The 57,671-nt window shown below is 33.2% G+C and carries 43 protein-coding genes and 16 pseudogenes (1 of these 59 running past the window's edge); 27 read left to right on the top strand and 32 right to left on the bottom strand.

What is annotated here, in order from left to right; translation table 11 throughout:
- Together ACZZ95_RS09475 and ACZZ95_RS09470 are read left to right on the top strand one after the other, a co-directional pair.
- Nucleotides 1-300: the 3' portion of an RNA methyltransferase gene (locus tag ACZZ95_RS09475; protein WP_463468845.1), read on the top strand. 237 nt of this gene lie to the left of the window's left edge; only the last 300 of its 537 coding nucleotides appear in the window; the start codon falls outside the window, past its left edge; its stop codon occupies nucleotides 298-300.
- Between the two features lie 42 nt (nucleotides 301-342).
- Nucleotides 343-2,532, top strand: coding sequence for an Ig-like domain-containing protein (locus ACZZ95_RS09470; protein ID WP_463468844.1), 2,190 nt, complete (start codon nucleotides 343-345; stop codon nucleotides 2,530-2,532).
- A gap of 103 nt (nucleotides 2,533-2,635) precedes the next feature.
- On the opposite strand, the pseudogene folK reads toward ACZZ95_RS09470, so the two are convergent.
- Nucleotides 2,636-3,771, bottom strand: a pseudogene (gene folK / locus ACZZ95_RS09465) (2-amino-4-hydroxy-6-hydroxymethyldihydropteridine diphosphokinase).
- A 138-nt stretch (nucleotides 3,772-3,909) separates the two neighbouring features.
- On the opposite strand from folK, the pseudogene sppA reads away from it, so the two are divergent.
- From sppA to ACZZ95_RS09445, 4 genes and pseudogenes are all read left to right on the top strand, one after another.
- Nucleotides 3,910-5,669 (top strand): annotated as a pseudogene (gene sppA / locus ACZZ95_RS09460) (signal peptide peptidase SppA).
- 10 nt (nucleotides 5,670-5,679) lie between these two features.
- Complete coding sequence (locus ACZZ95_RS09455; RefSeq protein WP_463468843.1) at nucleotides 5,680-6,489, top strand: alpha/beta hydrolase; 810 nt, start codon at nucleotides 5,680-5,682, stop codon at nucleotides 6,487-6,489.
- 1 nt (nucleotide 6,490) lies between these two features.
- The gene (locus ACZZ95_RS09450; protein ID WP_463468842.1) at nucleotides 6,491-6,631 is read left to right on the top strand and encodes a hypothetical protein; all 141 of its coding nucleotides are present in this window, start codon (nucleotides 6,491-6,493) and stop codon (nucleotides 6,629-6,631) included.
- A gap of 170 nt (nucleotides 6,632-6,801) precedes the next feature.
- A pseudogene (locus tag ACZZ95_RS09445) lies at nucleotides 6,802-9,406 on the top strand (AsmA family protein).
- 80 nt (nucleotides 9,407-9,486) lie between these two features.
- Here the strand turns inward: ACZZ95_RS09445 and ACZZ95_RS09440 are convergent.
- Together ACZZ95_RS09440 and ACZZ95_RS09435 are read right to left on the bottom strand one after the other, a co-directional pair.
- The gene (locus ACZZ95_RS09440; RefSeq protein WP_463468841.1) at nucleotides 9,487-10,491 is read right to left on the bottom strand and encodes a glycosyltransferase family 9 protein; all 1,005 of its coding nucleotides are present in this window, start codon (nucleotides 10,489-10,491) and stop codon (nucleotides 9,487-9,489) included.
- 296 nt (nucleotides 10,492-10,787) lie between these two features.
- A pseudogene (locus tag ACZZ95_RS09435) lies at nucleotides 10,788-11,583 on the bottom strand (DUF2797 domain-containing protein).
- A 242-nt stretch (nucleotides 11,584-11,825) separates the two neighbouring features.
- Between ACZZ95_RS09435 and ACZZ95_RS09430 the strand changes: the two are divergent.
- Both ACZZ95_RS09430 and ACZZ95_RS09425 read left to right on the top strand, forming a co-directional pair.
- Complete coding sequence (locus ACZZ95_RS09430) at nucleotides 11,826-13,349, top strand: GH3 auxin-responsive promoter family protein (RefSeq protein ID WP_463468840.1); 1,524 nt, start codon at nucleotides 11,826-11,828, stop codon at nucleotides 13,347-13,349.
- A 16-nt stretch (nucleotides 13,350-13,365) separates the two neighbouring features.
- Nucleotides 13,366-13,605: a redox-active disulfide protein 2 gene (locus ACZZ95_RS09425; protein WP_095953407.1), complete on the top strand. Its 240-nt coding sequence runs from the start codon at nucleotides 13,366-13,368 to the stop codon at nucleotides 13,603-13,605.
- A 489-nt stretch (nucleotides 13,606-14,094) separates the two neighbouring features.
- Here the strand turns inward: ACZZ95_RS09425 and serB are convergent.
- The 7 genes and pseudogenes from serB to ACZZ95_RS09390 all read right to left on the bottom strand — a co-directional run bounded on the left by serB (nucleotide 14,095) and on the right by ACZZ95_RS09390 (nucleotide 18,183).
- Nucleotides 14,095-15,323 (bottom strand): annotated as a pseudogene (gene serB / locus ACZZ95_RS09420) (phosphoserine phosphatase SerB).
- 152 nt (nucleotides 15,324-15,475) lie between these two features.
- Nucleotides 15,476-15,916: a VOC family protein gene (locus tag ACZZ95_RS09415; protein WP_463468839.1), complete on the bottom strand. Its 441-nt coding sequence runs from the start codon at nucleotides 15,914-15,916 to the stop codon at nucleotides 15,476-15,478.
- A 42-nt stretch (nucleotides 15,917-15,958) separates the two neighbouring features.
- Nucleotides 15,959-16,396, bottom strand: a complete 438-nt coding sequence (locus tag ACZZ95_RS09410; RefSeq protein ID WP_463468838.1) for an SRPBCC family protein — start codon at nucleotides 16,394-16,396, stop codon at nucleotides 15,959-15,961.
- 2 nt (nucleotides 16,397-16,398) lie between these two features.
- Nucleotides 16,399-16,806: a VOC family protein gene (locus ACZZ95_RS09405; protein WP_463468837.1), complete on the bottom strand. Its 408-nt coding sequence runs from the start codon at nucleotides 16,804-16,806 to the stop codon at nucleotides 16,399-16,401.
- Nucleotides 16,807-16,926: 120 nt separating this feature from the next.
- Nucleotides 16,927-17,331: an SRPBCC family protein gene (locus tag ACZZ95_RS09400; RefSeq protein WP_463468836.1), complete on the bottom strand. Its 405-nt coding sequence runs from the start codon at nucleotides 17,329-17,331 to the stop codon at nucleotides 16,927-16,929.
- A 30-nt stretch (nucleotides 17,332-17,361) separates the two neighbouring features.
- Nucleotides 17,362-17,772 (bottom strand): SRPBCC domain-containing protein, encoded by a 411-nt coding sequence (locus tag ACZZ95_RS09395; protein WP_463468835.1) that lies wholly within the window; start codon nucleotides 17,770-17,772, stop codon nucleotides 17,362-17,364.
- Between the two features lie 3 nt (nucleotides 17,773-17,775).
- A complete protein-coding gene (locus ACZZ95_RS09390; RefSeq protein ID WP_463468834.1) occupies nucleotides 17,776-18,183 on the bottom strand; it encodes a VOC family protein in 408 nt (135 codons plus the stop codon).
- Between the two features lie 141 nt (nucleotides 18,184-18,324).
- Between ACZZ95_RS09390 and ACZZ95_RS09385 the strand changes: the two genes are divergently transcribed.
- Nucleotides 18,325-19,290, top strand: a complete 966-nt coding sequence (locus tag ACZZ95_RS09385; RefSeq protein ID WP_463468833.1) for a GlxA family transcriptional regulator — start codon at nucleotides 18,325-18,327, stop codon at nucleotides 19,288-19,290.
- Nucleotides 19,291-19,443: 153 nt separating this feature from the next.
- Here ACZZ95_RS09385 and ACZZ95_RS09380 read toward each other — a convergent pair whose 3' ends face one another.
- The 7 genes and pseudogenes from ACZZ95_RS09380 to ACZZ95_RS09350 form a co-directional block, all read right to left on the bottom strand.
- Nucleotides 19,444-20,091 carry a murein L,D-transpeptidase catalytic domain-containing protein gene (locus ACZZ95_RS09380; RefSeq protein WP_463468832.1) on the bottom strand — a complete coding sequence of 216 codons (648 nt, stop codon included), beginning with the start codon at nucleotides 20,089-20,091 and terminating at the stop codon, nucleotides 19,444-19,446.
- 133 nt (nucleotides 20,092-20,224) lie between these two features.
- Nucleotides 20,225-21,458 (bottom strand): annotated as a pseudogene (clpX, locus tag ACZZ95_RS09375) (ATP-dependent Clp protease ATP-binding subunit ClpX).
- Nucleotides 21,459-21,623: 165 nt separating this feature from the next.
- Nucleotides 21,624-22,299 (bottom strand): annotated as a pseudogene (gene clpP, locus ACZZ95_RS09370) (ATP-dependent Clp endopeptidase proteolytic subunit ClpP).
- 327 nt (nucleotides 22,300-22,626) lie between these two features.
- A complete protein-coding gene (locus ACZZ95_RS09365) occupies nucleotides 22,627-23,958 on the bottom strand; it encodes a trigger factor (protein WP_463468831.1) in 1,332 nt (443 codons plus the stop codon).
- 113 nt (nucleotides 23,959-24,071) lie between these two features.
- On the bottom strand, nucleotides 24,072-24,356 hold the full coding sequence (locus tag ACZZ95_RS09360; protein ID WP_463468830.1) for a phage holin family protein: 285 nt from the start codon (nucleotides 24,354-24,356) through the stop codon (nucleotides 24,072-24,074).
- A 116-nt stretch (nucleotides 24,357-24,472) separates the two neighbouring features.
- Complete coding sequence (locus tag ACZZ95_RS09355) at nucleotides 24,473-25,237, bottom strand: alpha/beta fold hydrolase (RefSeq protein WP_463468829.1); 765 nt, start codon at nucleotides 25,235-25,237, stop codon at nucleotides 24,473-24,475.
- 22 nt (nucleotides 25,238-25,259) lie between these two features.
- Nucleotides 25,260-25,972, bottom strand: a pseudogene (locus tag ACZZ95_RS09350) (pyridoxine 5'-phosphate synthase).
- A gap of 115 nt (nucleotides 25,973-26,087) precedes the next feature.
- Here ACZZ95_RS09350 and ACZZ95_RS09345 point away from each other — a divergent pair.
- The 9 genes and pseudogenes from ACZZ95_RS09345 (at nucleotide 26,088) to murI (ending at nucleotide 34,517) form a co-directional block, all read left to right on the top strand.
- The gene (locus ACZZ95_RS09345) at nucleotides 26,088-26,747 is read left to right on the top strand and encodes a CBS domain-containing protein (RefSeq protein ID WP_095953386.1); all 660 of its coding nucleotides are present in this window, start codon (nucleotides 26,088-26,090) and stop codon (nucleotides 26,745-26,747) included.
- 88 nt (nucleotides 26,748-26,835) lie between these two features.
- Nucleotides 26,836-27,719 (top strand): annotated as a pseudogene (locus tag ACZZ95_RS09340) (NAD kinase).
- Between the two features lie 199 nt (nucleotides 27,720-27,918).
- Nucleotides 27,919-28,413, top strand: coding sequence for a type IX secretion system protein PorG (gene porG, locus ACZZ95_RS09335; protein WP_463468828.1), 495 nt, complete (start codon nucleotides 27,919-27,921; stop codon nucleotides 28,411-28,413).
- A 7-nt stretch (nucleotides 28,414-28,420) separates the two neighbouring features.
- Nucleotides 28,421-28,582 carry a DUF6089 family protein gene (locus tag ACZZ95_RS09330; protein ID WP_463468827.1) on the top strand — a complete coding sequence of 54 codons (162 nt, stop codon included), beginning with the start codon at nucleotides 28,421-28,423 and terminating at the stop codon, nucleotides 28,580-28,582.
- 1 nt (nucleotide 28,583) lies between these two features.
- Nucleotides 28,584-29,324: an isoprenyl transferase gene (locus ACZZ95_RS09325; RefSeq protein ID WP_463468826.1), complete on the top strand. Its 741-nt coding sequence runs from the start codon at nucleotides 28,584-28,586 to the stop codon at nucleotides 29,322-29,324.
- Entirely contained in the window at nucleotides 29,257-32,004 is a 2,748-nt protein-coding gene (locus tag ACZZ95_RS09320) for a BamA/OMP85 family outer membrane protein (protein WP_463468825.1), read from the top strand. The genes ACZZ95_RS09325 and ACZZ95_RS09320 overlap by 68 nt, the downstream gene beginning before the upstream one ends.
- 42 nt (nucleotides 32,005-32,046) lie before the next feature.
- Nucleotides 32,047-33,075, top strand: coding sequence for an OmpH/Skp family outer membrane protein (locus ACZZ95_RS09315; RefSeq protein ID WP_463468824.1), 1,029 nt, complete (start codon nucleotides 32,047-32,049; stop codon nucleotides 33,073-33,075).
- Between the two features lie 15 nt (nucleotides 33,076-33,090).
- Complete coding sequence (locus ACZZ95_RS09310) at nucleotides 33,091-33,594, top strand: OmpH/Skp family outer membrane protein (RefSeq protein WP_463468823.1); 504 nt, start codon at nucleotides 33,091-33,093, stop codon at nucleotides 33,592-33,594.
- Between the two features lie 147 nt (nucleotides 33,595-33,741).
- Nucleotides 33,742-34,517, top strand: a pseudogene (murI, locus tag ACZZ95_RS09305) (glutamate racemase).
- 4 nt (nucleotides 34,518-34,521) lie between these two features.
- Here the strand turns inward: murI and ACZZ95_RS09300 are convergent.
- Both ACZZ95_RS09300 and ACZZ95_RS09295 read right to left on the bottom strand, forming a co-directional pair.
- Nucleotides 34,522-35,757 carry an aromatic hydrocarbon degradation protein gene (locus ACZZ95_RS09300; RefSeq protein WP_463468822.1) on the bottom strand — a complete coding sequence of 412 codons (1,236 nt, stop codon included), beginning with the start codon at nucleotides 35,755-35,757 and terminating at the stop codon, nucleotides 34,522-34,524.
- Nucleotides 35,754-37,085: a DUF4270 family protein gene (locus ACZZ95_RS09295; RefSeq protein ID WP_463468821.1), complete on the bottom strand. Its 1,332-nt coding sequence runs from the start codon at nucleotides 37,083-37,085 to the stop codon at nucleotides 35,754-35,756. Before ACZZ95_RS09295 ends, ACZZ95_RS09300 begins: the two co-directional genes overlap by 4 nt.
- A 283-nt stretch (nucleotides 37,086-37,368) precedes the next feature.
- Between ACZZ95_RS09295 and ACZZ95_RS09290 the strand changes: the two genes are divergently transcribed.
- The 6 genes from ACZZ95_RS09290 (at nucleotide 37,369) to ACZZ95_RS09265 (ending at nucleotide 42,160) form a co-directional block, all read left to right on the top strand.
- A complete protein-coding gene (locus ACZZ95_RS09290; RefSeq protein WP_463468820.1) occupies nucleotides 37,369-38,055 on the top strand; it encodes a DUF6268 family outer membrane beta-barrel protein in 687 nt (228 codons plus the stop codon).
- Between the two features lie 215 nt (nucleotides 38,056-38,270).
- Nucleotides 38,271-39,185, top strand: coding sequence for a Kelch repeat-containing protein (locus ACZZ95_RS09285; RefSeq protein ID WP_463468819.1), 915 nt, complete (start codon nucleotides 38,271-38,273; stop codon nucleotides 39,183-39,185).
- Nucleotides 39,175-39,504 (top strand): DUF4907 domain-containing protein, encoded by a 330-nt coding sequence (locus tag ACZZ95_RS09280; protein ID WP_463468818.1) that lies wholly within the window; start codon nucleotides 39,175-39,177, stop codon nucleotides 39,502-39,504. The genes ACZZ95_RS09285 and ACZZ95_RS09280 overlap by 11 nt, the downstream gene beginning before the upstream one ends.
- Nucleotides 39,505-40,617, top strand: coding sequence for a sensor histidine kinase (locus ACZZ95_RS09275; protein WP_463468817.1), 1,113 nt, complete (start codon nucleotides 39,505-39,507; stop codon nucleotides 40,615-40,617).
- Nucleotides 40,618-40,629: 12 nt separating this feature from the next.
- Nucleotides 40,630-41,340: a dioxygenase family protein gene (locus ACZZ95_RS09270; protein WP_463468816.1), complete on the top strand. Its 711-nt coding sequence runs from the start codon at nucleotides 40,630-40,632 to the stop codon at nucleotides 41,338-41,340.
- A gap of 103 nt (nucleotides 41,341-41,443) precedes the next feature.
- Complete coding sequence (locus tag ACZZ95_RS09265; protein ID WP_463468815.1) at nucleotides 41,444-42,160, top strand: LytR/AlgR family response regulator transcription factor; 717 nt, start codon at nucleotides 41,444-41,446, stop codon at nucleotides 42,158-42,160.
- Nucleotides 42,161-42,251: 91 nt separating this feature from the next.
- Here ACZZ95_RS09265 and ACZZ95_RS09260 read toward each other — a convergent pair.
- Nucleotides 42,252-42,771 (bottom strand): annotated as a pseudogene (locus tag ACZZ95_RS09260) (gamma carbonic anhydrase family protein).
- A 12-nt stretch (nucleotides 42,772-42,783) separates the two neighbouring features.
- Nucleotides 42,784-43,773, bottom strand: coding sequence for a PorP/SprF family type IX secretion system membrane protein (locus ACZZ95_RS09255; RefSeq protein WP_463468814.1), 990 nt, complete (start codon nucleotides 43,771-43,773; stop codon nucleotides 42,784-42,786).
- Nucleotides 43,774-43,916: 143 nt separating this feature from the next.
- Here ACZZ95_RS09255 and ACZZ95_RS09250 point away from each other — a divergent pair, with 143 nt between their 5' ends.
- Together ACZZ95_RS09250 and ACZZ95_RS09245 are read left to right on the top strand one after the other, a co-directional pair.
- A complete protein-coding gene (locus ACZZ95_RS09250) occupies nucleotides 43,917-44,816 on the top strand; it encodes a NifU family protein (protein ID WP_463468813.1) in 900 nt (299 codons plus the stop codon).
- Nucleotides 44,817-44,907: 91 nt separating this feature from the next.
- A complete protein-coding gene (locus ACZZ95_RS09245) occupies nucleotides 44,908-45,723 on the top strand; it encodes a mechanosensitive ion channel family protein (RefSeq protein ID WP_463468812.1) in 816 nt (271 codons plus the stop codon).
- Between the two features lie 3 nt (nucleotides 45,724-45,726).
- On the opposite strand, the gene tsaB is transcribed toward ACZZ95_RS09245, so the two are convergent.
- From tsaB to ACZZ95_RS09210, 7 genes and pseudogenes are all read right to left on the bottom strand, one after another.
- Nucleotides 45,727-46,401, bottom strand: a complete 675-nt coding sequence (tsaB, locus tag ACZZ95_RS09240; RefSeq protein WP_463468811.1) for a tRNA (adenosine(37)-N6)-threonylcarbamoyltransferase complex dimerization subunit type 1 TsaB — start codon at nucleotides 46,399-46,401, stop codon at nucleotides 45,727-45,729.
- 290 nt (nucleotides 46,402-46,691) lie between these two features.
- Entirely contained in the window at nucleotides 46,692-47,984 is a 1,293-nt protein-coding gene (locus ACZZ95_RS09235; protein WP_463468810.1) for an efflux RND transporter periplasmic adaptor subunit, read from the bottom strand.
- 6 nt (nucleotides 47,985-47,990) lie between these two features.
- Nucleotides 47,991-49,373, bottom strand: a complete 1,383-nt coding sequence (locus ACZZ95_RS09230) for a TolC family protein (protein ID WP_463468809.1) — start codon at nucleotides 49,371-49,373, stop codon at nucleotides 47,991-47,993.
- Nucleotides 49,374-49,458: 85 nt separating this feature from the next.
- Nucleotides 49,459-50,575: pseudogene (locus tag ACZZ95_RS09225) on the bottom strand (efflux RND transporter periplasmic adaptor subunit).
- Between the two features lie 37 nt (nucleotides 50,576-50,612).
- Nucleotides 50,613-51,880, bottom strand: a pseudogene (locus tag ACZZ95_RS09220) (ABC transporter permease).
- A gap of 2 nt (nucleotides 51,881-51,882) precedes the next feature.
- Complete coding sequence (locus tag ACZZ95_RS09215; protein WP_463468808.1) at nucleotides 51,883-53,127, bottom strand: ABC transporter permease; 1,245 nt, start codon at nucleotides 53,125-53,127, stop codon at nucleotides 51,883-51,885.
- Nucleotides 53,120-53,822 (bottom strand): annotated as a pseudogene (locus ACZZ95_RS09210) (ABC transporter ATP-binding protein). The gene ACZZ95_RS09215 and the pseudogene ACZZ95_RS09210 overlap by 8 nt, the downstream one beginning before the upstream one ends.
- Before the next feature lie 176 nt (nucleotides 53,823-53,998).
- Here ACZZ95_RS09210 and ACZZ95_RS09205 point away from each other — a divergent pair.
- A pseudogene (locus ACZZ95_RS09205) lies at nucleotides 53,999-55,406 on the top strand (DUF4403 family protein).
- A gap of 17 nt (nucleotides 55,407-55,423) precedes the next feature.
- On the opposite strand, the gene ACZZ95_RS09200 reads toward ACZZ95_RS09205, so the two are convergent.
- The 4 genes and pseudogenes from ACZZ95_RS09200 to ACZZ95_RS09185 form a co-directional block, all read right to left on the bottom strand.
- Entirely contained in the window at nucleotides 55,424-55,681 is a 258-nt protein-coding gene (locus ACZZ95_RS09200) for a hypothetical protein (protein WP_463468807.1), read from the bottom strand.
- Nucleotides 55,671-56,255, bottom strand: a complete 585-nt coding sequence (locus ACZZ95_RS09195; RefSeq protein WP_463468806.1) for a DUF420 domain-containing protein — start codon at nucleotides 56,253-56,255, stop codon at nucleotides 55,671-55,673. Before ACZZ95_RS09195 ends, ACZZ95_RS09200 begins: the two co-directional genes overlap by 11 nt.
- Before the next feature lie 2 nt (nucleotides 56,256-56,257).
- Nucleotides 56,258-56,943: pseudogene (locus ACZZ95_RS09190) on the bottom strand (SCO family protein).
- A 31-nt stretch (nucleotides 56,944-56,974) separates the two neighbouring features.
- Nucleotides 56,975-57,598 carry a hypothetical protein gene (locus tag ACZZ95_RS09185; protein ID WP_463468805.1) on the bottom strand — a complete coding sequence of 208 codons (624 nt, stop codon included), beginning with the start codon at nucleotides 57,596-57,598 and terminating at the stop codon, nucleotides 56,975-56,977.
- Nucleotides 57,599-57,671: the final 73 nt, after the last annotated feature.

The raw sequence follows: 57,671 nt of genomic DNA, 5'->3' as shown, positions 1-57,671 counted from the left end.
TGGGAACATCATGAAAATGTCCTTGAAGTTATTGAAAATCTCAAAAAAGAAAATGTTCTAACAATGGCAATAGAGCAGGTCGAAAGTGCGATTTTTCTTCAAGATTTTAAAACTGAAAAAAATCAAAAATATGCATTGGTTTTTGGTAATGAAGTATATGGTGTAGCCCAAGAAGCCGTTGCAATATGCGACGGATGTATTGAAATTCCTCAGCTTGGAACCAAACACTCTCTTAATATTGCAGTAAGTGCTGGAATTGTGGTTTGGGATTTATTTCAAAAAATAAACTGGTCAAAATAGAAATTTATTTTTTTATAATTTATTAGTTGATATTTTTAACGAATGAAAAATATCAAATTACCAGTTATTCTTCTTTTGTTTTACGCTTTAAGTTTTAATTTTTCAATTGCAAATGAAAATAGAGAAACTTTTAACAAAAACAATGCACTAACTTCAAAACATCCCATAAAACCAAAAATAAAAAAGTCAAAAAAAAATAATTTTGTAATTGATCCGCCTAAACTTATTGCGCAAGGAGATCAAATTTACTGCCCGCAGACTTCTATCAATATTGTTACTGATTTTACCATTAATCACGATCCTGCAGAAAATGGAACACAAGTACTTTATATTCAAATCTCATCAGGATATTCCAGTGGTTTTGATCAATTAGAATTAACAAATGCGTCGTTACATCCAAATATTGTAACGAGTTGGGACGCAACTTCTGGAAAATTAAGATTGTCTGGATTAAACGCGGCTACTGAAACACCTTATGCTGATTTTGTTGCGGCTGTAAAAGATGTTGTATTTAACAATTCGGTCGCGACGGCTTCTGGAACAAGAACATTTTCTATCACAATAGGACAAGCCAATTATCTTCCTTCTACGGGACATTATTATTTATTTATTCCGAATGTGGGAGTCACTTGGACAAATGCAAGAGATTTAGCTTCGGCAAGTACTTATTATGGACTTCAAGGATATTTAGCCACTATTTCATCAACAGATGAAGCCAAACTAATAGGTGAACAAGCTTCTGGAACAGGATGGATTGGAGGAAGCGATGCTGAAACAGAAGGTATTTGGAAATGGGTAACCGGCCCTGAAGCTGGAACTATTTTCTGGAATGGAAACGCAAATGGCTCAACTCCAAATTTTGCATTTTGGAATTCGGGCGAGCCCAACCAACAAGGAGATGAGGACTATGCCCATATTACACAGCCAGGTGTTGGAATAAGAGGCTCTTGGAATGATTTATCAAACACTGGAGACTCGAATGGTAACTATCAGCCAAAAGGATATGTTGTAGAATATGGCGGCATGCCGGGCGAAGTTCCTTTAGAAATTGCCGCAAGTACCAAAATTACTATTCCAGTCGCAACTCCAGCTACTAATCTGAACGCTGTTTGCGATTCAGGAACTTTTACGTTTAATGCAACAGCAACGATCGGAGCAACAATTCGTTGGTTTGATACTGCAATTGGGGGTAATTTATTAGGAACGGGAACTTCTTACACAACTCCATCAATAAGTACAACTACAACTTATTATGTAGATGCAGGTTGCGAATCAAACCGAAAATCTGTAACTGCTGTTGTAAATACTACTCCGACAACACCTGTTGCAGAACAAAGTTCTTATTCTAACTGCGGACCTGGAACTGTCACTATGAAAGCGACTTCAAATATTGGAATAATTAATTGGTTTACAACTGCTACAGGAGGTAATAGTGTGTTCACAGGAAGTAGTTTTACAACTCCCACAATTTCAACCAATACAACTTATTATGCCGAAGCTTCAAACAATGGCTGTATTAATTCTACTCGAACTCCTATAGATATCCTAATTTATACACCGCCTGTTATTACGAACGAAACCTTTCCTTTATGCCAGCTTCAAACCATAACACTGGACGCTGGAATTTCTGGAATGAATTATCTTTGGTCAAATGGAGCAACAACACAAACTATTACTGTTAATGCAGGCGGAACTTATACCGTAGATGTTAGTAGCCCTGCTCCTGAAAATTGCACCAGCAGAAAAACTATTATTGTCGAAGAACACAAAATACCACAGATAGATCGTATCGATGTTGAAGGAACAAGAGCTATAATTTATCCTGTTAAAGCTGAAGATTATTTTGAGTATTCTGTAGATGGAATTAATTTTCAAGATTCTAACATTTTTTTTGATGTTCCCGGCGGACTTCAAACGGCATATGCACGTGAAAAAAGTGGTCGCGGACAAGCCACAAAACAATTTGTAGTTCTTGTTTTTCCTCCATTCTTTACTCCTAACAACGATACTTTTAACGATATTTGGGAAGTTACCGGCATGGAAAATTATCCACAGGCAGAAGTCACAATTTTTGATCGATACGGAAAATTAGTTGTCCAATTAAGCAGATCAAAAATGAGCTGGGACGGTAATTTAAACCAAGTCCCGCTTCCCGCTTCTGATTATTGGTACGCCTTAAAAATAGACGATACAATGCCTATTTTACGAGGTCATTTTACTTTAAAGAGATAGTTTTAATTAGAAAATGTGTCAATTTAGAATTAGAAAATGTGTCAATTTGAAAATTAGATAAATAAATATACATAAAGAATTATCTAATTTACTAATTACCACATTAGTTCAACTTCTTCTTGATTTCATCTAAAATAAAAACATAATCTTCGTGTTTTTTTACAAAATCACGGTCAGATACATCAATGATTAAAACATTCAAATCGGTTTGTGATTTTATATATTCTAAATAGCCGTTGTTAATTTTTTCTAAATAAGAAGCTTCGATATTCTGTTCGTAAGTGCGTCCTCGTTTCTTGATGTTTTGCGCTGACCGTTCTGTATTTTGATATAAATAAACATACAGATCTGGTTTTGGCATTTCTTTGTAAATAATATCAAATAAATTTCTGTACAAACGATATTCGTCTTCCTGCAAAGTAATCTTAGCAAAAATCAAAGATTTAAAAATATGATAATCGGCTACTATAAAATCTTTAAACAAATCGAACTGCGCCAAATCATCTGATAACTGCTGATAACGATCGGCTAAAAAGGACATTTCTAGAGGAAAGGCATATCTGTTTTGATCTTTATAAAATTTTGGCAGAAACGGATTATCGGCAAATCTTTCTAAAACCGTTTTGGCATTAAAATCTTCGGCGATTTTATGCACTAAAGTTGTTTTACCGGCACCAATATTGCCTTCAAAAGAAATATAATTAAATTGACTCAACGGGATTTCGTTAAGTGGATTTTTCAAATCCTGAACCACTGTACAAACACTTTCATCTGGAGAAACAGCAATTAATTCCGCGATAGTTTTCTGCAGAATGGGATGTCTCCAATTCAACTTTAAGTCTTTCATCGGCAGTAAAACAAAATTTCTGTTTTGCATTAGCGGATGCGGAATCTGAAGTTTCTCCGAATCAATAATTTCATTATCAAAAACAATCAAATCAACATCGATAATTCTGGACTGATAACCTTCTTGATTCAAGCGGATTCTTCCTAATTCTTTTTCAACTTTTAAAACTTGATTTAGTATTTTTTGTGCAGACGAATTGGTATGCAAAAGAAGTGCACAATTATAAAATGCATCGCTCTCAAAACCCCACGCAGGAGTTTCGTAAAGTTTGGAAACCTGAATGACAGTGCCGACCTTTTGATGGATTAAATCAATACAATTTTGGATGTTTTCTAATCTCGTCAGCCTTGGTTGCTGCCTATCGATAAAACGACTTGATGCTGTAATTTCATAATTAATGCAAATTAACTAAAACTATTTTAGAATTAACCAATATATTTGTGAAACGACACCTTAGATTTTATCTAAATCTTAGATGTCTAATTTGTAACAATTTGCCCTTTTTCGCTACTTATTAAAAAAATATACATATGAAGTTTTTAGGAAATGTACTTGCCACCGTAATTGGTATTTTTGTATTTATTATGCTTTTCTTTTTTGGAGCCGTTTTTATCGTCGCCCTTTTTGGCGGAGACGATAAAGTTTCGGTTAAATCTGATTCGGTTATTGAATTTAATCTAAAGGAAATCAAAGATGATTATGCCGGTAAATATAAAGATCCGTGGGTAACCGCCTTTTCAGATAAAAAAGGAATTGGTTTAACAGATGTTATTAATGCAATCGAAGTTGCAAAAACAGACGATAATATCAAAGGAATATCGATCTTAAATGACGAATCTTCGTTGGGTCTTGCACAATACAAAGATTTGAGAAATGCTCTGGAAAGTTTTAAAAAATCAGGGAAATTTGTTTGGGCCTACGCCAATACATATTCGCAGAAAGAATATTATTTAACCTCTGTTGCTAACACGATTTATATAAATCCTACAGGAGATTTAGATTTTAAAGGACTATCTTCTGAAGTAATGTTCTTCAAGGATTTTCAAGAAAAATCAGGCATTCACATGGAGGTGATTCGTCACGGAAAATACAAAAGTGCCGTTGAGCCTTTTTTACAAAACAGCATGAGTGATGCTAACAGAGAACAAATTACTGCACTTTTAAATTCAATCTGGTCTACAGTTTCTGCCGATATTTCAAAAAGCAGAAATATTCCAGCGCCAAAATTAAACGAAATTGCAAACGGTCTTTTAGCCAGAACTCCAGAAATGGCAAAAGAACAGCATTTGGTAGATATTATTGCTTATGAAGATGTGTACCATAATGCCATCAGAAAAGCTTTAAAAGTAGATCAAGACGAGGATTACAACAAAATTTCAATTCTAGATTATACAAAAAATAATACCACAACTGCCTTAGCAAATACTGTCGCGGATCAAATTGCTATTATTTACGCTCAAGGCGAAATTGGAAGCGGCGAAGGCGATGTAAATACTATTGGAGAGGGATCCATGCGCCGTTCTTTGCAGGAAGCTAGAAAAAATGACGATGTTAAAGCTATTGTTTTAAGGATTGACAGCCCAGGCGGAAGCGCCCTTACTTCTGATTTAATCTGGAGAGAAATTGAAATTACTAAAAAAGTAAAACCAGTTGTTGTTTCTATGGGAAATTATCTTGCTTCGGGCGGTTATTATATTGCCTGCAACGCCAATAAAATATTTGCTGAAAATAATACTATTACAGGATCTATTGGTGTTTTTGGAGTACTGCCTAACTTTACTCCTCTTGCCAATAAATTGGGTATCAATTCTGAGCAGGTAAAAACCCATGAAAATTCGGCTAATTATAGTCCGTTTGTACCAGTTGATGAAAAGTTCAAAGCTTTTACTTTAGAAGGAGTAGAAAAAATTTACAACACTTTTGTAACTCATGTTGCAGAAGGGCGTAAAATGACTTTTGAACAAGTTGATGCAATTGCACAAGGTCGCGTTTGGTCGGGAACAGAGGCTTTAAAATTAGGTTTAGTAGATAAAATTGGCGGATTGAATGCTTGCAATTGCTGAAGTCTGCTAAAATTGCTAAAATAAAAAATTACGGTACGCAGAATTATCCTGAATACGAAAAATCTTTTAATGATCTTCTTTCTAGTATGCCTTTTGCAAAATCTAAAGAAGCTTTTATTAAAGAAGAAATCGGAGAGGAAAATTATCTTCTTATCGAACAGGTAAAGAAATTTCAGAAACAAAAAGGAATACAGGCTATGATGCCTTACGGAATCAACATTTATTAATTTATTTAAGATGAATAAGATAATCCTTTTTTTAACGGTTTTATTTTTGAGCGCTTTAAATGCCCAAAACAAAAAAGAAATTACTTTTAAAGAAGCTCCAGCGGTTCTTAAAATAAACAACGATCAAATATTTGGTACGCTCACGACTCCAGATTTAACCAAAAAATATCCTGTCGCTTTAATCATTGCTGGTTCTGGACCAACGGATAGAAATGGAAATAATCCAATGATGAAAAACAATTCGCTGAAAATGCTGGCAGAAGATTTAGCAAAAAACGGAATTGCATCATTACGATTTGATAAAAGAGGAATTGGCGAAAGCAAACCTGCCGGAGGAGCATCTGAAAGCAGTTTAGTATTTGAAAATTACATTCAAGATGCTAAAAGCTGGATTAATTTTTTAAGACAAGACAAGCGTTTTTCAAAAGTAATCGTAATTGGTCACAGCGAAGGTTCATTAATAGGAATGATTGCCGCTGTAAAAGCAGATAAGTTTGTTTCGATTGCAGGCGCAGGAGATTCTGCAGATAAAATCATCAAAACGCAGATTGGTGCCCGCTCAATGAAACAGCTTAATGACATGACCTTCCCAATAATCGACAGTTTGAAAAATGGATTTACGGTAAAAAAAGTAGATCCAATGTTGATTTCTCTTTTCAGACCCAGTGTTCAGCCTTACTTAATTTCTTGGTTCAAATACAATCCGCAGGAAGAAATAAAGAAACTCACTATTCCTATATTAATTCTGCAGGGAACTAATGACATACAGGTTTCTGTTAAAGATGCTGAAAATCTATCGCAAGCCAATAAAGTCTGCTGAAATGGTGATAATTGACAAAATGAACCACGTTTTAAAAATAGTTGAAGGTGACAGAGATGCCAATTTAGCCAGTTACAACAACGAAACTCTTCCGCTCTCAGAAACACTTGTAGACAAGATCGTTTCGTTTATTCAGAAGTAAATGAAATAAAGCATATTTAAAATCCGTTTGAAACTATATCAAACGGATTTTTTTATTTACTATTTAAGTAAAATTCTTACAATTTAAGAAAACTTTATATGTCACTCTGCTAAAAAAAACTATTTTTGCAGGAGTCGATTTTAATAAGTTAAACCCTCAAATCTATTTATATGTTAAAGAAAGTTTTAAAAATAACTGCCATAGTCATTGTGGTATTTGTTGTCGCATTATTTGCCATTCCGTATTTCTTTAAAGATCAAATTAAAGCCAAAATTGCTGATGCGATTAACGAAAGCGTTGATGCCAAAGTAAGTTTTAAAGATGCTGACTTAAGTTTATTCAAAAATTTTCCAAACGCAACGGTGGGAATTGAAAAACTAGTTATTATCAACAAAGCGCCTTTTGAAGGTGATACTTTAGTTTCGCTTGGCGAATTGAATTTAAAAATGAGTATTAAAGAGCTTTTCAAAGGAAAAGAGGAACCTTTAAACATTCAAGGAATTAGTTCTACAAACGGACTGGTAAATATTATTTTTAATAAAGACGGCGTTGGAAACTTTGACATTGCTTTAAAAGATAAAAAAGAAGACAAAAAAGACGAAGCAGGTAAACCGCTTTCTTTGAAAATTCAAAATTATAAAATCGAGAATTTTACTTTTAGATATATCGATCAAGGTTCAAAAATTAAAATGGTAATAGACAGTTTAAACCACGAAGGAACTGGAGATTTTACCAATTCAAAATTAGATTTGAATACAAAAACTACTGCGAAAGTTTCATTGGACATGGATAAAATGAATTACATGAAAAATGTAAAACTTACTTTAGACGCCGTTCTTGGAATTGATTTGGAAAAAAGCAAATATACTTTTAAAGAGAATAAAGCTTTAATTAACCAATTGCCATTAGAGTTTGATGGTTTTATTCAAATGGCTGAAAACAAACAGATTTACGATTTGAAGTTTAAAACGCCTACTTCATCTTTTACAAACTTTTTAGGTTTAATTCCTTCAGCGTATGCTTCCAGCTTAGACGGCGTAAAAACTACTGGAGATTTTACAGTAGATGGTTTTGCTAAAGGTGAATTAACAGAAACCACTGTTCCGAAATTCAATATTAAAATCGCCTCAAATAATGCTTCATTCCAATATCCAAACCTTCCTAAATCGGTTCAGAATATTGTAATTGATACCAAAATTATCAACGATACTGGAATTCTAAATGATACTTATGTCAATTTAGATAAATTATCTTTCAGAATTGATCAGGATATTTTTAACGCTAAAGCGAATATTAAAAACATAACCGTAAACCCGATTGTTGATGCTTGCTTTGAAAGGAACAATTAACTTGGCGAATCTTTCAAAAGCATATCCAATTAAAATGGATAAAGCCGCTGGCAGGTATTTTAAAGGCTGATGTTACAACTAATTTTGACATGGCTTCTGTAGAAAAAAGTCAATATCAAAACATTAAAAATGCTGGAACAATGAGTTTATCAGGATTTAAATATACTGATGAAAACAATAAATCTATGAACATCAGCACGGCGTTGGTTGAATTTAATCCGAGCACAATTAACCTAAAACAGTTTAATGCTACAACTGGAAAAAGTGATATTGCTATCAACGGAGTCTTAGAGAATTTCTATGGTTTTATGTTTAAGAAACAAGAACTGAGAGGAAACTTCAATATGAGTTCGAATCAATTAGCTGTTGATGATTTTATGACTTCTGGAGAACCTGCAAAAACAGAAACCAAAACTCCTGCAAAACCAGCAGAAGCAATGAAAATTCCAGCTTTCTTGAATTGTACTTTAAATGCAAAAGCAACCACAGTTTTGTATGACAATTTAAAACTAAAAGATGTTTCTGGAAAGTTGCTTATCAAAGATGAAAAAGCAACTTTGGAAAACTTTAAAACAAATATTTTCGGAGGGTCTATAGGTCTTAACGGAGCTGTTTCTACCAAAGAAAAGGTGCCGACTTTTGATATGAATCTTGGATTTAATCAAGTTGATATTGCACAGACTTTCACGCAATTGGATATGATGAAAAAAATTGCACCAATTGCCGGAATTATCAACGGTAAATTAAATTCTACTATTAAGTTAAAAGGAAATTTAGATGCTAAAGAATTGACTCCCGATTTAAAATCAATTTCTGGGGATTTAATTGGTCAATTACTTTCAACTACCGTAAATTCCAGCAATTCTACTTTGCTAAATGCGTTAAGTTCAAACGTTAAGTTTATTGATTTGAACAAAGTAAATTTAAATGATATCAAAGTCGCATTAACTTTTGACAATGGAAAAGTAAACATAAAACCTTTTGATATAAAATATCAGGATATTAAAGTAACAGTTGGCGGAACCCACGGTTTTGATCAAACTATGAATTATAGCCTAAAATTTGATGTCCCTGCCAAATATCTAGGAACTGAAGCGAATGCCTTAATTGCCAAAATGTCTCCTGCAGATCTTCGCAAAACTGGATAATATTCCAATTAATGCGTCTTTAACTGGAAACTTTTCAAGTCCTAAAATCAGTACAGATATGAAAACGGCTGTAAACAGTTTAACTACACAATTGGTTAACCAGCAGAAAGAAAAATTAACGCAAAAAGGAACTGCGGCGCTTACAGACTTAATCAATAAGAATACTAAAGCGAAAGACACAACGCAGGTTCGCCAAAACAGAAAAAGAGCAGAAAACTCAAGAAGCGACTAAAAAAGCAAGTGATTTACTGAATGGTTTATTCAAGAAAAAGAAGTAATCTGTATTTTCTTATCATAAAAAAATCCTGTTCTAGATTTTATCTTGGAACAGGATTTCTTTTTTTATTTCAACTCAATGTTACTTTTCTAGAATTGTTTTTATTTCTTTTATAAAATCTGCAATTTCTAGAATGTTTGTATCTAAACCTTTACTTCCGTTTCCGTAAGGCTCATATTTTTTGATATTAGCGCCAGAAAACAAACCTAGAGTTGGTGCTTTTGAAGCACTGGACAAATGCATAATTCCGCTGTCTGCACCTATAAAAACATCTACATTTGCTAATACTGAACCGATCTCTCGAACATCCTTACTGTAAAAAGATGGCGCTTGAAAATTGATTTGAGAAACATTTTCAACTGGTAAAACTTCCAAAATATTATAATTTGGAAATTCTTTTTTTAATTCAGAATAAAACGGTTCCCACCAAGTAGGATTATAGCATTTTTCGCCAGTTGCAAAGGTAAAAATCGCAATGGTCTTTTTGTCTGCATCGACAATATCGTCAACTATTTTTTTTCCGTTTGCAATTTCTTCTTGAGATAATTTTAAATCAATTAGTGCAACAGGCTCTTTCTTATCTTCTAAACCAAACTGGCTTAAAAAATACCTAAAATTATAAACTGGGTATTTTGCAATATGATTGTAATCGTCAAAGTTCAATTGAATATTTTCTGGAAGATCTCCAAAAAATTTGTATTTCGCACTCGAAAATTGAGTCACCAATCTGCCCGAAGATGAATTTTGATCTACATTAATTACTAGATCATAATTCTGTGCTTTAATTAAAGTCCAAACTTTAAAGTACTTTATTAATTCTTTAAAAGGTTTTTTGGGAAGATGAATTATTTTGTCAATGTCAGTATATTTCTCAAAAACAATTGGTGCTACCATTCCTTTTACGAACACATCAATTTTGCATTCGGGAAAAGTTTTACTCACTTCTTGAACCAGTGGCGTAATTAAAAGCATATTGCCCAATCGTCCGTTTGGTCTGCAGATTAAGACTTTTTTAATTTTTGTCGTATCTATTTTTCCGCCTTTACTGTTACCGGCACTGCCAATATTCTTAGTTAAAGTACGCATAAGGCTTCGCCTGACAATGTTAACTTTTTTTAAGTTACTCATTCAATAATTAATATTTAGGATTAAAAAAGCTTTAGATTTGACTCTAATAGTTTGGTATGGAACTATTTCAAATCTACACTAATTATTTTCTAAAATTAAATTCTTTGAATAAGGCAACATTACAAAATTGTAAAGAAATCTTTTATAATTCACATCATTTAATCTGAAAACGAGATTAAAAATACAAAAATTATGATTTTCATTAACAATTACTAGACGATTTTGTTATAATACTAGACGAGCAGTCAATTACACTAGACGTTTATAGATACCACATATCCTTCTGAACCGCGAATATTAAAGACTGTGCCGTTTTCAAATAGTAAATACTGCCCTTTAATTCCAGTTAATTTGCAGCTGAACGAAGGCGTTTTATCCAAATTCAAACTATTAACTTTTGCTGGATAACTTAAAACAGGATAATTTAGTTCGTAAACATCGTTTTTTTGGCTGTAAAAATAATCTTTGACCTCAGCAGGAATCAAATTCTCAACTTTTGATTTTTCTAAAATTAAATCACATCCTTCTGCTGTACATTGCGGCATTTTTTCGCCAATTGGTTTTATCTGCATAATAATCTTTCAAGGCTACCTCCGTAATACCAGCCAAATATCTATTTGGAACCTCAACAATTGAAATTGCCTGTGTAGCACCTTGATCAATCCATCTTGTAGGCACCTGCGTTTTACGTGTAACTCCAACTTTAATTTCACTTGATAATGCTAGATATACTACGTGTGGCTGTAATTGTGCTTTTGACTCATAATCTAAATCTCGGTCTGCAATTCCTAAATGTGCTGTACTTAATTCTGGTCTCATGATCCAATCGCCCACTGCTGGACTTGAATAGAAACAATCGTAGCAGAACCCTTGTCGGTATATTTTTTTCTTTTTACTGCAATTCAAACACTGACAGCCAATAAAATTAATTTCGATCTCTTTATCTAATAATTGATTCATATGTAGAAAACTATCTTCGAAAACCAAATAATATTGAATTGGACTTCCCAATTCAGTTTGCATTTTTGTCAGGACACCTTGATATTGCATTCGCTTTTTATTTTTATTGCTGATTTAGATTTATCAAAAAGAATTAAAATTTTTAGTGTTAAAATTCTACTTACTATGTAGAATCTTTACTAGAAATCGGATTGTTTTTTACAAAAAAATACTATTTTTGATATGAGGACAAAGTTACTATTTGTCTCTCGATATTCAAATTTTAAGTTTTTTGTTTTTACAATGTTTGTAGAATTTAAAAACCTAAAATCAGCAATCTTAAAAACAAATTCATGCCACTATCTATAATCAATTCGTTTGCATCTTGGGTTCTTAAACAAAGGATTCATCAAATAGAACTTTTTTTAAAATATCCAAATGAAGTTCAAGAAGAATTACTGCACAACTTATTGACGGCATCTGAAAATACTGTTATTGGAAAACAATATGAATTTTCGAGTATTAACTCCTATCAAACCTTTGCAGAAAGAGTTCCAATTGCAACTTATGAAGAACTGCGACCACTGATTGAACGCACGCGTTTAGGCGAACAAAACGTTTTTTGGGAAACTCCTATTAAATGGTTTGCTAAATCAAGCGGTACAACAAACGCAAAAAGTAAATTTATTCCCGTTAGTACGGAGGCGCTGGAAGATTGCCACTACAAAGGTAGTAAAGATCTTTTATGCCTTTACTTGAACAATAATGAAGATTCTGAGCTGTTTTTAGGAAAAAGTCTTCGTTTGGGCGGAAGCTCTCAGATTTACGAAAACAACAATACTTTCTTTGGGGATTTATCGGCAATTTTGATTGAAAATATGCCAATTTGGGCCGAATTCAGCAGTACACCAAGCAGTAAAACTTCGTTAATGAGCGAATGGGAAACTAAAATGGGCGCGATTATTAATGAAACTAAACATGAAAATGTAACCAGTTTTGCGGGAGTTCCTTCCTGGATGCTGGTTTTAATGAATAAGGTTTTAGAAAACACAGGAAAGCAGAGTTTATTAGAAATCTGGCCGAATCTTGAAGTTTACTTTCATGGCGGTGTGAGTTTTTCTCCGTACAAAGAGCAATACAAGAAAATTTTACCGAGTAAAGATTTTAAATACTACGAAATTTACAATGCCTCTGAAGGCTTCTTTGCGATTCAGGATTTGAATAATTCAAGCGATTTATTGCTGATGCTGGATTACGGAATTTTCTATGAATTTATTCCAATGGATACTTTTGGAACTCCGAATCAAAAAGTAATTCGTTTGGCCGATGTTGAATTGAATAAAAACTACGCGATTGTTATTACTACGAATTCTGGCTTGTGGCGTTATTTGATTGGCGATACGGTTCGTTTTACTTCTTTAAACCCTTATAGAATTAGAGTTACTGGAAGAACGAAACATCATATAAATGTTTTTGGCGAAGAATTAATGGTTGAAAATACCGATCAGGCAATTGCAAAAGCCTGCCAGATTACTCAAACCGAAGTAATCGATTATACGGTTGCCCCTATTTTTATGCAGGACAAAGAAAAAGGCGCGCACGAATGGATGATCGAGTTCAAGAAAAGACCTGCTGATGTTGGTCTTTTCCAAAAAGTCCTTGATGAAACTTTACAGACTTTAAATTCTGATTACGAAGCAAAACGCTATAATAATATGACTTTAAATCCGCTGGTGATTAATGTAGCGCGTGAGAACTTATTTTACGACTGGTTAAAGGAACGTGATAAATTGGGAGGACAGCATAAGATTCCGAGACTTTCGAATCAGAGAGATTATTTGGAGCAGTTGAAGGAAATGCAATCTATTAAAGTATAATTTGTACCAAACTAAAATGAAAAAGAATTTTAGCGAAATGAGTAATGAGGAATTAATCAAGACTCAAAAATCATTAAAAACAGTGACTTACCTTTTTGGAGTTGTATTGCTTCTTTTATTTGGCCTTAATATATTTCTTGTCGCTAATAAAGGCTTTAGTGCTTCTAATGTTATTCCGATTGCTTTGCTTCCTATTTTTATTTTGAATATGAATACTTTGAAGGAAATGAAAAAAGAGTTGGAGTCGAGAGAATAATTTTGACTGCCGAATTTCCTGTGTGATTCTTCGTTCCTCAGAATTACAACTTTCTACTGAATTGCCACTAGCTTTAGCTAGTGGTAGAAAAATTGATTTACTCAATGGCTTTAGCCGAATACTACATTGCTAAATAATTTGGCTAAAGCCTTTAGATGCTCTACTATTTATTCCTCCAGCTAAAGCTGGAAGCTATTCAAATAATTCTAATGTATTTTTTCTTTATTAATTTGAAGAACTTTTAAAATGCTAATTCCACTAAATCGCATAAGGGATAGAAGTGGAAATCCTTTTGTGCCGGGGTTCGGCACAAAAGATTGAAACGGATAGCCCGACCCGCCTTTTTCTGGCGGGATATGCCCATAAAAAAACCTTAATTCAAATGATGAACTAAGGTTTTTTATTTTGTTTTGATTGTCAGGCTGAGCGAAGTCGAAGCCATTTTCGACACGAATGCCCTTCGACTTCGCTCAGGGTGACAAACGTTTATTACATCATATCAATATATCGATCGTGATATCCTAAAAGGTATAAAACACCATCAAGTCCTAAACTTGAAATGGAAGTTGAGGCACTTTCTTTTACTTTTGGTTTGGCGTGAAAAGCAATTCCAAGACCCGCTAAATTTAGCATAGGTAAGTCGTTTGCACCGTCTCCAACCGCAATAGTTTGGTTAATGTGGATTCCTTCTTTTTCTGCAATTGCTTTTAAGAATTCGGCTTTTTTCTGACCGTCAACAATATCACCGATATATTTACCAGTTAGTTTTCCGTCTTTTATTTCTAATTGATTGGCATGAACGTAATCTATTCCTAATTCTTTTTGAAGATATTCTCCAAAATAAGTAAATCCTCCAGAAAGGATTGCCGTTTTGTAGCCGTAGTATTTTAGGGCTTTCATTAAACGATGAGCGCCTTGTGTTATTGGTAAATTTACAGCAACGTTTTGTAAAACTTCTTCGCTTAAGCCTTCTAACAATGCCATACGCGCTTGAAACTTTCGTTGAAATCAATTTCGCCATTCATTGCCGATTCTGTAATGGCTCTTACTTGTTCTCCTACTCCATTAAGTTCTGCCAGCTCGTCGATTACTTCGGTTTGGATTAAAGTTGAATCCATATCGAAACAAACCAGACGGCGGTTTCTTCTGTAAATATTATCTTCTTGGAAAGAAATATCGACGTTAAGTGTTCTTGAAATTTCCATGAAACTTGCCGTCATGATGATCTTGTTTACAATTTCGCCTGTTACAGACAATTGAATACAAGAACGTGGATATTGTTCTTTTTCGACAATAGAAGTTCTTCCTGTTAATCTGATGATTGAATCGATATTCAGGTTTTGATCTGACATTATTTTGGTTACCGCTGCCAATTGTGACAGCGCCAGTTTTTCGCCCAAAATATTTATAATATAACGCTGTTTCGATTGTGATTTTACCCACTTTTCGTAATCATCTATAGAGATTGGAATAAATTTGACTTTGATTTCCAATTCATACGCTTTAAACAAAAGGTCTTTTAAAACAGGTCCAGAGGAAGATCCCGCTTCAATCTCGAATAAAATTCCAAGTGACAGTGTATCATGAATATCGGCTTGGCCTATATCCAAAATATTAGCATCATAAGCGACTAATACAGCCGTTAAACCTGCTGTAACCCCAATTTTATCGTGTCCTGAAACTTTTAATAAAATTATCTCTTTATCTTCTATCGCCATTTTTCCTTTTATTGATTTTGAAGCGACAAAAATCGACAATCTCTCGTTGATAAAAAAGAATAATCATTGTTTTTTTGAAACGTAAAAGCACATTTTCATGTGCTTTTACAAGTAATTTAACAATTATGTTCTACTATTAAAATTACCTAACTTTAAAATTCTCCTGATGGCTGATTTTTATCAAAACTCACCATCCAATTTACTCCAAATTTGTCTTTAAACATACCGAAGTAAGATCCCCAGAAAGTATCATTCATCGCCATTTCTACCTTTCCTCCAGCAGAAAGTCCAGTAAAAATTTTATCAGCTTCTTCTCTACTTTCTGTATTGATTGAAATGGAAAAATTATCGCCAAAACCAACATCTCCATATCTTGGATGACTGTCACTTCCCATTAAAATGGTGTTTCCAATTGGGAGTGATACGTGCATGATTCTATTTTGAGCTTCCTCAGAAAGTTGTTCGCCTTCTTCTGCCGGTGCGTCTTTATATCTTCCCATGTATGGAAATTCTCCACCAAAAACTGATTTGTAAAACAGAAATGCTTCTTCGCACGTTCCGTTAAACATTAAATAAGGGTTTACTGTCGCCATGATGTTCTTTGTTAATTGTTAATTGTTAATTGTATGTCTGCTTTACTTCTCGGATAATTCTTTTACTATTTCCAAGGCTTTTGGAAACGCATTTTTAAAATAATCCAAATGTTGTTCGACCACATCAACCTGACAAATTAAGTCTATAAATTCATCATCCTGAATTAATCGATAGGTTTCCATTGCCCCTAACCACTGTTTTGATTCTTCGTTGAGGGGCTGTTCTTTAAAATCCTTGATTTCGCCTGCATTTTTAAAAGCGATGTATTCGTTTGGAATTTTAGTTTCTATAATACTATTCATTCCACCGCCATCAGGCCCAAGAAATTGCACTTTATCACCTTCGTTCCAATCACTTACAGCATATGATCCTTCATAAAAAACTCCTGCCCATTTTCTGTAGGTTTCATCATTCCATAGAACCGACCATACTTTTTCTGCCGAAGCTTTGATTCTAATTTTAAATTCTAATGTTTCCATAATTACGATAGTTTAGTAAAATCCATAAATAAAACATTCCAACGATGGCCGTCTAAATCGGCAAAACCAAAACCGTACATCCATCCTTGGCTTTCTGCAGGAGGAGAAAAAATAGTACCGCCGGCTTCTTCAACTTTTTCTGCTAACTTGTCTACTTCCTCCCTATTTTCTGCATCAATCGAAATCAGAACTTCTGAACTCGCTTTAGTATCGGTAATACTATTTTGAGAAAAACTTGAAAAAAGCATCTCTTCAAAAAGCATCACAACAAAATGTCCTTCGCCTACAATCATGCACGTCGAGCTAGGAGTGTCATGTTGTTCGTTGAACGAAAAACCAATTTCCCAGAAAAAATCTTTCGCTTTTGCTACATCCTTTACAGGAAGATTCAACCATATTTGTTTTGTCATTTTTTTTGTTTTTTGGTTTGATATTATGCTAGTAAGTAATTTTACCTTTAACCTTTGTAACTTTGAGCCTTTATAACTTTGAGCCTTTGAACCTTTGAACCTTTGTACCTCAAAAAACAATTAATTGTTTTCTGCGTAATTTTTAAAATTATCCAAAATTGCCTGCCAGCCATCACGTCGCATATCTTCAGGATTTTGCGTTTCTGGATCAAAACTTTCTATGATTTCAACACCGTCTGGAGTTTCAGTAAATTTGATTTCAACCTTTCTGCCATCTGCCATAACATATTCAAGTGCGCTGTTCGGTTGTACCAAAGTAAATTCGCCTTCAAAATCAAAACTCATACTTCCGTCTTTTGCGACCATAGTCGATTTAAATTTCCCTCCTTCTCTTAAATCAGATTCTGCATAAGGAGTGTGCCAATCTGGAGATGCGAAACTCCATTTTTTTACATGTTCTGGCTTATTCCAAAATTCCCAAACTTTCTCAAGCGATGCTTTAACGGTATTTTTTACTGTGATCATTATATTTTGTTTTACAATTTATAAATTGAATTATTCTTTAAAATTTTCAACGTAGTTTTTAAAATTCTGAATTATGGCAGCACAAAACTGCTCTTCCACCTGAGCTAATTCTATTGTTGTGGGTTCAAATGTTTCCGTAAGTTTTACATTATCCCCTTCAATTTCAAAATGAACATTTGCCGTTCTGTCATCCAAAAGTTTGTATTCTATTAATGACAATTTTTCGATTTTAGCATAAATACCTTCAAAATCAAAACCATCACTTCCGTCTTTAAGCGCCATGGTAAATTTAAACTTACTTCCTGTTTTCAAATTATTTTCCACATAAGGCGTGTGCCAATCTGCAGAAGCGTTATTCCAATTTATAATATGCTCAGGCAATGTCCACAAATCCCAAACTCTCTCTATTGGCGCATTAATTATAGTTTGTACCGAAACCATCTTTTAATTATTTGGAATCTGACTTTCATCCATAAAAAATACTTCCCAATGATGTCCGTCTATATCTAAGAAAGTTCTTTGATACATCCATCCATAATCCTTTGGTTCGATATAATCGGTTCCGCCGGCTTTAACTGCTTTCTCCAATATTTCATCTACTTTTTCACGTGATTCCATTGAAATAGAAATAAGAACTTCACTAGCTTTAGCCGTATTACAAATTTCTTTATTGGTAAATGTTTTATAAAACTCCTCAACCAAAAGCATGACGTTTATATTTTTACCAATTATCAAACAAGTTCCTTTCTCATTTGTAAACTTTGGGTTAAACGAAAAACCCAATTCAGTAAAAAATGATATTGCTTTATTTAAATCTTTTACTGCAAGATTTAAGAATATTTTAGTTTCCATCTTTATAAAATTACAAATTAATTAAAACAAATGTAATTTTTTAAGATTAGTTTAAAATGACAATAAAAGTCATTTTTAGGGGCATTTAAGACAAATTGTTTATTTTTGTTTCAATATGAAATTTCAAAAACACGAAATATTATGAGCAAGAAATTAGGATTAATCGTGCCTCACGACTATAAATTATTAAGTATTGCGGCTATTTTAGAAGTATTTGAAACGACAAATAAACTCAGTTCTGGAGCTGAAAAACCATTCGATATCATGATTTTTCAATCGAAAGAACAAAGTGATCAGGGAAATTTATTTGGTTATGAAAGCAAAACAATTGAAAACTCAGATATTATTTTAGATCTAATTTTAATTCCAGCATTCACGACTGACAATATGAGTGAAATGATTAAAAAGAACAAAAATTTCATTCCGTGGTCGCAAAAACAACATCAGGCTGGAGCCGAATTGGCAAGTTTTTGCACGGGAGCATTTTTATTTGCCGCTTCTGGCCTGCTCAACGAAAAATTAGCAACTACACATGTCGATGCTTGTAGTGCTTTTACAAAAGCATTTCCGATGGTAAAACTAAAACCAGAAGAAACCTTAACTGCCGACGGAAGTTTATACACCAGCGGCGGTTCAACCTCAACATTTCATTTATTGATTTTATTGGTTCAAAAATTCTGCGGAAATGAAATGGCTGTCAACATTGCCAAGATATTTTCGATAGATTTAAATCGATACAAACAGAGTTATTTCAGCACTTTTAGACCTAATCATCTGCATAATGATACTTTGGTTGCCATGTTACAGCAAAAAATTGAAAGTCAGTATCATTCAATAGAAAAGCTCGAAGAAATCACCAAAGATATTCCGACAAGCGCCAGAAACATGACACGCCGTTTTAAACAAGTAACAGGAATCCCGCCAATTGAATACCTGCAAAACATAAGAGTCGAAAGCTCTAAAAAATACTTGGAACAAACCCAGCTTTCTATTTCAGAAATTATCGAAAAAACAGGTTATAACGATCCAAAAGCTTTTAGAAAAGTGTTTTATAAAATGGTCGGAATGAAACCAATTGAATATCGAGAAAAATTTAGAGTGCAGTAATTTTTAGGAGCGACTTATTTTCGTTTTCAAAAGAACATTTTGTCCTGCTCTACACTATATCTTTTGCTCTGAACCCCAGAGCAAAAGGATGCCGTTTCGATCAGGGCTAAGAGAGAACTATCATTTTCATAAAAACTAAAAACCTTTCTAAGCTTACGATTTAATAATCCACATCAAAACTTTTTTGTTTGTTTTTAGGAGCTCGTCGATTTCTTTCATGCTTTCATTTGAAACCGCCGGACAACCCCAGCCTTCTGGTGTTCCTTCAGGATACACTTCTGTATTTGGAACAGCTTCCCAAGAATGGAGTACAATGGCACGGTTTCGAGCATTAGAATTTGTTTTGTCTTTTCCCTGCAAAATATAATTAACTTTTATTCCCCACTGACTTACACCACGATTTAAAATCACATATTTACCAATAGAGGAACAATGCGAATCGAATTCGTTACTTATTTGAACATTCTCTTTTGAAGAAGTCGCACCCCATCGATTATCACCACAACCATGACTTACTATATAGGATTTTGAAACAACATTCTTTTTTAAATCATAAACAAAAAATCTCTTAAGTCCAGAATGTAATCCTAGATCAATCAGTATAAATTTGTTCTGATTCAAATTGTTTGCCTTGCAGTATTGTTTTGCTTCTTTATAATATTGGCTGTAATCAATTTCAACTCCACGATTATCTTGTATAACTTCTTTTCTATTTTCATTTTTAGAAATAACAACTTGAGCCTCTTTTTGATTACAAGATAAAATCCAGGCCATAGCAATAACAAAAAACATATTTTTCATGTTTACAATTTACATAAATTCTGAAACGGAAATGATAACGAAAAAGTATAAAAAAAACCTGAACAAAATAAATGAACAGGTTTATAATTGAACTTTGTCAAAGCTTAAAACTTTGACAAAGTGATATTAAGATTTAAGAAGCAATTTCCATACGCTTCAATAAATTTTTACTCAAAGTATGCTCTGCGTATTCTTTGTCAATTGTCAGTGTTGTATCATCTGAAGTTGGCAATTCATACATTGCATCTGTTAGGATTGCTTCACATAAAGAACGTAATCCACGTGCACCTAATTTGTATTCTAATGCTTTATCAACAATAAAATCTAAAGCTTCATCTGTAATAGTAAATTCAACATCATCCATTAAAAATAATTTCTGATATTGTTTTATTAATGCATTTTTAGGCTGTGTTAAAATGGCACGAAGTGTTTCTTTATCCAAAGGATCCATGTGCGTTAAAACTGGTAAACGACCAATAATTTCTGGAATCAAACCAAAATCTTTAATGTCTTTTGGAATGATATATTGCAGTAAATTGTCCTTATCAATATTATCTACATTTTTAGAAGTTGAGTAACCAACTGCCTGACGGTTTAAACGTTTTGAAATAATACGTTCTACTCCATCAAAAGCTCCACCAGCGATAAATAAGATATTCTGAGTATTTACCTCAACAAATTTTTGATCTGGGTGCTTACGTCCTCCTTTTGGCGGTACGTTTACAACAGTTCCTTCTAATAATTTCAATAAAGCCTGCTGTACACCTTCTCCAGAAACGTCACGCGTTATTGACGGATTATCACTCTTGCGGGCAATTTTATCAATCTCATCTATAAATACGATTCCTCTTTCTGCTTTGGCTACATCGTAATCAGCGACTTGAAGTAAACGGGTTAAGATACTTTCAACATCTTCTCCCACATAACCAGCTTCTGTTAATACAGTTGCATCAACAATTGCCAAAGGAACGTCTAACATCTTCGCAATTGTTTTGGCTACTAATGTTTTTCCAGTTCCGGTTTGACCAACCATAATGATGTTACTTTTTTCAATCTCTACTTCGTCGTCCAATTGCTTCTTGCATTAAACGTTTGTAGTGATTGTAAACCGCAACCGACATTACTTTTTTAGTTTGGTCTTGACCAATAACATATTGATCTAAGAAAGCTCTAATCTCTTTTGGTTTCTTTAAAATTAAATCCCCAACAAGTTTTGCGCTTCCACTAGACTTTAATTCTTCTAATACAATTCCGTGTGCCTGCTCAATACACTTATCACAAATATGCGCATTGATTCCAGCAATCAATAAATTAGTTTCTGGCTTCTTTCTTCCACAAAACGAACATTCTAATACTACTTTAGCCATTCTTTTTTAGTTACTAAGTTTGCAAAGTTACTAAGTTTCTGAGACTTTCAACGAAAACCTCAGAAACTTAGTAACTTCTTAACTTATTTATTTTTGTTCCAAATTTGAAGTTTCAACTTTCAAGTTAACAAAAGCAACCTGAAAACTGAAACTTTAAACTAGTTTTTAACTTCTTCTTAATACTTCATCAATCATTCCGTATTCTTTTGCTTCGTCAGCTTTCATCCAGTAATCACGCTCACTGTCTTTGTGAACTCTTTCGAAAGACTGTCCTGAATGCTGTGAAATGATGTTGTATAATTCATCTTTCAATTTCAACATTTCACGTAAATTGATTTCCATATCTGTAGCAACACCTTGTGCTCCTCCAGATGGCTGGTGAATCATCACGCGTGAATGAGGAAGAGCCGAACGTTTTCCTTCTGCTCCTGCGCATAATAAAACTGCTCCCATAGAAGTCGCCATTCCTGTACAAATTGTAGCAACATCTGGTTTGATGTACTGCATCGTGTCATAAATTCCTAAACCTGCATAAACACTTCCTCCTGGAGAGTTTAAATAAATTTGAATATCTTTTGATGCATCAGCGCTTTCTAAAAACAACAACTGAGCCTGAACGATATTTGCGATTTGATCGTCGATACCAGTTCCTAAAAAGATAATTCTATCCATCATTAATCTAGAAAACACATCTAATTGCGAAATATTCAATTGACGTTCTTCGATAATATATGGAGTCATATTAGTTGGATTCATCAGCTGCAACGATTTTATCGTAATACATTGCGTTTACCCCTTGGTGCTTTGTAGCAAATTTTTTGAATTCTTTACCGTAGTTCATATTTTTAGTTTAAAGTTTGAAAGTCTAAAGTCTGAAAATGACTCAAACGAATGAAACAAAGTTCATACCTTTTTATAAAGGATGCCAATTTGTCTTATTTTAAATTTGTTTCATGTTTTAAGTTTATTCTGTTTCATGTTTTATGTATAACATATAGGAACTTGAAACTTGAAACAAAGATAAAACTTGAAACAAAAAAAGCGTCAAAAATATCTTTTTGACGCTCAAATATAACTTTTTTGTCTTTCAGTTTCGGTAATAAAATCTTAAAATTTAAATTAAGCTTACAATGCGACTTATAGCTTTTGACTTTATAACTTTAGACTTTTAGACTAAATTTATTCTCCGTAAAGCGACAATAAATTCTTCGTAAGTAACTTCTTTAGTTGTTGGATTTGCTTTCTCTTTGAATAAATCTAACAATTTAGCGACTACAACTTGCTCAGAAAGTCTTTTCACTTCTTCTTGGTTAGATAAAACTCTAGCCACGATTCCTTGAACTTCTTCTTCAGTTGGATTTGTTTGTCCAAATTGAGCCATTTGTTGTCTGATAGCTCCTGAAGTAAACTCTTTCAAATCTTCAAATGTAATTTGAATGTTACTTTGAGCCATTGCTTTTCCTTCGATTAATTGGAAACGTAATCCTTTTTCAGATCTTGCGTATTCCACTTCAGCTTCTTCAGGAGAAAGTTTTTTCTCTCCAACAGTTTGCAACCATTTTTTAAGGAATTCAGCTGGTAAATCAAATTTTGTATTTTCGATCAAGAAATCTTGAACGTCTAATAATAATTTTTGGTCAGCTTGCTGTGCGAATTGAGCTTCAGCATCTTCTTTAATTTTAGCTTTTAAATCTTCTAAAGAAGCAACTTTTCCTTCACCAAAAAGTTTATCGAATAATTCTTGGTTTAATTCTGCTAATTCAGCACCGTTGATTGCTTCGATAGTAAAGTTTACTTCGATATCTAAACCGTGAACATCATCATGAGCTACTTTTAAGTAATCCATTAATTGGTGATCGTCTTCAAATAAACCTTTTGTACTTACTGCAACAACATCCCCAACTTTTTTACCGATGAATTTATCTCCAGCGACTTTATTGAAAGCAGTTACAGAAATTGTAGTTGTATTGTTGATCCCTTTTTCTTCGTTTGTAAAAGTTCCAGTTAAATCAGAGTCAGCTTCAACTTTATCTTGAGGAATTGCTTTTCCGAATTGTTTTTGGATACGCTCTACTTGTCCGTCGATTAATTTATCGTCAGCAGTAACGATATATTTTACGATATCGTTTTTAGCTTCTAAATCAATTTCGAAGTTTGGCACTAAACCAATTTCGTATTCAAAAGTTAGTTCTTCAGCATCCCAATCAAAGTTTTCGTTTTCTTTAGGAAGAGGAGTTCCTAAAAGATTTAATCTTTCAGATTGAACAAAACGCTCTAAAGCCAAATCAACAACTTTTTTAACTTCTTCTTGTTTGATAGCTTTTCCATATTGTTTTTCAACAAGGTCTTTAGGAACTTGTCCTTTTCTAAAACCTTTAACGGTAGCCAAAGGCATTTTTTCGTTTATTCTTTTAGCCACTTGACCTTTATAATCCATATGAACAACGTTCAATACAATTGTCTCGTTAACAGCGTCTATTGCTACTCTTTTAATATCCATCGTCTTCTTTAATTTACATAATAAAATTGGGTTGCAAAATTATAAAATTTTTGCAACCCAGCCAAGATTTTAATTTATTGTATTTGAAGCAGTTTTAATCTGCTTGTTTACTTTTATTTATCGTCTCCCAGTATTTTATATGTAATAGATTGCAGAATAGACAAAATAATACTGAAAATTAATGCTGTCCAAAAAGAATCGACTGCAAAGCCTCCAACAATATTTGTACACAATAAAATAATTATAGCATTGATTACCAATAAAAACAAGCCCAGTGTGACTAATGTAACCGGCAGGGTTAAAATGACTAAAATAGGTTTGATAAAAATATTCAGCAATCCTAAAACTACCGCAACAATTACAGCTGTACCAAAAGTTGCAACGTGTACACCAGTCAAAAGATTCGATAACAACAAAACTAAGGCAGACAGTAACAAGGAGTCTAAGTAATAATTTCATATATTTTCAGGTTTTAAAATTTATTTAAAAGTACTAAAATTTTTATCAAAAGTGCTTATTGTTTCAAAAACTCCGTTGTCAATTCGAAAAACATTTTAGGATTTTCAGCATGAAGCCAATGCCCTGCATTTGGAATAGTTTCTACTTTTAAATCTGGAAAATGCTGGCGAATTGAATCGATATCTGAATCTGGGACATAGCCAGAATTACCGCCACGAATAAATAATGTTGGATGATCAAAAACTAAATTTTCAGCCAAAGGTTTTCCAATTGCGTCCAGATTATTATTAAAAGCATCTAAATTAAATCGGAAAGCCAATTGTCCTGGTGTTGCCCAATATAAATTTTTCAATAAAAACTGACGAGTTCCAAAATCAGGAACATATTGAGACACTGTTTCTTCAACATCATTTCGGCTTGGTTTCACCGAAAAATCAACCGCATTTAAACCTGCCAAAATTTCCTGATGGTGCTGTTTATAAAATTTCGGACCAATATCCGCCACAATTAATTTGTCTACTATTTCCGAATGCGTTGCGGCAAAAAGCATTGCTACTTTCCCTCCCATTGAGTGTCCAAGAATATCAATTTTCGTTAGATTGTTTGCTTGACAATACTCATAAACATCCTGCACCATTGCTTCATAGCTCCATTCGTCGGAATGAAAGTTGCGACCGTGATTGCGCAAATCTAAAATATGAACTTGAAATCCGGCTTCTACATATTGTCCCGCTAAAGTCTTCCAATTATCAGACATTCCAAGAAATCCGTGCATGATGATAAATGGCTTTCCTTCACCTTCTGTTTTTGAATAAAGCATATTTTATTTTATTTATGAAAAATTATTTCAATTTATTTAAATACATATTAACCACATTATCCAAACCAAGATAAAGTGCTTCTGAAATTAAAGCGTGTCCGATTGAAACTTCCAATAAACCAGGAATATTTTGTTTAAAAAACTGAATATTATCCAGACTTAAATCGTGTCCTGCGTTAATTCCTAATCCTAATTCGTTTGCCAATTCTGCGGCTTTTACATAAGGATCGATTCCGTTTTTGTTTCCCAAATCATATTGGTGTGCAAAAGCTTCGGTATACAATTCGATTCTATCTGTTCCTGTTTTTTTGCTCCTTCAATAACTTCCAAAACCGGATCGACAAAAATTGAAGTTCTAATTCCGTTTCTTTGAAATTCCTGAATAACTTCTGTCAAATATTCCTGATTTTTAATCGTATCCCAGCCCGCAGATGATGTAATGGCACCAACTGCATCAGGAACCAGCGTAACCTGATCTGGCTTGCATTCTAAAACTAAATCTATAAAATTATCTTGCGGATTTCCTTCAATATTATATTCGGTAGTAACAATTGCTTTTAACTCGCGTGCATCCTGATAACGAATATGTCGTTCATCCGGACGTGGGTGAATCGTAATTCCCTGCCCGCCAAAACGCTGAATATCTGCCGCTACTTTTAATAAATCAGGAACATTTCCGCCTCTTGCATTTCGAAGCGTTGCAATTTTATTGATATTTACACTTAACTTTGTCATATAAATAGATATTTAATTCTAGTAACACTATATTTGTAACGACAAAAATACAAAGTAAAACACGACAGTTTTCGGTATTTTTTGATTATTTTGCATCAAATATCTTCGATGATTTATGACAGAAATTACAAACTATATCACAAACGATTTCAGAGCGATTGATAGTCAGGAAACGATAGCCTCGATTCAGGACTTTTTTATCGATGTAAATTTTTCTCATTTTCCCATTTTAGAAGATGGGATTTTTATTGGAAGCATCTCTTCTGAGGATGTAGAAACATTTGACACGGATAAAAAAGCAATTGACTACAAATATACTTTAGAACGTTTTTTTGCCAGAAAATCGATGATCTGGCTTGATGTTCTGGAAGTTTTCGCAAAAAACCACACTAACATAATTCCTATTCTTGATGAAAATAACAGCTACATAGGGTATTATGAAATGGAAGATATAATGAAGTTTTTTCAGGAAACTCCATTTTTAAAAGAACCAGGGGCTATTATTATTGTTCAAAAAGGGCTTTTGGACTATTCGATGAGCGAAGTAAATCAAATTGTAGAAAGCAACAATGGTAAAGTTTTAGGCTGTTTTGTTTCTGAAGCTGATTTGGAAAATGTTCAAATTACTGTAAAAATAGGTTTAGGAGCGATCAATGAAATTATTCAAACCTATAGAAGATATGGTTATGAAATTATTTCAGAACATCAGGAAGATACTTATATCAACAGCTTAAAAGAACGCTCCGATTATTTAGACAAATACCTTAATATATAGTTTGTTTGTTGAATCGGTTAATTGTTTAATCGTTTTAACGAAAAGAATTAACGATTAAACAACTAAACAAAAATCGATTAAACACCAGATGAAAATAGCCATTTACGGACAATATTATCAAAATAGTACGGAACCTATTATAAAAGACATTTTCTCGTTTTTCAATTCCCATAATGTTGAAATGGTAATTGAAGAAAATTTCCTGAAAATGCTTTATGAAAAGCGACTTATAAAAAAAGAATACAAAACTTTTTCTCCCAGCACTGCCTTAGATAATAGTTTCGAAATGCTGATTAGTATTGGCGGTGACGGAACCATTTTGAGTAGCCTGCTTTCGTTCGTAATTCGGGTGTTCCTTTATTAGGTATAAATGCTGGAAGATTGGGATTTCTTGCCAAAGTTCAGAAAGAAAATATTGACAGTTTATTACAATTTGTTATTGATCAGAATTACACCACTTCTGAACGAACTTTATTAGGATTAACTTCTGAGCCCAAAAATGAAGCTTTTGAAGAACTTAATTTTGCCATGAACGAAGTTACTGTCAGCAGAAAAGACACTACTTCGATGATCACTGTTGAAACGTACTTGAACAACGAATATTTAAATTCTTACTGGGCAGACGGATTAATCATTTCTACGCCGACCGGCTCTACTGGATATTCTCTAAGCTGTGGAGGACCAATATTAACTCCAGATGTAAAAAGCTTAGTCATCACGCCAATTGCACCTCATAATTTAACCGCCAGACCACTTGTTATTCCTGACGATACCGAAATTACACTGCGTGTAACAGGAAGAGAAGATCAATATTTGGTTTCTTTAGATTCCAGAATTTCTTCAGTAAAAAACGAATCTATTTTAAAAATTAAAAAAACAGATTATAAAATAAAAATGGTTGAAATACCAGGCGAAACTTTCTTAAAAACACTTAGAAATAAATTGCTCTGGGGAGAAGATAAAAGAAATTAAACTCTTTTCTGATTCTTCACTATACGATAATACCACATTTTCTCGTTCTGCTTGTAGTGAATCATCATTAAATGGCTCAAAATCATAATGTAAATTGAAAAAAAAGCACATTTAACCAAAGGAACTTTGATTCGTATTGATAATTATTATATTTGCACGCAATTTTGAATTAAATGAAGAAAATTTTTAATTTATTGTTATGTTTTTTCCCTTTATTACACTTAACGCTCAGATCAATGAGATTGGTGTTTTTCTTGGCGGAAGCAACTTTGTTGGTGATGTCGGAAAAACAACGTACATCGCCCCAGAAAAACCAGCTTTTGGAATTCTTTACAAATGGAACAGAAGTCCGAGACATTCTTGGAGATTTTCTTATACACAATCGAGTGTTATTGGAAACGATTTAAAATCAAGCGAAACAGGCAGAAAGCAAAGAGGTTTTCGTTTTGAAAATGATATTAAAGAACTTTCTGCAGGACTAGAGTTCAATTTTTTTGATTTTAATCTGCATGATTATCACACAAAAATTACTCCGTATGTGTATACAGGTTTTAATTTCTTTATCTTCGACAACTTATACCGATACGATACAAGCCCAAACACAATTTACTCTGAAAACTCACACTCTTTTGGTATACCTATTATATTAGGTATAAAATCGAATATAACAGCCGCATTTTGTTTTAGGACTTGAAGCTGGAGTGCGTTATACTTTTACAGACAACATTGACGGAAGCAACCCGAATACAGACAATCCGAATATTTTAAAATTTGGAAATTTAAATAATAATGACTGGTATGTTTTTTCAGGTATTACCTTAACCTATACCTTTGGACAAAAACCTTGCTATTGCGCAGAATAAAATGAATTTAATAGAATCGATAGATCACACAAACTTACCAAAACACCTGGCCATTATTATGGACGGTAACGGACGCTGGGCAAAACAACAAGGCTTCCTGCGTGCGTTTGGACATGAAAACGGCACAAAATCAGTAAAAGAAATAATCAAGACTTCGGCCAGGCTGGGAATTGAATATTTAACGCTGTACGCTTTCTCTACAGAAAATTGGAACCGCCCAAAACTTGAGGTGCAGGCATTGATGAAAATATTGATTAATTCATTAAAAAAAGAGCTTGGTACACTTCAAGAAAACAATATTCGACTTAATGCAATTGGAAATCTTGATAAATTACCAAAAACAGCCCAAAAAGAACTTTTGGATGTTATTGAAAAAACCAAAAACAATTCTCGATTAACTCTTACTCTTGCTTTAAGCTATGGATCTAGAGAGGAGCTGGTAAATGCTGTAAAGGCGATTAGTGATAAAGTTAAAAATAATATAATTTCAATAGACACTATTGACGATTCAATTATAAATGAGCATCTTTACACGCAAAATTTACCAGACGTAGATTTATTAATACGAACAAGTGGAGAACATAGAATAAGTAATTTTTTGCTGTGGCAGATCGCCTACGCAGAATTGTATTTTACTAATGTCTTGTGGCCAGACTTTAAAGACCAAGATTTATATGAGGCTATTATTAGTTATCAAAAAAGAGAACGTAGATTTGGAAAGACCAGTGAACAAATTAAATAATTTTTTAGTGTTGCAAAAAAAAATACAAATAGCCCTTACCCTATTACTTTTGGGTAGTTTTTCACAAGTTAAAGCACAAGAAAGAGTTCCTTTTGATCAAGGAAAAAAATATATTCTGGCCAAAGTTTCCGTTGTTGGTAAAATAAGCTTCAATGAACAGACCGTTGTAACCTTTTCAGGCCTTCAAAAAGGTCAGGAAATCACAGTACCTGGAGAAGAAATTAGTAGTGCAATTAAAAAATTAGGTAAACTAGGCCTTTTTGATGAGATTGCTTTCTATGTTAATAAGGTAGAAAATGATAGTATTTATTTAGATTTAAATATTATCGAACTTCCCAAATTGAACGAAGTTAAATTCGTTGGAGTCAAAAAAAGCAAAGTAGAAGCTTTAATTAAGGACAACAATTTGACAAAAAACAAAATTGTCAATGAAAACTTAATTACTACGACTAAAAACTACATTGAAAACAAATACAAAAAAGAAGGTTTTTATAATACAAAAGTTACTATAACCAATACTCCAGATACTATCAACGGACATCAAGTTAATATGCTTGTTCGAATAGATAAAGGAGATAAAGTAAAAATAAGCAGTATTGACTTTACTGGAAACAAGCGACTTACAGGAAGCCAGCTTCGTTCTGCAATGAAAGATACCAAACAGAAAAACTTCATCCGTGTCTTTAAAGCTTCTAAATTTATTCCAGAAAAATACAAAACCGACTTAGAAAAAGTTATCGCTTCTTATAAAGAAAAAGGATATCGTGATGCTCGTATTATATACGATTCTGTGAAATATAATAAGGAGAAAAACACGCTTGCCATTAAGATTAATGTAGAAGAAGGAAATAAATACTACTTTGGAAATATTAAGTTCTTAGGAAATACTGTTTATTCAGATCAGCTTTTAAGCCGTTATTTAGGAATTAAAAAAGGAGAAACTTACAATGGTGTTTTATTAGAAAAAAGAATTGCTGATAAAACAAAACCAGACGCGGAAGATATTACCAATTTATACCAAAATAATGGTTATTTATTCTCAAATATTAACGCTGTAGAGGTTAAAACGGTTAACGATACAATCGATTTTGAGATTAGAGTTACAGAAGGTCCAATTGCCTATTTCAACAAGATTACGGTTGTTGGAAACGACAAAACAAATGACCATGTTATTTACCGTGAGTTAAGAACAAAACCAGGTGAAAAATATAGTAAAGAACAGTTAGTAAGAACTATTCGTGAAATTGGACAATTAGGTTTCTTCGACCCAGAAGCTATTGATCCAAAATTCAAAAACGTAGATGCTGGAGCAGGAACTGTTGATATCGAATATAATGTTGTAGAAAAAGGATCTAGCCAGGTCGAACTTCAAGGAGGTTACGGCGGTGGTGGTTTCATCGGAACATTAGGACTTTCGTTTAACAACTTCTCGGCAAGAAAACTGTTTGATAAAGAAGCTTACAAGCCTTTACCAATGGGAGATGGGCAAAAAGTTGCACTTCGTTTACAAGGAAGTACCTATTTCCAAACGTATAGTGTCTCTTTCTCAGAACCTTGGTTTGGAGGAAAGAAACCAGTACAATTTAGTTCATCGATTTCTTACAGTAAGCAATTTCTTAACAATTACATCACTAGAACCGTTGATAGAAACAAAAGTTTTAATATTTTTACAGTACAAGTTGGTTTAGCTAAACGATTAACTGTTCCAGATGACTACTTTGTATTATCACAATCTGTAAGTTATCAGCATTATGATTTGAATAATTATAATACAGGTTTATTTACCTTTGGTAATGGTGCATCTAGAAACTTAGCTTATACTATAGGGCTTTCAAGAAGTAATAAAGGGGTAAACCCAATATTCCCAATGTATGGTTCTGAGTTTAGTATTTCTGCTAAGTTTACAGCTCCTTATTCTTTATTTAATGGAGTTGATTACGGAGATTTACAAAACCAAAAAGATTATAAAACACAATATACTGGTACATCAGGAAGTGGTGTAGACGGAAAACCACTTAACAATGGTGATTATGTTAAAACAGAAACAGTAAACGGACAAACTGGTTATGTAAGTGTAGGATCTGATTATTCAAGTGCAGATACAGATATTGCTAAAGTCGATCAGAAAAAATACAACTGGCTGGAGTACTATAAAGTTAAATTTAAAGGAGATTGGTATACTAAGGTTTATGGAAAGTTAGTATTAAGAACATTGACAGAATTTGGTTTCTTAGGTGCTTACAATCAAGATAGAGGTGTGATTCCTTTTGAGCGTTTTTACTTAGGTGGAGATGGTATGGCAAACTACTCAATGGATGGTAGAGAAACTATTCAGTTAAGAGGTTATCCAAATAACTCATTAACCCCTGTTAACTCTGTTGGTGATCCTATTGGAGCGACAATTTATAATAAATTCTCAATGGAGTCGCGTTATCCAATTACATTAAAAGCATCTGCTTCTATATATGCTTTAACATTCTTAGAAGCTGGTTCATCATATCCAACATTTAAAGATTACAATCCTTTTGATTTGAATCGTTCTGCTGGTGCTGGTTTACGTGTATTTATGCCTGCTTTTGGATTGTTAGGTATTGACTTTGGTTACGGTTTTGATGCTCTTCCTGGACAAACAAAAGCTAATGGATGGGAAACTCACTTTATTATTGGACAACAATTTTAAAGAAATAACGTTTGGTTAAAAATCATCAAATAAAGTTATGTTATGAGAAAACAATTTTTATTTATATTTTTAGCCTTGATTGTAGCAAATACAAGTCAGGCACAAGGTAAGACGACTAGAATTGGCTACATCGACATGGAATATATTTTAGAAAATGTTTCCGATTACAAAGAAGCTAAATCACAATTGGAGTTAAAAGCCCAAAAGTGGAAACAAGAAGTTGAAGCCAAAAAATTAAATATAAATACATTAAAGGAAAATTTAAAAGCAGAGAAAGCTTTATTGACCAAAGAATTAATTGAAGAAAGAGAAACAGAAATTAAGTTTCTTGAACAAGAAATGATGGATTATCAGCAGAAGCAATTTGGTTCTGATGGAAATTTAATGCGACAAAAAGCGACATTGGCCAAACCAATTCAAGATCAGGTTTTCACTGCTGTCCAAGATATTGCAGAAGCAAAAAATTATGATTTTGTTTTTGATAAATCATCAGATCTAACCATGCTTTTCAGCAATAAAAGATTTGATATCAGCGATCAAGTTCTACGAGTTTTAAACCGTACAGAAAAACGTGAGCGACTGACAAAAAAACAATTGAAAGAGCAAGAAGCTAAAGAGAATCTTGAAAATGCAATAGATGACAACCCAGCAATGGCAGATCGTCAGAAAGCGCTTGACGAGAAAAAAGCGGCAAGAGAGAAACTAATTCAAGATCGAAAATTAGAACAGGAAGCTAAGAAGAAAGAATACGAGGACAGAAGAAATGCCATAGCGACCGAAAGAGAAGCTAAAAAAAATGGCACGGTTTCTGGAACAGCTAAAACAGCGGCAGAAACACCTGCCCCAACAGAAGGTTCGAAAACTAATTCAACTTCAAAACCTGCCGAAACAGGATCAGATGGAGCACCAGTAGCCGAGCCTGCGATGACAAAAGCAGAAGAAAGACAATTACTTTACGAACAGCGTAAAAAAGAATTAGAAGAAAAGAGAAAGAAAATTTTAGAAGAAAGAGAAGCGGCTAAAAAAGCAAAAGAAGCCGAAACACAGAAAACAAATACGACCAATAATTAATTAATATTTTTAAAAATGATGAAACAAATCAAAACTTTACTAATTCTTGCAATTCTTATTTTAGGAGCAAGTAACACAATGAACGCACAAGCGAAGGTAGCTCATGTTGATGTCAGCGAGATTATGTCGAAAATGCCTGCTATGCTAGATGCTCAAAATCAGTTGCAAAAATTAAGTGGAACATATGATGCTGAATACAAAAAGATGGTTGATGAATATCAAGTAAAAATCAAAAAGTATGAAGCAGAAGTCGCTACAGTAACTGATGCTGTTAACGGTGAGCGTTCTAAAGAAGTTCAAGATATGCAAAAAAGAATTGTTGATTACAGAGACAATGCGCAAAAAGAACTACAACAAAAAGAAACTGATATCGTTAAACCATTAATGGAAAAAGTTAGAGCTTCTATCCAAAAAGTTGGAAAAGCTAAAGGTTTCCAATATGTTTTAGATGGTTCTACTTTATTATTAGCTGATGGTCCAAACGTAACAGCTGACGTTAAAAAAGATTTAGGATTCTAAGAAATTCCAACTCGTATAATTAAACTGCTCAATGTTATATTTGAGCAGTTTTTTTTACAAAAAATTAAAACCAATCTCTCGTATAATTTCTAGATTTGAATTAACTTAGAGTAACAAATATTATACTAAAAATATTAAATTTGCTTTATGACAAACAACAATCCTATAGGCGTTTTTGATTCTGGAATTGGCGGAACTTCAATCTGGAGCGCCATTCACGATCTTCTTCCAAACGAAAAAACCATATATCTGGCAGACAGCAAAAATGCCCCTTATGGTCAAAAAACTAAAGATGAAATTGTTGAATTGAGCAAAAAAAATGTTGAGTTTTTACTAGAGAATAATTGCAAATTAATTGTTGTTGCCTGCAATACGGCTACAACAAATGCAATATTTGAACTTAGAGCAGAGTATGACATTCCGTTTGTTGGAATTGAGCCTGCAATTAAACCTGCGGCAAATAATTCGCAAACTCAGGTAATAGGAATCCTGGCTACCAAAGGAACTTTAAATAGTGAGTTATTCAATAAGACTGCAGAGATGTTTCAACACACTACAATAATTGAACAAGTAGGTCACGGACTTGTACAGCTTATTGAAGATGGAAATCTATATTCTCCAGAAATGACACAGTTACTTGAATCGTATTTACAGCCTATGATTGAAGCTAATATCGATTATCTTGTTTTAGGATGCAGTCATTATCCTTATTTAATTCCGCAGATAAAAAAATTCTCCCAGATCATATTAAGATAATTGATTCAGGAGAAGCTGTTGCGAGACAAACAAAAAATTTACTTCGAGATAAAGTAGGATTTTCAAACACTACCGAAAATGATCCTATTTTTTATGTCAATTCTAACCCTAAAGTATTAGAGTCAATTTTAGAATATAAATATCCCGTAATAAAAAAAGATTTTTAAGATATTATTCAATCTTTCGCTTTACGAACCAAATCCCGTCCAGCGATAAATTAAGCGAAATTTTATGGTAATTTTCTTTTATCAGATCATTTGCTATTCTTCCTTTTTGACCGTAAGAATAGGAAACATTTAGAGTAGAAAAAGTATTATCTACAGGAAGATTAAGTCCAATTGAAAAGGATGCATTGTTCACGCGTTTTCCATCAACTTCGAGATATCCTGTATCATAACTTAAACCTGCGGCATAGCCTACTCTATCCCAATATTTTCGGACATTCTTTTTGGTGCTGTAAGTAAATCCTAGTGCAAAACGATCTTGATTCACAAAATCACCATATAGTTCCGACTGTTTCGTGTCTTCCCAAAAGCTTTTTTCGTAATCTAAAGTTACGTTCAAATTATTTTTAAATCGCTTGCTGATTCCAAAGCCCATTTCCAAAGGCATATAATAATCATCCGTATCCGAAGCTTTATCAGTTTCTACAGAAGTTTCTACTTCATCTGCAATACTGGTTACAGACTGCACTTTAGAAGCCTTTACCCTTGTAGGAGCCTTAAACGTTGTACCAATTGTAAAAATAGAATCTACTTTGTATTGCGCACCTAATATGGCGCGAACTCCACTGTAATCTGTTTTTTTATGTATTGTTGTAATTGTATTTGCAATTAAAAAAGCACGATCATCAACTGTGTTTCCAAAAAGAACAGTTCCTGTTGCTCCCAACGTCAATTTTTTTCCAAAGCGGTATCCGTACGAGAAATCCAAATTATTTAATCCGCCGGATCCTTGAGCGGTCAAATAATAATATTCCTGACTATCTGCTATAGGAAGTTTTAAATTTGAGATTTTAAAAACGGAACTGGAATAAGGACGAAGCGAAAGGCTAAAACCAGATTTTTTAGTCACTGGAAAAGCAAAAGCAATATGCGAAAATTGAAAATTATTTCGTTTCTCTGATCTATTTCCACTTTGATAGGTTGTTGCTATCGCTTTTCCTCCAATATCAAAAAGAAAGTGATTTTGGTACATAAATCCCAAAGATGCCGGATTTAAATTATTAATAAAAATATCCGAAGGCAAGGCAATTCCTGAAGAACCTGTTGACGGCAGATAACCAAAATCTGATTCATACAAACTTCCCACTCCATACAATGAATACGGAGAACTGGAAATACTTTGAGCAAACGAAGTCAGCGACATTAAAATGAAGCGACTCCATAAAATTATTTTATTTTTCATTTAATAAGAGATGTAATAAACTTTGAGCTGAATTTTATTGTTCGCGTTTTTTTGATCTGCCAAAACGATTCGGTCAACAGATTTGGAAATTCCCGCGGCGTTAATATTAGAGACGATCTCGAATCTGATGTTTTGAGCATTTCGCTTTGGAGAAAACTTCCAATAGGAATGGTATACGCAACATTTTCGTTGAACTCATCACTCTTCTTATTTAATAACCCATAAACAGTTGTACCCGCAGAATTTACCAATGCACCACTTACTCTATTCAGATTATCGCCTACGTAAACTGCAAGGGAATCTTCTAAAGGATATTTTTCCGAATACGAGTTGTTTACTGGTTTCAGAATCAGTTCTGCATTGACAATCGCACCATTCGTCGATATCTTTTTAAACTGTTTAATATTGGGGAAATCGATTCGACACGCCACACCAGTCCCCGACTGAATAAATCCTTGATTACTGGTCACCGTACTTGGGAGATAACTGCTGGAAATGGGGAGGTTTTGCAATAACGTTCCTGTTTTATCCAACGAAATAGAGTTAAACTGTTTTGCAATATCGGCGATCGTAAAGTCAATTATATAGGAAAGCTCATCTGCATCTGCACGATATTTCGAATAATACATCCGTACTTTACTTGTTGGAACGCTAAATCCTATGACATTAGAAGAACTGCCTGTTTCGGGAACTAAAACAAGTCCCTTTAAATATTCTGTAAAACTGTCAAAATCTGTAATTTCTCTTTTTTTGATTTTTTGAAAAAGAGCCTCTCCAAATTCGTCATCCATTTTAATATTAATAGAATCTTTTTGAGTCGGCCTTGGCGTAAAAGATATTTTTCCGAGGCTTTCTGGACTGTAACTTAAAGTTGAATTATTGTAAAAGCTGTCGTTATCGGTATTAGGTTTCACTTTTTGAATTAGTCGGTGAATATTAAAAGTTTGAACCTTTGTGGTATCTCCGTAATAATAATTATCATATTTAAGAATCATGGAAATCGAATCAAAAACATAATTTATTGCTTGTGTATCTGAAGAAGCTCCATTTAATGCGTAGGTAGTCGTAGAAAGCTGAAAATAGCTGTCTGACTTCACTTTTCCGAAAATTGGATCATCATAATTTCCGATCAAAATTCTGCTTCGGCTTGAGGTAATAAGCGAATCAAAATTTATAGTTGACATCTCGACTGTAACAGTATCAATCATAATCACTTTATTGCTTAAAGCCAAATAATCTGAACCGACAGTAAACTCACCCGTATCTGTATCTGTACCGCATGAAAATAAGGTTAGTACAAAAAGAAGAATCAATATAAACTTGTGCATAATTTATTTTTTGAGCAAATATAAAATGCAAGCTTTCGCGACACACTATAACATATACTATCGCGCATTTTTAAGCTACAGAACGTACAAAATGATCTATAGTACGAATTCGTCTGGTAAAATTTAATTCGACCTTAAAAAACACGATTTTGTCTATCAAAACACGTCATATATATATCTTCTTTTTTTTTAAGACAGTCATCCACCTAATTTTGAGCCAATAAAATAAATAATGAAAGTACGGTTTTTAATTTGTTCTCTTTTTTTGATTTCGTTTTTAAGCATGAAAGCGCAGGAAAGTTTTGGTGCTTATTTCAATATCAAAACTGAACCGACAGAAAAAATAAATTTTAACACAACGAATCTTGCCCTTTTTTATCAGAAACAATTAGGAACAAAAAATAAAATAACGAACACATTATCCTATTCGAATTTGAAAGTGAACTATGAATTTAATCCTTATAATTTTTATGCAGATCAGGATAAATTCAACCAAATTCAAAACACATTTGAATATTCGGGCGAAATATCAGAAAAAACAAAATGGGGCTTTTCGGTTATTCCAACAGCAAATTTTCAAGAAAATTTAGATTTTTCAGCTCTTACTATTTTAGGAAATCTGGAGATAAAACAGCAAATCAGTTCAAAATTAAATGTAATACTTGGAGCGGGGCGAACATCAATTTTTGGCGCACCAAAATTTACACCGATTGTTGCTTTTGATTATAAAATGAATGAGAAAACCAATCTAAAAATTGGATTTCCATATTCAAAAATTTCATATTCAAATAATGACCGAAATAAATTCAGTCTGACCAATAGTTTCAATGGAAATTTCTATCATTTGGATGAGACGTCTGACAAAAACAACAGTGCTGAAAAAGCAGTTTTATCGCAAATGACAACTGCCCTTGAGTATGAGAGAAACAGCCGCTGGCAATTGGTTTTTAAATTTCAAAGCGGGTTATGATTTTAATAAAAAATACAACTTATTAGACAATAGTAACCATAAAGTTTACGACTATAATTCGGGGAACGGTTACATTTTAGGATTAGGGATCAAATACAAACAATAAATAATTAAATACACTATGATTAATCTAAAAAAAGGAATTTTATTCACCGCTCTTTTTTCGAGCCTCTTTTTTATAAGTTCGCAGTAATGACGATGACGATGACGATTTAATGGGAAACTGGATTAAAAAATCGGCCTTTGATGGTCCTGCAAGATCTAGTGCGACAAGTTTCGTTATTGGAGATTATGCTTATGTTGCCGGAGGTTATACAGGAGATGTTTACTTAAAAGATTTATGGGCTTATAACTCAACTGGTGATTATTGGGAACAAAAAGCAGATTTTGCCGGCGTAGGAAGAAGTTCTGCCTCTAGTTTTGCATTAAATGATAAAGGATATGTTGGCCTTGGTTACGACGGAACAAACAAACTGAAAGATTTTTATCAATATGATCCTACTGCGAACAGCTGGACTCAAAAAACTGATTTTGCAGGAACGGGTCGTTATGCGGCAGTTGGTTTTCAAGCTGGTGGTAAAGCTTATTTTGGCACTGGTTATGATGGAAATTATTTGAAAGACTTTTATCAATATGATGACCAAGCTAATACATGGACACTCGTAAATGGTTTTAGCGGAAACAAAAGACGTAATGCAACAGTTTTTGTAATTGCTGATAAAGCGTATCTGGCAACTGGTGTAAATAACGGAGTTTATCAAGAAGATTTTTGGGAGTTTGATCCATCAACTGATATTTGGACTAGAAAAAGAGATATTGATAAAGATACCGACGATGATTACACCTATAATGATGAGTATGCAATCGTACGTTCTAATGCATCAAGTTTTTCTATGAATGGATTAGGATATGTTGTAGGAGGAGAAAATATAAAAACAATTTGGGAATACAACCCAACAACTGATTTATGGATTGAAAGAACTCCAATGGAAGGCGCTACCAGAACCGATGCTGTAGGTTTTGCAATTAATAATCGTGGTTTTTATATGTTAGGAAGAATTGGCACTACATATTTTGATGATGCGTGGGAGTTTAGACCATTAGAAGAACAAAATGACGATGATAATTAATATTAAAAAATTCTTCTGGAACGCTTTCCAGAAGAATTTGATGTTTTTTGTATTGTTGTCGCTTTTTGCTTCGTGCACAAAAAAAGAAGTTTTAACATCTGATGTTTTTAAAACAAATTCTGGATGGGGATACACAATTTCATACAAAGAAAAAATAGTAATCAAGCAATCCATCATTCCGGTGATAAGTGAAAACAAAAGTTTTGCAACACAAGACGATGCGATAAAAACAGCCAATCTTGTTAAAGAGAAACTCCTAGAAAACTTATCTCCAACGGTAACCAAAAAAGATTTAATTTTATTAAAAATAAAATTGTAAATGCAGATAGATACCATTAAAAATAACAGCTATAACAGAATCTTATTTCATTGTGCGATATGGGTTTTCTTTATTTTGACTTCGTTAATTCAGTTTTACGAAAGTCCATTTAAAATCAACAATGACTTTTATGTGCAATGGGCAACAGGGATTGTATTGTTTTATTTGAACTATTTTTATCTGGTTCCGATCTATCTTTTACAAAAAAAATACTGGCTCTATTTTATTGTGGCCTTTGGTCTTATTGCGGCGTTTATGATTATCAGAATAAACTATTTTATTCCTGAATTTAGACATTTAAGACCCGAAAATGTAATGCCTCCGCAAATGATGCGGCACGATCCGCATTTTTTTCCGAGAGACAGAATGGCGCCTAGAATTGAGATGAGACAACCGCTTTTTTTTAAAATTGGCCCGTCATTTTTCTATATTTTGATTATTACAATCAGCGCAATTATTAGAACACTAACTGAATTTTATAACAATCAGCAGAATAAGCTGATTGCCGAAACACATAGAACGAATACAGAATTAATATACCTGCGCAAACAAACCAATCCGCATTTCTTATTTAATTCATTAAATAGTATTTATTCTTTGGCACACAAAAAATCTGATTTGGTCCCTGATGCCATCGTGACCTTGTCTGAACTTATGCGCTATATGCTCTACGAGACAGACAATAAAACGGTGGCTTTAGAAAAAGAGGTAAACTATATTCAGAATTATATTGAACTGCAAAAACTGAGATTAAACAACATTGAAGACATTGTAATTAACGTGCATGGCGATACAAGAAACAAATTTATCGAGCCTTTATTATTGATTTCATTTGTCGAAAATGCCTTTAAATATGGAACAGATTATAAAGGTGCGACTCACGTAAAAATTAAAATCTTAATCACAGATAATAATCTTGATTTTTGGATAGAGAATACTATCGAAAATTATGTGAAAGACCCGGATAATTCGGGAATTGGATTGGTAAACATTCAAAGTCGTCTCGATTTATTATACCCTAGCGCACACGAACTAACCATTACTCAGGATAATGCCTATTACCGAGTTCATTTGAATTTAAAATTAGATGAAATTAAAACCGCAATACATTAAACAAAACTGATTATGGACAGAAAAAAATTCATCCGAAATGGTATTTTAGGCATTGCTTCGTTAGCAACAGCTTCAACATTATTAGAATCATGTTCAAAAAACGATCATGACGAAACCGACTCAGGCAACTCTGGAGATGCGAGCTGTACTGTTTCTCCTTCAGAAACAAAAGGTCCTTTTCCAATCAAAACTCCAAGTCAGCTGGTTTTAGAAAACATTAAATCTGACCGAATTGGAATTGCCTTGCTGATTAATTTAAAGATTGAAAACAAAAATAATGACTGTGCTCCTCTTTCGGGAGTTTTAGTTGATATCTGGCATTGCGACAAAGACGGAAATTATTCTGAATATGGCGGCACACAAATGCGACAGACAGATTATACTTCGGTTCATTTTTTAAGAGGAAGACAAACTTCTGACACCAATGGAGATGTTTCTTTTATTTCGATTTATCCAGGCTGGTATCAAGGAAGAGCACCGCATGTGCATGTTGAAGTTTTATCGAGTTCTGGAAGTTCATTATTAGTAACTCAAATTGCTTTTCCAGAAACCATTTCTAGTACAGTATATTCCAGCACAAATTATGCCGCCCACGGACAAGCCGATACTGCCAATACAAGAGATAATGTTTTTTCAGACAGTTTATCTGACGAGCTCGCAACTATAACTGGCAATATAACAGATGGTTATACTCTAACTAAAACTATTACAGTTAACGCATAATTGTGATTTCTTAACCCGTATTTTATGAAAACTTTAGAACTTAATTTACTGGTTTCAAATTACTTTTGACTGCCAAAACAAATGTAACCTTAATTCGGAAAAAATGAAATGTGTAATTATTGACGATGAGCCTTTAGCGGTAGAATTACTGCAGGATTTTGTTAAAAAAATAGACTCGCTTGAATTGATTAGTTCTTTCAACAATGCAATTGATGCCGTTTCATTTATCAATCAGAATAATGTTGATTTAGTTTTTCTGGATATTCAAATGCCTCATTTTTCTGGAATTGACTTTTTAAATACAATCGAAAAAAAGCCTTTGGTTATTTTTACAACTGCCTATTCTGATTATGCTGTAGAAGGATTTAATCTTGGTGCGGTAGATTATTTAGTAAAACCAATTCCTTTTCATCGGTTTTTAAAAGCAGTTGTGCGAGCGCAGCGGGTTTTACAGCCCGCAATGGCAAATCAGGCACTTTCTGAAAATACAAATGCTCCAGAAATTGAACAGGATTTTATGTTTGTTCGTGCAGAATATGAAAATGTAAAATTGAATTTTGCTGATATTCTTTTTATTGAAGGACTAAAAGATTACGTCAAGATTTACACCACAGATAATAAATTTATTTTGACTTTAATAAGTTTGATTAAATTAGAAAATCTGCTTTCGAATAAAGGGTTTGCAAGAATTCACAGATCGTATATCATTAATATTAAACATGTGAAATCTATTCAGAAGAACAAAGTTTTAATAAGCGATAAACGAATTCCTATCAGCGAAAGCTATAAAAGTACTTTCTTTGAAAAAATCAACCTGTGATATTTTCAAATTCCAAAAAAAGAAAAATTCCAAATTCCAAAAAGGCATATCTCTTGGAATTTGGAATTTTTATTATTGGAATTTTTTATAATCAATCTTCATTTTTAAACCAGCTTGAATACATTACGTAATTATTTGAGATGCGCTCAATTTCACCTGCAAAATTCGACTGATCAATATCTTTTACTTTTTTGGCAGGAACTCCAGCATAAATACTTCCAGAAGTTACCACAGTGTTTTGAGTTACCACCGCTCCGGCGGCAATAATCGCATTGCTTTCTACAACGCAGTTATCCATAACTATAGCGCCCATTCCTATCAAAACGTTGTCATGAATAGTACAGCCGTGTACAATAGCGTTATGACCTATTGAAACATTGTTTCCAATTATAGTGGGATGTTTTTGATACGTGCAGTGAATAACAGCTCCATCCTGAATGTTTACCTTATTGCCAATTTTAATAAAATGAACATCTCCTCTAATAACAGCATTAAACCAAACAGCCGCAAGAATCACCAAAAGTGACATCTCCTACAATTGTGGCATTTTCGGCAACATAACAATCCTCTGGAATCAAAGGTGATTTTCCGTTTACAGATTTAATCAGCATAAAAAATAAAATTTAGTTAATCGCAGGACAGTTACAATCGTAACGTGCTTTTTTACAGAATAAATTAATTCCTAAAGTAATTTGATGGTAACCGCCGGTATCAAATTTTACATCTCCCATTACTTGAGAATAAGTGTAGGCAAACATAAAGTTCTTAAAATTAACACCAACAATTGGCGTGAAAAATTGTAATTTTTGAGAAGAAACACCACTTCCAGAAAGATATTGGGCTCCATCAAAACCTCTTCTATAAGAAAGAGTCGCCCAAAGACTTCCGAAATCCATACTCTTATAGGCTTTTAAATTTAAATCGAGTGTTTTTTCTTTGGTTTGATCGAAAAACTGAAAAAGAATAGAAGGTTCCCACGTGATATTTTCATTTTTTCCAAAAACATATCCCACACTTAATAAAAACTTTCTCAGATTATCACTTTCATAATCTGTATATAACTCTCTTCTAGTCTCTAATAAACCCTGAACCGTTGCATGTGCATAAAAATCCAGAAAATTATAAGATGCTCCAACATCAACATTGAAATAAGAATCTTTTTGGATAGACCCAAAAACAATAGGATCAAAAGTTCCTCCAAATTTCGTTTCGTCCAATTGACTTTGTATTAATCCATCGCTGATTCCAAATGACAACTGATTTAAATCAATTTCATCTCTAGAAAACATAATATGATGCGCGTAAGTTAGTTTTACACCTTTCTGTGAATGATATCCGTTTTTGTCGTTAAAAACAATGATCCCCGCACCCGAACGTTCTCCTACTCTTCCATTAAAACTTAGTGTCTGTAAAGATGGCGCATCTTCCTGACCAAACCATTGTTTTCTGGCCGTTAATCTGATCTTGGCACAGTTGGTCGCACCAGCCATTGATGGGTGAATTAAGTAGTAATTGTCAGACAAATAATCAGAATACACAGGTATTCCTTCCTGAGAATAAGAATAGAATGAAGTAATAAGAATAATTAATAAAACCTTGATTTTTAATTTCATAAAGGCAATTTTGTATCTATATAATTTTCACTCCTGCAATTTAGTACGATTTATTTGAAAAGAGTCTTAATTATTTTATTAAAAAATCAAATATAGCTAATAGTAGAAAATAACTTTAGTAAATTTGCAAAAAATATAATACCATGACAAAAATCACCATAAAAGAAACTCAAAATCCTACTATATTAAAGTTTGAATTTGAAGATTTCATTACTCAGAATCAAAACTTTGAGTTCAAAAATATCGATGAGGCAGATTCATCTCCTTTAGCACAGCAGTTATTCTATTTACCGTTTGTTAAAACTGTTTATATATCAGGAAATTTTATTGCTATCGAAAGATACAGCATTGTTGATTGGGACGACGTTAAAGACGCGGTAGCTGAACAAATCAGTGCCTTTGTTGAAAAAGGCGGGGTGATCATTAAAATTGATGAAAATAAAGCAAAAAAACAACCGATAACAGTTTACGGAGAAACGACTCCTAATCCTTCTGCATTAAAATTCGTAGTAAGCAGAATGCTGACTCGCAATGCAGTTGAATATAAAAATATCGATCAGACTGTTTCTTCTCCATTAGCGCAGGAATTGTTTAAGTTTCCTTATGTAAAAGAAATCTTTATTGACGAGAATTACATTTCTGTTACAAAATACGAAATCAATGACTGGTCTGAAATTACATTAGAACTAAGAACATTCATCAAACAATTTATAGAAAACGGCGGAACTGTTTTAGACGAAACGCTAATTCAAACTACAACAAAAATTGAAGTAACAAAAGACGAAGCATTTGACAAATTAGATGTTACTTCTCAGCAGATTATCAACATCTTAGAAGAATATGTGAAACCAGCTGTAGCGACAGATGGAGGAAATATTGCTTTTGAATCTTATAATGAAGAAGACAAAACGGTTAAAGTACTTTTACAAGGTGCTTGCGGCGGTTGTCCGTCATCTACGTTTACTTTAAAAAGCGGTATCGAAAATATGCTTAAAAGCATGTTGAACGATGAGGCTATAAAGGTTGAAGCTGTAAATGCTTAATGACTATTTTCTTCTATAAGAATTTCAATTATATTTGCATCACAAACAAACATACCTTCTCTTTTGAGAAGGTTTTTTTTATTTTAAAATCATGAACGACGTTACTTCAGACCAAGTTAGTAATTACATCGCGAGATTTATCAACATCTTAGTTGATTATTCTCCAAAATTAATCTCTGCATTTCTAATTTTATTTGTTGGTTTATACGCTATCCGACTAATAAATAGATTAATTAGACGATTAATGGTGAAGAGAAATCTTGACCCAACTTTAACCAAATTTCTAGCAGATATTTTATTATGGGCACTTAGAATTTTGTTATTTGTTACATTCATTTCAAAACTCGGAATTGAAACTTCTTCATTTGTTGCTATTTTAGGAGCAATGGGACTTGCTGTTGGTTTGTCTTTACAGGGTTCACTTTCGAATTTTGCCGGAGGAATGCTGATAATTGTTTTTAAACCTTTTAAAGTTGGCGATACAATAGAAGCACAAGGCGTGATTGCTACTGTTGAAGAAATTCAGATTTTTGTAACAAAAATGATTACGGGAACTAATCAGACCGTTTTTGTTCCAAATGGAGCATTATCAAACGGAACGATTATTAATTATTCGATGCAGGCCGAAAGAAAAGCCGACTTGACATTTTCAGTTTCTTATGACTCGGATATCAAAAAGGCAAAAGATATACTTTTAGAGGTTTTACTATCAAATCCAAAGGTTCTTAAAAATCCTGCACCAGAAGTTTTTGTAAAAAACCTATCTGCGAGTTCTGTTGATTTTGCAGTTCGCCCGTGGGCGACAAAGGCAGACTTTGGCTCTGTAGTTTCAGATACTTTAGAAAATTGCAAAGTTGCATTGGATAAAGCTGGAATTTCTGTCCAGCCTTTTACAATTCAAAAATAATAGTTATTGCTTTTTTGAAGGAGCAGTAATCATAAAATCTTTTAAATAATAAGGTTCAAAATAAGCGACATCTACAGTGTCGCTTTTTTGATATTTATCAAAACTGATTTTACTCATAGCTTGTGCCGAAGGATATTTGATATCTTCTAAAAACACAAAATTTTCTTTAGTTAAAACAGCTTTACATTTGTCAGCGCAATCGCCGACAAAGTAAAGCTTGTCTGTATATTCTTGAAATGAATTTTCGTCTATTATTTCCGCTTTTATAGCTCTTTCAGCTGTCAAATCTGTATTAAAAACGGCACTGTAAACTTCCATACGACGCGCATCTAACATTGGGATAATTTTTCCATCTGTAACTTCTGCCTGAGAAGCTAATGCCTGAAGCGTATCAACAGCGATTAGTGGGATATTTAAAGCATAACACAATCCTTTTGCCGCAGAAACGCCAATTCTTAAACCTGTATATGATCCCGGTCCCTGGCTGACTGCAATTGCATTTAAATCCTGAACAGAAATACCTGCTTTTGCTATTACTTCTTCAATAAAAACATGAAGCTTTTCTGCATGCGAATAGCCTTCGTCTGCAAGCTCACTGCAAACAATGGTTTTCCCATCTTTTGCAACAGATACAGAACAATTTTTAGTGGCCGTTTCGATATTGAGGATAAAAGACAAAATATTTAATTTTAATTATTAATGTTTTACAAATAAAGCAGGTCAAGAAAAAATAAGAACACAAATTAAAAGCAATAATGGTATAGTACATAAATTAACCATTAAAAAACTCAAATAAAGTATTATCCTTTTTCCAAGTGAAAAATACACAAACTCTTCTTTATAATAATCAGTTTTAGAAATTCTATAATGAGTGTAAAAAAGAAATCCGGCTACTGCGGCTAACCCAATCGTAAAGGCCGGAAAAAAACCTGGCGACAGTCGCCACATAAAGAAACCATCATAAAAAATTATTTCTTAGGCGTTTCTGCTTTTTTAAGTTTTACCTTATCTCCTGAATTAAGATCTTTAGAAACCGTTGTGTAAGGGCCTGTAATTACAACATCTCCAGGTTTTAAACCAGACATTACTTCAATATTCGTATCGTCTTGAATTCCTGTTTTAATTACTCTAATTTTAGCTTTATCTCCCTCTTTTACAAACACACATTCGAATTTCTTATCACTTTTCGGAGTGGCTTTTTTATCTTCATTTGGATCTTCAACTTTAAAATCTTTTACTGCTGTAGTATCTGATTTTACAACCACAGAACTAATCGGCACTGCCAAAACGTTTGTTTTTGTTGTTGTAATAATATCAACAGTAGCTGTCATTCCAGGTCTAAAAGGAGAATACGTACTTGGTTTTCCTTCTAATAAATCCTGATAAGACTCTTTTAAAATACGAACTTTAACTTTAAAATTAGTAACCTGATCTGAAGTTAAAGTTGTGCTGGCAGAATTAGAGATACTCGTTACAGTTCCTTTAAATTTCTTTTTTAAATAAGCATCAACTTCAACATTTGCTTCGTCACCAATTTTAATTTTTACGATGTCGTTTTCATTTACATCAACTTCAACCTCCATATTATTAAGGTTTGCTACACGTAAAAGTTCTGTTCCAGCCATTTGCTGCGTTCCTAAAACTCTTTCTCCTAATTCTACATTTAAAACAGAAATTGTTCCGTCTGCTGGAGAATAAATAGTGGTACGCCCTAAATTGTCTCTTGCCTCACTTACCGAAGCCGAAGCACTTTGAACACTGTAATAAGAGTTTTGTTTGGTTGCTTTTGCTACTTCAAATGAAGCAATGGCTTTATCCCAGTCTGATCTTGAAATTACTCCTTTATCGTATAAGGTTTTATTACGATCGTAATTGGCTTTAGCTTCTTTAAAACTTGCCTCAGATTGTGTTAAACCTGCTTTAGATCCTGATAAATTAGATACCGAACGGTTGTAGCTTGAAGTATATAAATCTGGATTAATTTTAACCAGCAATTCTCCTTTTTTTACAACCTGACCTTCTTTTACATTTAACAGAATAATCTCTCCAGATACCTCTGGAGAAATCTTTACTTCTATTTCTGGTTGAATTTTACCTGTAGCCGAAACTGTTTCAACAATTGTTGATGCAATTACTTTTGCTGTTTCTACTTCTTTTCCTTCATCCTTATTTCCTATTACTCCCGACTTCGAAAGACCGATTAAAACTGCAATAAGTACTACTGCACCACCTACTAAGAAATAAATTGTTTTTTTTGACATAATAAATTATTTTGTAATAATTGGAACTATTGGAATTCCGAAATAAAATTCAATTATCTTAATTTTGAACATGTAATCATATTTTGTTCTGATAACATCAGACTGCGCATTGGTCAACAATGTTTGAGCTTGTGTAAAATCAAATGAATTCATCAAACCTACATCGTATTTTTCTTTTGCATAATTGTATGCCTGCTGTCTAGCTTCTAGAGTTACAGTAGACGCTTCGTAAGTATTTAAAGCCGCTCTTGCATCAGTAAATGCGGTGTAAACGTCACGTTGCAAATCTAAACTTTTTTGCTCTAAATCTATTTTAGATTTTTCTAAATTTACTTTGCTTCTTTCTACATTGTTCTTAACTGACCAGCCATTAAAAATTGGAACATTTAACTGTAATCCAAAATTATGTCCCTTATTATCACTAAACTGTTGGAATATCGGATCTGGACCTACTGTATAAGGCTGATCGTTTACATCAAATCTAACTTGATCACTGTAACTAGCTCTGGTATTAAAACCATAAAAACCACTAAGTGTAGGCTGATAAGCTCCTTTTGCAATAGCTACATTTTTTTCAGCAATTTCAAGATTTGTTTGTGCAAGCTTTACGTCTGTTCTTATGTCTTTTGCCTTAGCATAAATTTCAACTGGAGTCTGCCCAAGAATATTATTCTCGTCGTTTAGAGTTGTATTATCAATAACATCAAAATCGGCAAATTCTTTTAACTGTAAAAGCTGTGCCAGACTTAATTTAGAAATCAATAAATTATTTTCAGAAACAGCAATATTTTGTTTGTCTGTAGCGACAGTTGCTTTTAGATCGAATAAATCACCGCGAGGAATTGTTCCAGCGTTAACCATTTCTTCAGAACGAGCATATCGTTTTTCGTCAATTAACAATTGTTCTTTTTTAACTTTTAGATCTTCTTTATTAGATAAAATCTGTAAGAAAGCACTAGCCACGTTTAAAGAAATATCTTCCTGCATCTTCAGCAGTTGATATTTTGATGCAATAATAGATAACTTTGCTCTTCTGTATGTATTTTGATTTTGAAGTCCTTTGTATATATCAACTCCCGCATTTAAGCCAACTGAAGAATATTGAGTGGTTTGATTACGTAAAATACCAGTTGTAAGATCCTGATTCAAACCAATATTCCAAGAGTGTGAAGCATTTCCATTTACAGACGGAAGGTAACTTCCTAATGCGCCTCTTTTATCAATAACCGCATTTTCGACGTCTAATTCGGTTAATTTTATCGTAATATTATTTTCCAATGCATATCTCACACATTCTTCCAGTGTCCATTGTTTTGATTGCGCGTGTCCAGCTAATCCAAAACCGAATAACATTGCAAAAACCAGACTATTAATTTTATTTATTTTCATATATTTTAAATGAAAGCGAAGTACAACGAACTACGCAAATTTAACATTTTTTAAAACCAAAAGATCCTTAAACCTTCAAATTAAATTATTTTTTCTCTCCTTCATTGATCAAGCCCTGATTCCAGATTTTAATCTTATCTGTACTCTTTACACCGCTTTTAACTTGAACGTAGATTCCGTCACTTACACCCAGAACCAAATCTCTTCTTTGAAATTTCTGTGGAGCAGTTTCGATTTCAACATAAGGTTTTTGTGTTTTTTTGTCAAATTGAACTAATGATTCTTTTATTGCCAAAATTTTATCTGCTTTTTCTAAAATAATGGAAGCATTTGCACTCAAACCGGCTCTAATAAAAGTATCATCTCTATTAACCATCTGCGCTTTAATTTCAAACTGAATTGCTCCATTTTCTGTAACACCTTTTGGTGCAATGTAATTTAGAACAGCATCGAACTTTTTATTTTCAATTGCACCAATTGTAATTTCAATAGGCATTTTTTCTTTGATTTTTCCCACTTCAGATTCATCAATTTTTCCAATAAAAATCATTCTTCCAACGTCTGCAACGCTCGCAATTGTTGTTCCTTCATTAAAATTATTACTTTCAATAACTTGGTTTCCAACTTTTACAGGAACGTCTAAAACCATTCCGTTAACCGTAGAACGAATTAAAGTATTGGCATAACTTCCTAAAGAAGATGTTGTTCCTGTTTTAACAATATCTAAACTTTGTTTTGCAGACCAGATACGTTTGTTTTGCCTGATTATATGCCACTTGAGTCGCATCAAAATCATTTGCAGAAATTACATCTTTCTCAAATAATGTCTTTTGTCTTCTATAAAGTCTTTCCTGGTTGTCCAAAGCAATTTTGGCTGTCTGAACTTGATTCTGTGTACTGCTCACGTTAGAAACGTTTGCAACAACTCGAATTTTCGCAATCATATCACCAGCTTTGATTTTTTCACCAGCTTTGATATATACTTGTTCGATAATCCCCGAGATATTCGGTTTGATTAAAACCTCTTCGTCTGGCTGAATATTACCAGTTGCAATTGTATTTTTTACAATCGTTTTAATTTCTGGTTTTTCCGTTTTAAACACAATTGGCGACTCTTGGTTTTTGGCATACAAATAGTAAAGTGCGCCAAAAAAAACGATCGCAATAAATATTAAAATGGTTATAGTTACTCCTTTTTTCATTTGTTTTTGGTTTAATCGATTTATTTTGATTGATAATTTATTCTGTTCTTAAAGCATCTACAGGCTTAACATTGATTGCAGTCTGCGCTGGAATAAAACCTGCCAGCAAACCTGATCCAACTAATATTAATAAAGCAACGAATACAACACCTAAATCCACACTCGGATTGGCAAACATCGTATTCTCACCCGCAGGCATCGAATCTAATACAAAATTTAAAATTGCTATAATTCCGGTTGCGACGGCAATACCCAGCATTCCAGAAATAATGGTTAAAAATATAGATTCTGATAGTATCTGTGATCGAATAGCTCCCGGCGTTGCGCCCAAAGCTCTTCTTATTCCAATTTCTTTTGTACGTTCTTTTACTACAATCAGCATTATATTTGAAATTCCGATTACTCCAGAAATCAAAACCAATGTTCCCACAAAATAGGCAATCACTTTTAGGATATTAAATAAGCTTTGCACTTTATTGAATTGTTCGTACAAATCGAAATTTCCCACCGCTCTATCATCTGTTGGATTTATAGAATGCAGTGATTTAATAATCTCTAAAATTTTAGGTTTTAATTCTGTAATAGAAGTTTCATCTTTTGCTGTAAGTGCCATCCATCCCACTTTATCACCATAATTAAAAGACTGCTGAAAAGTCGTGAAAGGAATAAAAATATTTTTCTGTTCCTGCTCTGCATTTCCACCTTGTTGTTTGGATTTATAAACCCCGACAACCATAAAATTTACACCATTAATTTTGACATAAGTACCTATAGCTTCTTCTTCTTTTCCATAAAGTTCACTAATAACACCTTTACCAATTACGGCTACTTTTCTTCTCTCCAGAATATCCTGCTGATTTACAAAACGACCTTTAATAATATCCATTGGTCGCTGTTTAATCAACTCTGGATAATCTCCATATATGGTAAATGATGAAGTTTTTGTTCCTCTAACCACATTATTTGTTCCGTTAAAATCACCTAATTGATTTCTTGGAGAAACATATAATAAATCTGGCAATGCCTGCTTTTAAGGTACGCAACATCGCTGTTTCTAAAATCGTATCTGCGTGTTTTTGGTAAACCTTTATAAGCTTTAGAAGTTGTCTGGCTCCACATAAACATAGTGTTTGTTGCAATACCGTCAAACCCTTTTTTAATACCATTTTCAAGTCCATTACCTGCGACAAGTAAAATCACCAAAATAAATATTCCCCAAAAAACACCAAAAGCCGTCAGAATAGTTCTGAAAGGGTTGGCCGTTAAGGCCTGTAAAATCTCGTCCCAATTATCTTTTTTAAACATAACTATTCGTCTCTAAGTGCTACAATAGGTTTAATTTTAGGCGCTCTATATGCTGGAAAAAAACCTGCAACAGCACCAGCAAACACCAATAAAAATAGTGTTGTTAATGCCACATTAAAATCAACTTCCGGATTTCTAAAATATTCACTCTGAACCATCGGACCTACAAATTCAAGCAGTAACAAACTCCCTAAAAGTCCAACAAACCCAGCAATTGTTGTAATAAAAATCGATTCATGAAGTATCATTGTAATAATAGAAAATGGAGATGCTCCCAATGCTTTTCTAATTCCAATTTCTTTTGTTCGTTCTTTTACAATAATCAACATAATATTACTAACCCCAACAACTCCGGCGATTATAGTACAAATACCAACCCACCAAAAAAACAATCTGATATATAAATTTAAGTCGTAAAACTGTTTGGCATCTTTAACAGAATTATAAACTCCAACACCGCTGTCGTCTTCTGGTGCCACCATGTTTTTACTTTTCAGTAAGTCTTTTAAATCTTGGGTAAATTTTTCAGATTGTGCTAAAGCTTCATCATAATTGTTTGTCTTTTTTAAAGTAAAAAACAAATTACTAATTTTATCCCCGCCTCCAAAAGTTCTTTGTACGGTAGTTAATGGCAGATAAGCTCTCGCTTCTTCACGTTCTCCTCCTGGATCTGTAAAAATTCCGACTACTTTAAAATTAATATTATTGATTAATATTTCTTGTCCAAGTGCCTCTTTATCTTTAAATAAATCTGTTTTTACTTTCATTCCAATAACAGCGACTTTTTCATTGTTTTGTAAATCTTTAGTATTTACATATCGCCCTTGAACTATAACCAGATTTTCTATTCCTCCATAATCAGGATCAACTCCTCTATATTGATAATTTCCAGCCTCTTTTCCATAAGAAAATTGTGCTCCCCAAAAATTATATGTTGAAGCTCTTAAATCTAATTTATCTTCAAATTTCTGAACAGATTGATTATAATCGCTATTGCGAAATTGAACCTGTCTGCCAGGATTGAGTCCTTTATATTCTTTAGTTGTTGTACCAGACCAAACTTCTATAATTCCCGTGACGTCACGTTCGAATTGTTTTTCAATTCCATTTTGAAGACCTTTTCCTGCACCCAGCAGAATCACCAAAATAAAAATCCCGGAAGCCACAGAAATCCCCGTTAAGAATGTTCTTAATCGGTTTTTTGAAATGGCTTCAAATATTTCCTGCCAGCGTTCAATATTAAACATAAGACGAAGCTCTAACTTGTTCTACTTTTTTATCATCGATAATTAATCCATCTTTTAGGACTACATTTCTTTTGCACATTGCGGCAATATCAGGTTCGTGTGTCACAATTAAAATTGTCTTTCCTTCATCATTAATTCCCTGAATCAGTTCCATAACTTCATAGGAAGTTTTAGTATCCAGAGCTCCTGTAGGTTCATCTGCCAGCAAAACTTTCGGATTTGACGCTAATGCTCTTGCAATAGCTACACGCTGTTTCTGACCTCCAGAAAGTTCATTGGGTAAGTGATGAGAGTGAGATCCTAAACCTACTTTTTCAAGATATTTCATTGCAATCTCATAACGTTCTTTTTCTTTTAACTCCCTGATAATACAATGGCATTGCAACATTGTCAAGCGCAGATTTATAATTAATCAAATTAAAAGACTGAAAAACAAATCCTAAGAATTTATTACGATATTTTGAAGCAATCGTTTCGTTTAATTTTTTTATTGGAGTTTTATCTAAAATATAACTTCCAGAATCGGCCTCATCTAAAATTCCTAAAATATTAAGCGGCGTAGATTTGCCAGAACCAGATGATCCCATGATCGCAACTAATTCACCTTCTTCGATATTAAAATTAATACCTTTTAACACGTGTAATTCTGAACTTCCCATTTTATAGGACTTGTGTAAATCTTTAATTTCGATCATGGTATTGTTAAATTTTGAGACAATAATAACATTTTTATTAAGTAAATTATGATAATAAAAAGTTAATAATTCCGTTACCTTTTCTGTATAAGACTACAATCTTTAGTAATTGTTACACTTTTTTAATAAAATATGATTGTTTTCGTAATTTTACTCCATAATAAAAATTCATATTAATGAAGCTTTCTTCAATTCTTTCAATGTTTACAGCACTTGTCGTATTAGCAGGCTGTTCTTCCGCTCAAAAATTAGAGACATTAAAACCAGAACCAGACGATGCCAGTCCGTTAGTATATGACAGCAGTCCGTCTTTTATCAATTTACCCATTACTATCAAACTTAGTGAGATTGAAAACCAAACAAATGGCATCCTGAACGGATTAATTTATGAGGACAATACTATCGAAGATGATGATATAGAAATGAAAATCTGGAAACAAGCTCCAATTAAAATTCAAAATGACCCTTCGAATCGTGATAAAAGGATAAAAACTATTTTACCACTTAAAGCGACTATCAAATATCGTATTGGCACTAAAAAACTAGGCGTAGAATTATACGATGTCAGAGAATTCAACTTAAATGGAATTATAACATTATCAAGCGAAACTGCATTGACCAATTGGAAATTGACAACAAAAACAGAATTCAAATCTCTTGATTGGAATGAAAGTCCGACGATGACCGTTTTTGGTAAAAACATGCCTATTACCTATTTGATAAACCCAGCTATTTCTATTTTTAAAGATAAATTAGAAAAGAAAATAGACGAAGCAATTGAAAAATCAATGGATTTTAAGCCTAATGTTCTTCAGGCTGTAGAAAAAATCTGCACTCCATTTCAGATGAGCGATACTTATGAAAGCTGGCTCCGAATTGTTCCTATCGAAATTTATTCTACAAATGCCAAACTTAAAAATGATAATTTTTTACTTGACATGGGCATGAAATGCAATATGGAGACGATTGTTGGCAAACAGCCTGAATCAAAATACAACGCCAGCAAAATTGTATTAAAGCCTGTAGCAAAAATTCCGAATCAGATTTCTGCAAATATTGCTTGCGATTTCAAGCTATGTAGATGCTTCTAAGATTATGACCAAGAATTTTGCCGGACAGGAATTTGGAGAAGGAGGTAAAAAAGTAACCGTTAAAAATGTTTCTATCTGGCATAAAAACGGCAAAATGGTCATTGCCCTAGATGTATTAGGATCTATAAACGGAACGCTTTATTTAAATGGATTTCCACAATACAATCCGCAGACGAAGGAAATTTATTTTGAAAAATTAGATTATGTATTAGACACCAAAAGTAAGTTAATGAGGACTGCAAATTGGCTGGCGCAAGGCTACGTTTTAAGAAAAATGGAACAAAGCTGTAGATATTCTATTCAGCCTAATTTGGAAGAAGGTAAAAAAACAATGGCAGACTATCTAAAAAACTATTCTCCGATGCCTGGTGTATTTGTAAACGGCAAAATGGAAGATATACAGTTCGATAAAATTCAGCTCACCAATCAAGCTATTATCGCTTTTATCAAAATAAACGGAACTGTCAATGTTTCGGTGAACGGATTGAAATAAAAAAAAGCAGTGTAAAATTACACTGCTTTTTTCTTTTTATACATTCTATAAATCAAATATCCTATAATCACGACCAGCAAATACGGAATAACCATTAAATAAACAATTCCGTCATTTACCGCTTCGGCTTTTTTAATATTAGAATCGCCAGATAAAGCGTACTGGCACATCGCGCATTGAGCATTTACTGAAATTCCAATAAAGAAAAAACAAATCCCAAAAATTAAACTTTGGAACTTGGAATTCGACTTTCGATTTTTATTGTTAATTAGCATAATATGGAGAAATCATTAAAAATACTACTACTCCAGTTACGGCAACATACAGCCAAATTGGAAATGTTATTTTAGCAATTTTTCTATGTCTGTCAAATCGCTGTGAAAGCGCTCTTACATAAGTAATCAAAACAAGCGGGATAATTGCTATTGAAAGTAAAATATGTGTTATCAAAATAATAAAATACACCAATCGTAAAGAACCGATTTTAGCACTTTCGACCGCATCAAGAACACCATCATGGTTTGAATCTCCAAATTTAGTAGAATCTGCTGTCATGTGATATGCTACATACATCACCAAAAAAGCAAGTGATAAAGCAATAGCAAAAGTCATTAATCGTTCGTGCAATTTTTGTTCTCCATTTTTTATAGCCAAAACTGCCCAAACCAATACAATTGCAGTGATACCATTAGTTGTTGCGTAAATAGGCGGTAAAAAGGACAATGGCTCTACATCGAAACCAAAATCTTTAAGTTTTACACCAAACAAAATCGCTACAACAACCGGGATTATAATTGAAACTGCAACAATAAGTTTATTGTATTTTTTCTCTAATGAATGATCTTCCATTTTTATTCTTCTAATAAAATTTTAATATCTTGTTGAATATCACGAACTCCTTTTTTGTCTAAACCATCGTAATAAATAGTTGGATTCCCGTATTCATCTTTTCTGCGGCGAATATTACCATCCTTATCGATTAAAGCAAATAAACCAGAATGCTCAAATCCACCGCTTACTTTGTCATTTTCACCCGCGTAAAGATTAAAACCTTTGTTTGACAAATCCATAATTACACTTTTATCCCCAGTCAGGAAATTCCAGTTGGAAGATTTTACACCAAGCGACTTCGCGTGATCTTTTAAAACCTGAGGCGTATCGTGTTTTGGATCAATTGTTATAGAAACAATTCCAAAATTTGGATTTCCAAAAAAAGTCTTCTCAATCTCCAGCATACTCATATTCATCTTTGGACAAATAGACGGGCAAGTTGTAAAAAGAATTCTAAAACATACACTTTTCCTTTATACGTCTCGTTTGAAATCTTCACATTATCCTGATTTGTCAATTCAAATTTTGGAGCAGGTCCAATTGTCAAAAGCTTTGCTTCCTTCGAAGATTTTGCATCAACATTATCCAAACGGTTTCCTTTTACAATTTCACCATTTTTAACTCGATCAACAATTTTAGGAATGGCATAAATTCCAAAAATCAAAATGATAAAGGAGATTCCTATATATGATTTATTCTTGAACATTATAAATAATTTTTAAAGTTGCTTTGTAGCGTTATGATTCTTCTTTAAAGTTTGCGCGGTATTCGTATAAAATGATTTTGAAATCATCAAGCATTTCATTACTCAATTCTGATGGATGAAAAGTATTATATCCTTCCTTATACTCCTTGTTATCTTTTCTTCCTCTTAAACTGCGATCTTTATCGATAATATAAACATTCGAAGTGCCAAGGTTTTGATTTAGTTTTTCTTTTAAATGAAGCTGATCATAAAATTTTTGGATTTCTTCATTTGAAGCAAATACAAAATTCCAATTTTTAACATCTGTAAAAGGAGATAAAGCATCTACAATTTTCTGAGCTTCTTTTTCTGTACCAAGCGGACAAAGAACAACGAACTGAAGATCTTCGAAACCATTATAACGTTTGTAGATCTTTTCATTTAAATTAAAATAATTCCCTCTGTTTTCTAAAATATTCGAACCTGAAAAGCCAAGTACAGTAATCTTTTTATCTAGAGAAACTTTTTTTCCGTTTAGGGATTTCCAATTTCCAAAATCAGCAACTTTTGGTGTGAGTACAGGAAGAGTTGTAAAACTATTTACACCAGAAGCAAAAAATAAATACGCTACAATTGGCAGAACAAAAAGTACAAAGAGAACTATATTTTTTTTCATTGTATTAATGGAAATTATTGAGGTACAAAAATAAAAAAATCCCGATGTTATCGGGACTCTTTTCGAATTAATA

This window comes from Flavobacterium sp. AC267 (genome assembly GCF_979258715.1).
This window is presented reverse-complemented; position numbering and strand designations above follow the sequence as displayed.

What these genes read in the sequence shown, in the direction of transcription:
- ACZZ95_RS09470 (WP_463468844.1), top strand. Translation starts at nt 343, where the DNA reads ATGAAAAATATCAAATTACCAGTTATTCTTCTTTTGTTTTACGCTTTA.
- ACZZ95_RS09455 (WP_463468843.1), top strand. Translation starts at nt 5,680, where the DNA reads ATGAATAAGATAATCCTTTTTTTAACGGTTTTATTTTTGAGCGCTTTA.
- ACZZ95_RS09450 (WP_463468842.1), top strand. Translation starts at nt 6,491, where the DNA reads ATGGTGATAATTGACAAAATGAACCACGTTTTAAAAATAGTTGAAGGT.
- ACZZ95_RS09440 (WP_463468841.1), bottom strand. Translation starts at nt 10,491, where the DNA reads ATGCGTACTTTAACTAAGAATATTGGCAGTGCCGGTAACAGTAAAGGC.
- ACZZ95_RS09430 (WP_463468840.1), top strand. Translation starts at nt 11,826, where the DNA reads ATGCCACTATCTATAATCAATTCGTTTGCATCTTGGGTTCTTAAACAA.
- ACZZ95_RS09425 (WP_095953407.1), top strand. Translation starts at nt 13,366, where the DNA reads ATGAAAAAGAATTTTAGCGAAATGAGTAATGAGGAATTAATCAAGACT.
- ACZZ95_RS09415 (WP_463468839.1), bottom strand. Translation starts at nt 15,916, where the DNA reads ATGGCGACAGTAAACCCTTATTTAATGTTTAACGGAACGTGCGAAGAA.
- ACZZ95_RS09410 (WP_463468838.1), bottom strand. Translation starts at nt 16,396, where the DNA reads ATGGAAACATTAGAATTTAAAATTAGAATCAAAGCTTCGGCAGAAAAA.
- ACZZ95_RS09405 (WP_463468837.1), bottom strand. Translation starts at nt 16,806, where the DNA reads ATGACAAAACAAATATGGTTGAATCTTCCTGTAAAGGATGTAGCAAAA.
- ACZZ95_RS09400 (WP_463468836.1), bottom strand. Translation starts at nt 17,331, where the DNA reads ATGATCACAGTAAAAAATACCGTTAAAGCATCGCTTGAGAAAGTTTGG.
- ACZZ95_RS09395 (WP_463468835.1), bottom strand. Translation starts at nt 17,772, where the DNA reads ATGGTTTCGGTACAAACTATAATTAATGCGCCAATAGAGAGAGTTTGG.
- ACZZ95_RS09390 (WP_463468834.1), bottom strand. Translation starts at nt 18,183, where the DNA reads ATGGAAACTAAAATATTCTTAAATCTTGCAGTAAAAGATTTAAATAAA.
- ACZZ95_RS09385 (WP_463468833.1), top strand. Translation starts at nt 18,325, where the DNA reads ATGAGCAAGAAATTAGGATTAATCGTGCCTCACGACTATAAATTATTA.
- ACZZ95_RS09380 (WP_463468832.1), bottom strand. Translation starts at nt 20,091, where the DNA reads ATGAAAAATATGTTTTTTGTTATTGCTATGGCCTGGATTTTATCTTGT.
- ACZZ95_RS09365 (WP_463468831.1), bottom strand. Translation starts at nt 23,958, where the DNA reads ATGGATATTAAAAGAGTAGCAATAGACGCTGTTAACGAGACAATTGTA.
- ACZZ95_RS09355 (WP_463468829.1), bottom strand. Translation starts at nt 25,237, where the DNA reads ATGCTTTATTCAAAAACAGAAGGTGAAGGAAAGCCATTTATCATCATG.
- ACZZ95_RS09345 (WP_095953386.1), top strand. Translation starts at nt 26,088, where the DNA reads ATGACAGAAATTACAAACTATATCACAAACGATTTCAGAGCGATTGAT.
- porG (WP_463468828.1), top strand. Translation starts at nt 27,919, where the DNA reads ATGTTTTTTCCCTTTATTACACTTAACGCTCAGATCAATGAGATTGGT.
- ACZZ95_RS09325 (WP_463468826.1), top strand. Translation starts at nt 28,584, where the DNA reads ATGAATTTAATAGAATCGATAGATCACACAAACTTACCAAAACACCTG.
- ACZZ95_RS09320 (WP_463468825.1), top strand. Translation starts at nt 29,257, where the DNA reads ATGAGGCTATTATTAGTTATCAAAAAAGAGAACGTAGATTTGGAAAGA.
- ACZZ95_RS09315 (WP_463468824.1), top strand. Translation starts at nt 32,047, where the DNA reads ATGAGAAAACAATTTTTATTTATATTTTTAGCCTTGATTGTAGCAAAT.
- ACZZ95_RS09310 (WP_463468823.1), top strand. Translation starts at nt 33,091, where the DNA reads ATGATGAAACAAATCAAAACTTTACTAATTCTTGCAATTCTTATTTTA.
- ACZZ95_RS09300 (WP_463468822.1), bottom strand. Translation starts at nt 35,757, where the DNA reads ATGAAAAATAAAATAATTTTATGGAGTCGCTTCATTTTAATGTCGCTG.
- ACZZ95_RS09295 (WP_463468821.1), bottom strand. Translation starts at nt 37,085, where the DNA reads ATGCACAAGTTTATATTGATTCTTCTTTTTGTACTAACCTTATTTTCA.
- ACZZ95_RS09290 (WP_463468820.1), top strand. Translation starts at nt 37,369, where the DNA reads ATGAAAGCGCAGGAAAGTTTTGGTGCTTATTTCAATATCAAAACTGAA.
- ACZZ95_RS09285 (WP_463468819.1), top strand. Translation starts at nt 38,271, where the DNA reads ATGGGAAACTGGATTAAAAAATCGGCCTTTGATGGTCCTGCAAGATCT.
- ACZZ95_RS09280 (WP_463468818.1), top strand. Translation starts at nt 39,175, where the DNA reads ATGATAATTAATATTAAAAAATTCTTCTGGAACGCTTTCCAGAAGAAT.
- ACZZ95_RS09275 (WP_463468817.1), top strand. Translation starts at nt 39,505, where the DNA reads ATGCAGATAGATACCATTAAAAATAACAGCTATAACAGAATCTTATTT.
- ACZZ95_RS09270 (WP_463468816.1), top strand. Translation starts at nt 40,630, where the DNA reads ATGGACAGAAAAAAATTCATCCGAAATGGTATTTTAGGCATTGCTTCG.
- ACZZ95_RS09265 (WP_463468815.1), top strand. Translation starts at nt 41,444, where the DNA reads ATGAAATGTGTAATTATTGACGATGAGCCTTTAGCGGTAGAATTACTG.
- ACZZ95_RS09255 (WP_463468814.1), bottom strand. Translation starts at nt 43,773, where the DNA reads ATGAAATTAAAAATCAAGGTTTTATTAATTATTCTTATTACTTCATTC.
- ACZZ95_RS09250 (WP_463468813.1), top strand. Translation starts at nt 43,917, where the DNA reads ATGACAAAAATCACCATAAAAGAAACTCAAAATCCTACTATATTAAAG.
- ACZZ95_RS09245 (WP_463468812.1), top strand. Translation starts at nt 44,908, where the DNA reads ATGAACGACGTTACTTCAGACCAAGTTAGTAATTACATCGCGAGATTT.
- ACZZ95_RS09235 (WP_463468810.1), bottom strand. Translation starts at nt 47,984, where the DNA reads ATGTCAAAAAAAACAATTTATTTCTTAGTAGGTGGTGCAGTAGTACTT.
- ACZZ95_RS09230 (WP_463468809.1), bottom strand. Translation starts at nt 49,373, where the DNA reads ATGAAAATAAATAAAATTAATAGTCTGGTTTTTGCAATGTTATTCGGT.
- ACZZ95_RS09215 (WP_463468808.1), bottom strand. Translation starts at nt 53,127, where the DNA reads ATGTTTAATATTGAACGCTGGCAGGAAATATTTGAAGCCATTTCAAAA.
- ACZZ95_RS09200 (WP_463468807.1), bottom strand. Translation starts at nt 55,681, where the DNA reads ATGCTAATTAACAATAAAAATCGAAAGTCGAATTCCAAGTTCCAAAGT.
- ACZZ95_RS09195 (WP_463468806.1), bottom strand. Translation starts at nt 56,255, where the DNA reads ATGGAAGATCATTCATTAGAGAAAAAATACAATAAACTTATTGTTGCA.
- ACZZ95_RS09185 (WP_463468805.1), bottom strand. Translation starts at nt 57,598, where the DNA reads ATGAAAAAAAATATAGTTCTCTTTGTACTTTTTGTTCTGCCAATTGTA.